The sequence below is a fragment of the Phaeobacter sp. JH20_37 genome, from assembly GCF_048056015.1.
Classification (GTDB): domain Bacteria; phylum Pseudomonadota; class Alphaproteobacteria; order Rhodobacterales; family Rhodobacteraceae; genus Phaeobacter; species Phaeobacter bryozoorum.
This window is the reverse complement of sequence record NZ_JAYMWW010000017.1, coordinates 168,264-224,300: the sequence shown is the minus strand read 5'-3', so window position 1 is coordinate 224,300 and position 56,037 is coordinate 168,264. Positions and strand designations below refer to the sequence as shown.

Annotated in this window: 54 protein-coding genes, 2 tRNA genes and 1 pseudogene (2 of these 57 running past the window's edge); 35 read left to right on the top strand and 22 right to left on the bottom strand. The window is 60.1% G+C overall.

Features of this window, described 5'->3' with window-relative positions; all coding sequences use genetic code 11:
* The 3 genes from VWZ87_RS16350 to VWZ87_RS16340 all read left to right on the top strand — a co-directional run.
* Positions 1–646 carry the 3' end of a sensor histidine kinase gene (locus VWZ87_RS16350; protein ID WP_340546628.1) on the top strand. The gene continues 743 nt to the left of window position 1, outside the view, so the window shows 646 of its 1,389 coding nt (coding positions 744–1,389); its start codon lies beyond the left edge, outside the window; its stop codon occupies positions 644–646.
* 120 nt (positions 647–766) lie between these two features.
* Positions 767–843, top strand: a tRNA-Arg gene (locus tag VWZ87_RS16345).
* 630 nt (positions 844–1,473) lie between these two features.
* Positions 1,474–2,661 (top strand): multidrug effflux MFS transporter, encoded by a 1,188-nt coding sequence (locus VWZ87_RS16340; RefSeq protein WP_416535588.1) that lies wholly within the window; start codon positions 1,474–1,476, stop codon positions 2,659–2,661.
* A 230-nt stretch (positions 2,662–2,891) separates the two neighbouring features.
* Here VWZ87_RS16340 and VWZ87_RS16335 read toward each other — a convergent pair.
* A pseudogene (locus tag VWZ87_RS16335) lies at positions 2,892–3,294 on the bottom strand (IS5/IS1182 family transposase); the annotation flags it as partial.
* Positions 3,295–3,611: 317 nt separating this feature from the next.
* Between VWZ87_RS16335 and VWZ87_RS16330 the strand changes: the two are divergent.
* The 8 genes from VWZ87_RS16330 to VWZ87_RS16295 all read left to right on the top strand — a co-directional run bounded on the left by VWZ87_RS16330 (position 3,612) and on the right by VWZ87_RS16295 (position 11,802).
* Positions 3,612–4,442 (top strand): class I fructose-bisphosphate aldolase, encoded by an 831-nt coding sequence (locus VWZ87_RS16330; RefSeq protein ID WP_416535587.1) that lies wholly within the window; start codon positions 3,612–3,614, stop codon positions 4,440–4,442.
* The gene (locus VWZ87_RS16325; RefSeq protein WP_416535586.1) at positions 4,439–5,590 is read left to right on the top strand and encodes a Gfo/Idh/MocA family protein; all 1,152 of its coding nucleotides are present in this window, start codon (positions 4,439–4,441) and stop codon (positions 5,588–5,590) included. Before VWZ87_RS16330 ends, VWZ87_RS16325 begins: the two co-directional genes overlap by 4 nt.
* 44 nt (positions 5,591–5,634) lie before the next feature.
* Positions 5,635–6,252 carry a D-lyxose/D-mannose family sugar isomerase gene (locus VWZ87_RS16320; RefSeq protein ID WP_416535585.1) on the top strand — a complete coding sequence of 206 codons (618 nt, stop codon included), beginning with the start codon at positions 5,635–5,637 and terminating at the stop codon, positions 6,250–6,252.
* Positions 6,249–7,277: a carbohydrate kinase family protein gene (locus VWZ87_RS16315; protein ID WP_416535584.1), complete on the top strand. Its 1,029-nt coding sequence runs from the start codon at positions 6,249–6,251 to the stop codon at positions 7,275–7,277. Before VWZ87_RS16320 ends, VWZ87_RS16315 begins: the two co-directional genes overlap by 4 nt.
* 47 nt (positions 7,278–7,324) lie before the next feature.
* A complete protein-coding gene (locus VWZ87_RS16310) occupies positions 7,325–8,290 on the top strand; it encodes a substrate-binding domain-containing protein (protein ID WP_340546634.1) in 966 nt (321 codons plus the stop codon).
* Positions 8,291–8,357: 67 nt separating this feature from the next.
* Complete coding sequence (locus VWZ87_RS16305) at positions 8,358–9,869, top strand: sugar ABC transporter ATP-binding protein (RefSeq protein ID WP_416535583.1); 1,512 nt, start codon at positions 8,358–8,360, stop codon at positions 9,867–9,869.
* On the top strand, positions 9,866–10,831 hold the full coding sequence (locus VWZ87_RS16300) for an ABC transporter permease (RefSeq protein ID WP_416535582.1): 966 nt from the start codon (positions 9,866–9,868) through the stop codon (positions 10,829–10,831). Before VWZ87_RS16305 ends, VWZ87_RS16300 begins: the two co-directional genes overlap by 4 nt.
* Positions 10,832–10,881: 50 nt before the next feature.
* The gene (locus tag VWZ87_RS16295) at positions 10,882–11,802 is read left to right on the top strand and encodes a hypothetical protein (RefSeq protein WP_416535581.1); all 921 of its coding nucleotides are present in this window, start codon (positions 10,882–10,884) and stop codon (positions 11,800–11,802) included.
* Here VWZ87_RS16295 and VWZ87_RS16290 read toward each other — a convergent pair.
* From VWZ87_RS16290 to VWZ87_RS16255, 8 genes are all read right to left on the bottom strand, one after another.
* Positions 11,797–12,828: a LacI family DNA-binding transcriptional regulator gene (locus VWZ87_RS16290; protein WP_416535580.1), complete on the bottom strand. Its 1,032-nt coding sequence runs from the start codon at positions 12,826–12,828 to the stop codon at positions 11,797–11,799. The genes VWZ87_RS16295 and VWZ87_RS16290 overlap by 6 nt on opposite strands.
* A gap of 194 nt (positions 12,829–13,022) precedes the next feature.
* Positions 13,023–13,418 (bottom strand): RidA family protein, encoded by a 396-nt coding sequence (locus VWZ87_RS16285; protein ID WP_416535579.1) that lies wholly within the window; start codon positions 13,416–13,418, stop codon positions 13,023–13,025.
* Entirely contained in the window at positions 13,415–14,329 is a 915-nt protein-coding gene (locus VWZ87_RS16280; RefSeq protein WP_416535578.1) for a sugar kinase, read from the bottom strand. Before VWZ87_RS16280 ends, VWZ87_RS16285 begins: the two co-directional genes overlap by 4 nt.
* A gap of 61 nt (positions 14,330–14,390) precedes the next feature.
* Entirely contained in the window at positions 14,391–15,446 is a 1,056-nt protein-coding gene (locus VWZ87_RS16275; protein ID WP_416535577.1) for a D-TA family PLP-dependent enzyme, read from the bottom strand.
* Positions 15,443–16,909 carry a M81 family metallopeptidase gene (locus tag VWZ87_RS16270; RefSeq protein WP_416535576.1) on the bottom strand — a complete coding sequence of 489 codons (1,467 nt, stop codon included), beginning with the start codon at positions 16,907–16,909 and terminating at the stop codon, positions 15,443–15,445. The genes VWZ87_RS16275 and VWZ87_RS16270 overlap by 4 nt, the downstream gene beginning before the upstream one ends.
* An 89-nt stretch (positions 16,910–16,998) precedes the next feature.
* Positions 16,999–18,036, bottom strand: a complete 1,038-nt coding sequence (locus VWZ87_RS16265) for a DctP family TRAP transporter solute-binding subunit (RefSeq protein WP_416535575.1) — start codon at positions 18,034–18,036, stop codon at positions 16,999–17,001.
* 37 nt (positions 18,037–18,073) lie between these two features.
* Positions 18,074–19,357, bottom strand: a complete 1,284-nt coding sequence (locus VWZ87_RS16260; protein ID WP_416535574.1) for a TRAP transporter large permease — start codon at positions 19,355–19,357, stop codon at positions 18,074–18,076.
* A gap of 1 nt (position 19,358) precedes the next feature.
* Complete coding sequence (locus VWZ87_RS16255; RefSeq protein ID WP_416535573.1) at positions 19,359–19,880, bottom strand: TRAP transporter small permease; 522 nt, start codon at positions 19,878–19,880, stop codon at positions 19,359–19,361.
* 190 nt (positions 19,881–20,070) lie between these two features.
* Between VWZ87_RS16255 and VWZ87_RS16250 the strand changes: the two genes are divergently transcribed.
* From VWZ87_RS16250 to VWZ87_RS16230, 5 genes are all read left to right on the top strand, one after another.
* Complete coding sequence (locus VWZ87_RS16250; RefSeq protein WP_416535572.1) at positions 20,071–21,006, top strand: MurR/RpiR family transcriptional regulator; 936 nt, start codon at positions 20,071–20,073, stop codon at positions 21,004–21,006.
* A gap of 181 nt (positions 21,007–21,187) precedes the next feature.
* Entirely contained in the window at positions 21,188–21,805 is a 618-nt protein-coding gene (locus tag VWZ87_RS16245) for a paraquat-inducible protein A (RefSeq protein WP_416535571.1), read from the top strand.
* Positions 21,772–22,407 carry a paraquat-inducible protein A gene (locus VWZ87_RS16240; RefSeq protein WP_416535570.1) on the top strand — a complete coding sequence of 212 codons (636 nt, stop codon included), beginning with the start codon at positions 21,772–21,774 and terminating at the stop codon, positions 22,405–22,407. The genes VWZ87_RS16245 and VWZ87_RS16240 overlap by 34 nt, the downstream gene beginning before the upstream one ends.
* Positions 22,404–24,488 (top strand): MlaD family protein, encoded by a 2,085-nt coding sequence (locus VWZ87_RS16235; RefSeq protein ID WP_416535569.1) that lies wholly within the window; start codon positions 22,404–22,406, stop codon positions 24,486–24,488. The genes VWZ87_RS16240 and VWZ87_RS16235 overlap by 4 nt, the downstream gene beginning before the upstream one ends.
* Before the next feature lies 1 nt (position 24,489).
* Positions 24,490–25,047 (top strand): PqiC family protein, encoded by a 558-nt coding sequence (locus VWZ87_RS16230; RefSeq protein WP_416535568.1) that lies wholly within the window; start codon positions 24,490–24,492, stop codon positions 25,045–25,047.
* Between the two features lie 197 nt (positions 25,048–25,244).
* Here the strand turns inward: VWZ87_RS16230 and VWZ87_RS16225 are convergent, their stop codons facing one another.
* The gene (locus VWZ87_RS16225) at positions 25,245–26,267 is read right to left on the bottom strand and encodes a GlxA family transcriptional regulator (RefSeq protein WP_416535567.1); all 1,023 of its coding nucleotides are present in this window, start codon (positions 26,265–26,267) and stop codon (positions 25,245–25,247) included.
* A 54-nt stretch (positions 26,268–26,321) separates the two neighbouring features.
* Between VWZ87_RS16225 and VWZ87_RS16220 the strand changes: the two genes are divergently transcribed.
* The 6 genes from VWZ87_RS16220 to VWZ87_RS16195 all read left to right on the top strand — a co-directional run bounded on the left by VWZ87_RS16220 (position 26,322) and on the right by VWZ87_RS16195 (position 31,668).
* Positions 26,322–26,708, top strand: a complete 387-nt coding sequence (locus VWZ87_RS16220; protein ID WP_416535566.1) for a RidA family protein — start codon at positions 26,322–26,324, stop codon at positions 26,706–26,708.
* A gap of 218 nt (positions 26,709–26,926) precedes the next feature.
* The gene (locus VWZ87_RS16215; RefSeq protein ID WP_416535565.1) at positions 26,927–27,337 is read left to right on the top strand and encodes a cupin domain-containing protein; all 411 of its coding nucleotides are present in this window, start codon (positions 26,927–26,929) and stop codon (positions 27,335–27,337) included.
* 257 nt (positions 27,338–27,594) lie between these two features.
* Positions 27,595–29,049: a M20 family peptidase gene (locus tag VWZ87_RS16210; protein ID WP_416535564.1), complete on the top strand. Its 1,455-nt coding sequence runs from the start codon at positions 27,595–27,597 to the stop codon at positions 29,047–29,049.
* A gap of 218 nt (positions 29,050–29,267) precedes the next feature.
* Positions 29,268–29,723, top strand: coding sequence for an ATP-dependent zinc protease (locus tag VWZ87_RS16205; RefSeq protein WP_340546655.1), 456 nt, complete (start codon positions 29,268–29,270; stop codon positions 29,721–29,723).
* Positions 29,720–30,625, top strand: a complete 906-nt coding sequence (gene rimK / locus VWZ87_RS16200) for a 30S ribosomal protein S6--L-glutamate ligase (protein ID WP_340546656.1) — start codon at positions 29,720–29,722, stop codon at positions 30,623–30,625. The genes VWZ87_RS16205 and rimK overlap by 4 nt, the downstream gene beginning before the upstream one ends.
* A complete protein-coding gene (locus tag VWZ87_RS16195; protein WP_340546657.1) occupies positions 30,625–31,668 on the top strand; it encodes a succinylglutamate desuccinylase/aspartoacylase family protein in 1,044 nt (347 codons plus the stop codon). The genes rimK and VWZ87_RS16195 overlap by 1 nt, the downstream gene beginning before the upstream one ends.
* A 65-nt stretch (positions 31,669–31,733) precedes the next feature.
* Here the strand turns inward: VWZ87_RS16195 and VWZ87_RS16190 are convergent, their stop codons facing one another.
* Positions 31,734–32,624, bottom strand: coding sequence for an AraC family transcriptional regulator (locus tag VWZ87_RS16190; RefSeq protein ID WP_416535563.1), 891 nt, complete (start codon positions 32,622–32,624; stop codon positions 31,734–31,736).
* 286 nt (positions 32,625–32,910) lie between these two features.
* On the opposite strand from VWZ87_RS16190, the gene VWZ87_RS16185 reads away from it, so the two are divergent.
* Positions 32,911–33,723 carry an SDR family oxidoreductase gene (locus VWZ87_RS16185; RefSeq protein ID WP_416535562.1) on the top strand — a complete coding sequence of 271 codons (813 nt, stop codon included), beginning with the start codon at positions 32,911–32,913 and terminating at the stop codon, positions 33,721–33,723.
* Positions 33,724–33,959: 236 nt separating this feature from the next.
* Complete coding sequence (locus tag VWZ87_RS16180) at positions 33,960–36,839, top strand: Hint domain-containing protein (protein WP_416535561.1); 2,880 nt, start codon at positions 33,960–33,962, stop codon at positions 36,837–36,839.
* Between the two features lie 410 nt (positions 36,840–37,249).
* Here VWZ87_RS16180 and VWZ87_RS16175 read toward each other — a convergent pair.
* Together VWZ87_RS16175 and VWZ87_RS16170 are read right to left on the bottom strand one after the other, a co-directional pair.
* A tRNA-Ala gene (locus VWZ87_RS16175) sits at positions 37,250–37,325 on the bottom strand.
* 175 nt (positions 37,326–37,500) lie between these two features.
* Positions 37,501–37,827, bottom strand: a complete 327-nt coding sequence (locus VWZ87_RS16170) for a TIGR02300 family protein (protein WP_416535560.1) — start codon at positions 37,825–37,827, stop codon at positions 37,501–37,503.
* A 100-nt stretch (positions 37,828–37,927) separates the two neighbouring features.
* Here VWZ87_RS16170 and VWZ87_RS16165 point away from each other — a divergent pair, with 100 nt between their 5' ends.
* The gene (locus VWZ87_RS16165; protein ID WP_340546681.1) at positions 37,928–38,620 is read left to right on the top strand and encodes a SprT family zinc-dependent metalloprotease; all 693 of its coding nucleotides are present in this window, start codon (positions 37,928–37,930) and stop codon (positions 38,618–38,620) included.
* 86 nt (positions 38,621–38,706) lie between these two features.
* Positions 38,707–39,363, top strand: coding sequence for a GntR family transcriptional regulator (locus tag VWZ87_RS16160; protein ID WP_340546682.1), 657 nt, complete (start codon positions 38,707–38,709; stop codon positions 39,361–39,363).
* 444 nt (positions 39,364–39,807) lie between these two features.
* On the opposite strand, the gene VWZ87_RS16155 is transcribed toward VWZ87_RS16160, so the two are convergent.
* Complete coding sequence (locus tag VWZ87_RS16155) at positions 39,808–40,770, bottom strand: acetyl-CoA carboxylase carboxyltransferase subunit alpha (RefSeq protein ID WP_340546683.1); 963 nt, start codon at positions 40,768–40,770, stop codon at positions 39,808–39,810.
* 120 nt (positions 40,771–40,890) lie between these two features.
* Here VWZ87_RS16155 and VWZ87_RS16150 point away from each other — a divergent pair, with 120 nt between their 5' ends.
* Positions 40,891–41,727, top strand: a complete 837-nt coding sequence (locus VWZ87_RS16150) for an AraC family transcriptional regulator (RefSeq protein ID WP_416534627.1) — start codon at positions 40,891–40,893, stop codon at positions 41,725–41,727.
* A gap of 3 nt (positions 41,728–41,730) precedes the next feature.
* Here the strand turns inward: VWZ87_RS16150 and VWZ87_RS16145 are convergent, their stop codons facing one another.
* Entirely contained in the window at positions 41,731–42,327 is a 597-nt protein-coding gene (locus VWZ87_RS16145; RefSeq protein ID WP_340546685.1) for a LysE family translocator, read from the bottom strand.
* A gap of 73 nt (positions 42,328–42,400) precedes the next feature.
* Here VWZ87_RS16145 and VWZ87_RS16140 point away from each other — a divergent pair, with 73 nt between their 5' ends.
* Positions 42,401–42,853: an Lrp/AsnC family transcriptional regulator gene (locus VWZ87_RS16140; RefSeq protein ID WP_416534626.1), complete on the top strand. Its 453-nt coding sequence runs from the start codon at positions 42,401–42,403 to the stop codon at positions 42,851–42,853.
* Between the two features lie 53 nt (positions 42,854–42,906).
* Here the strand turns inward: VWZ87_RS16140 and VWZ87_RS16135 are convergent, their stop codons facing one another.
* Together VWZ87_RS16135 and VWZ87_RS16130 are read right to left on the bottom strand one after the other, a co-directional pair.
* Positions 42,907–43,512, bottom strand: a complete 606-nt coding sequence (locus VWZ87_RS16135) for a hypothetical protein (RefSeq protein WP_416534625.1) — start codon at positions 43,510–43,512, stop codon at positions 42,907–42,909.
* Between the two features lie 52 nt (positions 43,513–43,564).
* Positions 43,565–44,527, bottom strand: coding sequence for an L-malyl-CoA/beta-methylmalyl-CoA lyase (locus VWZ87_RS16130; RefSeq protein ID WP_340546688.1), 963 nt, complete (start codon positions 44,525–44,527; stop codon positions 43,565–43,567).
* Positions 44,528–44,842: 315 nt separating this feature from the next.
* Here VWZ87_RS16130 and dgcN point away from each other — a divergent pair, with 315 nt between their 5' ends.
* The 3 genes from dgcN (at position 44,843) to VWZ87_RS16115 (ending at position 47,855) form a co-directional block, all read left to right on the top strand.
* Positions 44,843–45,844 carry an N-acetyltransferase DgcN gene (gene dgcN / locus VWZ87_RS16125; RefSeq protein WP_340546689.1) on the top strand — a complete coding sequence of 334 codons (1,002 nt, stop codon included), beginning with the start codon at positions 44,843–44,845 and terminating at the stop codon, positions 45,842–45,844.
* Positions 45,845–46,018: 174 nt separating this feature from the next.
* The gene (dgcA, locus tag VWZ87_RS16120; protein WP_416534624.1) at positions 46,019–46,984 is read left to right on the top strand and encodes an N-acetyl-D-Glu racemase DgcA; all 966 of its coding nucleotides are present in this window, start codon (positions 46,019–46,021) and stop codon (positions 46,982–46,984) included.
* Between the two features lie 10 nt (positions 46,985–46,994).
* Positions 46,995–47,855 (top strand): D-amino-acid transaminase, encoded by an 861-nt coding sequence (locus VWZ87_RS16115; protein ID WP_340546691.1) that lies wholly within the window; start codon positions 46,995–46,997, stop codon positions 47,853–47,855.
* A gap of 80 nt (positions 47,856–47,935) precedes the next feature.
* On the opposite strand, the gene VWZ87_RS16110 is transcribed toward VWZ87_RS16115, so the two are convergent.
* The 4 genes from VWZ87_RS16110 to ald form a co-directional block, all read right to left on the bottom strand.
* On the bottom strand, positions 47,936–48,610 hold the full coding sequence (locus tag VWZ87_RS16110) for a type 1 glutamine amidotransferase domain-containing protein (RefSeq protein ID WP_340546692.1): 675 nt from the start codon (positions 48,608–48,610) through the stop codon (positions 47,936–47,938).
* Between the two features lie 30 nt (positions 48,611–48,640).
* Positions 48,641–49,672 carry an NADP-dependent oxidoreductase gene (locus VWZ87_RS16105; RefSeq protein WP_416534623.1) on the bottom strand — a complete coding sequence of 344 codons (1,032 nt, stop codon included), beginning with the start codon at positions 49,670–49,672 and terminating at the stop codon, positions 48,641–48,643.
* A gap of 73 nt (positions 49,673–49,745) precedes the next feature.
* Positions 49,746–50,330: a TetR/AcrR family transcriptional regulator gene (locus VWZ87_RS16100; RefSeq protein ID WP_416534622.1), complete on the bottom strand. Its 585-nt coding sequence runs from the start codon at positions 50,328–50,330 to the stop codon at positions 49,746–49,748.
* A gap of 143 nt (positions 50,331–50,473) precedes the next feature.
* Positions 50,474–51,589: an alanine dehydrogenase gene (gene ald / locus VWZ87_RS16095; RefSeq protein WP_340546695.1), complete on the bottom strand. Its 1,116-nt coding sequence runs from the start codon at positions 51,587–51,589 to the stop codon at positions 50,474–50,476.
* Positions 51,590–51,726: 137 nt separating this feature from the next.
* Between ald and VWZ87_RS16090 the strand changes: the two genes are divergently transcribed.
* The 3 genes from VWZ87_RS16090 (at position 51,727) to ppk2 (ending at position 55,012) form a co-directional block, all read left to right on the top strand.
* On the top strand, positions 51,727–52,185 hold the full coding sequence (locus VWZ87_RS16090) for an Lrp/AsnC family transcriptional regulator (RefSeq protein ID WP_014875917.1): 459 nt from the start codon (positions 51,727–51,729) through the stop codon (positions 52,183–52,185).
* A 102-nt stretch (positions 52,186–52,287) separates the two neighbouring features.
* On the top strand, positions 52,288–53,877 hold the full coding sequence (locus VWZ87_RS16085) for a GMC family oxidoreductase (RefSeq protein WP_416536890.1): 1,590 nt from the start codon (positions 52,288–52,290) through the stop codon (positions 53,875–53,877).
* A 217-nt stretch (positions 53,878–54,094) separates the two neighbouring features.
* Positions 54,095–55,012: a polyphosphate kinase 2 gene (ppk2, locus tag VWZ87_RS16080; RefSeq protein WP_340546697.1), complete on the top strand. Its 918-nt coding sequence runs from the start codon at positions 54,095–54,097 to the stop codon at positions 55,010–55,012.
* A 480-nt stretch (positions 55,013–55,492) separates the two neighbouring features.
* Here ppk2 and rpsU read toward each other — a convergent pair whose 3' ends face one another.
* Positions 55,493–55,699: a 30S ribosomal protein S21 gene (rpsU, locus tag VWZ87_RS16075; RefSeq protein ID WP_005614280.1), complete on the bottom strand. Its 207-nt coding sequence runs from the start codon at positions 55,697–55,699 to the stop codon at positions 55,493–55,495.
* 241 nt (positions 55,700–55,940) lie between these two features.
* Between rpsU and VWZ87_RS16070 the strand changes: the two genes are divergently transcribed.
* On the top strand, positions 55,941–56,037 hold the 5' end (the start) of the coding sequence (locus VWZ87_RS16070; protein ID WP_416534620.1) for a COQ9 family protein. It continues 626 nt past the right edge of the window; 97 of the gene's 723 nt are visible here — the first part of the coding sequence; the start codon lies at positions 55,941–55,943; its stop codon lies beyond the right edge, outside the window.

The following is a 56,037-nucleotide window of genomic DNA, read 5'->3' as shown; positions in this document are numbered from 1 at the left end:
GGTCAGCCATGATCTGCGCAATATCCTGACCTCGGCGCAGCTGTTCACCGACCGTATCGAGATGAGCGAAGACCCCCTGGTGCGGCGCCTCGCGCCAAAGCTGGTGAATTCGATCACCCGCGCGGTCTCGCTCTGTGAGGGGACATTGGCCTTTGGCCGGGCAGAGGAGCCGGCGCCGACCTTTGGCCGGGTTGCACTACACGGTCAGGTGGAGGACATCCTGGAAAGCGAGAGCCTGGCCGGCGGAGCGGAGGGGCGTGTCACCTTCCGCAATGAGGTGCCCGTCGATCTGAGCCTGCGGGCGGATCCCGAGCAGCTGTTCCGCATCGTGATGAACCTGGTGCGCAATGCCCGTCAGGCGATCGAGGCCAGCGGTCAGCCGGGGCAGATCACCCTGTCGGCGCGTGAAGATCACGAGGCCTGGTGGATCTCCGTCACCGATACCGGCCCCGGCCTGCCGGTGAAAGCGCGGGAGAATCTCTTTACCCCGTTTCAGGGCGGCATCCGCAAGGGCGGCACCGGCCTTGGCCTTGCCATCGCCGACGAACTGGCCCGCGGCCATGGCGGCATGGTGGTCCTGCGCGACACCGGTCCTGAGGGCACGGTATTCGATATCTGTCTGCCCAAGGGCGACGGCACTCTTTGACGCCGCCGTGCCCGCAATCCGCGCGTCGGAACGCCCCAATCGCAAAAAGAAGAAAACCTGCGGCAATCTGACATTTTGGACTTGCACCCCCGCGCCGCTACGCTTAAACCCCGCCGCAGTGGACCGATAGCTCAGCTGGATAGAGTACTTGACTACGAATCAAGGGGTCGGGGGTTCGAATCCTCCTCGGTCCGCCACTTCCCTCTTTATGAGACGTCAGATTTCGAGCGTCAGATCTGTTTGACTTTTCCGTCACATCATTGACCTGACGTGCGATAACTGCCTGCGTTCCATGCTGGTGCAAAATATGCGCTGCAGCATTGTGCCAACATGCGGCAGGCCACAAAACAGCAGCTCAATCGGCATCAACGCCTCTGGGCCGATCTGCGCGTTCGGGAAGGTTCTTGGGACAAGACGCCCGCGAATTCGGCCTCGCAGGCTCTGCTGTAACCGTTGCAGGTATGGCGTTGCGCCGATCTGGAAAGACCGAGCAAGCTGTGGCCGCCGCTTTGCAATACCACTCCAGAGCAGCTTTTCCCTGATCTTTGCTTAGAGACCTAGGGCGGCCAGCCATGGGCGACGCAGCGAAAGCGTGCAGTTAGTCCGGATTGACCGATGCTGCGCTGTGTATGGGTGGCAGCTTTGCGTGTTGCCAGGGTCAACGATCCTTACTACGCTTGATCCCAAAGGAGTGAGATCATGACCTTCAAATTCGTCAGCGATGTAGCAAGCAAGAGGCGCATGGTCCGATAGGGTTCTCCATATCCGTTTCCATGCGCCCCCGACATTCTCGGGGGCTTTTTTGTTTTTATTGCTCAGAGCATCAGATGAACCGCGCAAGAACACCTCCGAATTTGATCACATTGATCCTGTTGACTGGGTTTTCGCCCATGTCGCTCAACATGTTTCTACCCGCTCTGGCTAACATCGCTGTCGATCTCAATACCGACTACGGTACCGTGAGCTGGGCGGTGTCCGGATATCTGGCAATAACGGCAGTTATTCAGTTGATCGTTGGGCCCTTGTCAGACCGGATCGGCAGACGACCGGTCCTACTGGTGGTTTTGTTTGTTTTCGCTTTCGCCTCTGTGGGGTGCGCTTTTGCTCCAAACATCGTGGCTTTTCTGTTCTGCCGGATGCTCCAAGGCGGCATCGTCGGCGGTTACGCGCTTTCTCTCGCGATCGTTAGGGATACGAGAACGGCGCGGGAGGCTGTAAGCCTGATCGGCTATATCGGAATGGCGATGGCGATTGCTCCAATGGTCGGCCCCATGCTGGGAGGGGTGTTGGACACCTTATTTGGGTGGCGGTCCGTCTTTGGTTTCTATGCTGTAGCGGGCTTCGGATTACTGCTGCTTTGCTGGTTCGACCTCGGAGAAACGAGGCCTCAAAGGGCAACAGATGCCAGCACTCCGGCACCTGGCACGATGATGCTTATCCGTGAGCTCCTGTTCTGGGCTTATGCACTCTGTGGTGCGCTTTCTGTCGGCGCATTCTACATCTTTCTGACAGGCGCACCTCTTGTTGCGCAGTCCGCTTTCAATGTCACAACCGCTGGACTTGGATTCTATATCGGGACCATCACAGTTGGCTTCATGATCGGCGGGTTCTTGGCCGGTCGGGTTGGAAAACACTTCGAACCAACAACCATGATGATTGCGGGCCGGGTCATGGCGTGTAGTGGTATTGTGGGCGGTTTGCTGTTGCTCGCATCGGAGATCATGTCAGCGGAGATTTTCTTTGCGAGCACGATCTTCGTTGGTTTAGGGAACGGCATGACCATGCCGGGATGCAATGCCGGTGCGATGTCGGTTCGACCAGATCTCGCCGGAAGCGCTGCCGGGCTGAGCGGCGCTCTCATAGTTGCAGGCGGTGCGGTTGTTACCACAGTGACGGGCAACCTCGTATCACAGACGAACGGGGCACAAACGCTGCTTATGCTTATGCTAGCTTCAACGGGACTGGCGTTGGCATTTGCCATTTGGGCAGCATGGTTGAGTAAGAATAGGGTCTAGTCTCAAAACAATAGCGGCCGTCGGGCCATGTGCAGACAAAGCGGTCCTTGAAAACGGGCGCTATTGGCGGAGCTCGAGAATGTCAGAGTTTCCCTATGCGGAGTGCGGCGCGGTACAGGATTTTAGTCATTGATGGCGTGGCCGCTTTGGACCGATTCTGAAAATAGACCGGTTCTCTGGTGCAGAATATCGCCCCCTGAAAAGGGTCGAGAGTGCCTTTCTTGTCTGGCTTATTGCGGTTGCTGCGGCGCAGGATAGTTTGTGGCCAGTTTCTGGAGATTGTGGGCGGTTGCGGCGAGGAGAAATTCGTCATTTGCGCCGCATGACCCATGTAATAGGAGCCGGTTCAGGTTCCTCGCCGGTTGATCGACTGGAAATCCATATTCTGGCGGCAGCGCACCTGTGATGGGCGGCCTGACACGTGTGCTCCAAACCCTGCTATATGGCGATGCCCCTGCCGGTCGGCCAGCGGTTCGGATCGGAACAGTTCCGGGGGAATTGCTTCACTTCGTGCCCTTCAGGGCAGATGTGTTGATTGTCCTCGGCGTCGCACTCGAAGTCGGCTCGGGTCCGGGTCCAGTCACTGCGCTCAGATTTGTCGAAGCACGAGATGTGCGGGGCGATCTGTCGATCGCCTGCCAGCATTTGGCTGACGATTTTTTGCTCGCGGCGGCGGCACTTTCGAAAAGCGATGAAGACAGGCCTATCACGGGCCGACACCCTTTCGAGCGTGCTAACGCGCTGGGCGAACTGCCCTGCATTTCGCAGTCATGAACCGAAGATCTAGTACGAGGATCTCGGGGGGCTCCACTCCGTGCGCCTATAACCGTATGTTTTAGAACATAAAAAATTCGCGAAGAAATTTGTTGACAAGATATTGATGAAGAACGAACCTTTTATTTGGAAACGTTTCCATAATCTTTTAGGGAAATTCCACAGGAGGGACGCAGGTGAAATCCGCACGTATGAACAGACTGTTCGGTGTTTCGGGAAATTGCTTTGACGTGGCAATCGACCACGGCATGTTCAATGAAAGCGCCTTCCTTGGCGGGATTGAGAACATGCAGGCCGCGATCACGATTGTGGCGAGCGCGGCACCGGATGCCATTCAGCTGCCACCGGGGACGGCGCCGATCCTGCAGGCAATCCCCGGCAAGGACCGTCCGGCGCTGGTGTTGCGGACCGACATTGCCAATGTTTATGGCAATCCGTTGCCACGGTCGCTGTTTTCAGAAGTGATAGCCGACCCGGTTGAGCAAGCTGTGGCCCTCGATGCGGCCTGTGTGGTGGTGAATCTGCTCATGCTGCCCGGTCAGCCCGAAGTGCATCAGGCCTGCATTCAGAACATCAACCGGTTGAAGCGCGCCTGCGATCTGGCAGGGATGCCGCTGATGGTGGAGCCGCTGGTGATGCAAGACAACGCCAAGGCCGGTGGTGGTTACATGGTGGATGGCGATCTGGCAAAGATCCTGCCTTTGGTGCGTCAGGCCGTGGAACTGGGCGCGGACATCATCAAGGCCGATCCTTGCGACGATGTTTCCCAGTATCACCGTGTGATTGAGATTGCCCAGGACGTACCCGTGTTGGTGCGCGGTGGCGGCAAGGTCTCTGACAAGGAGATTCTGACACGGACCGAAGCTTTGATGAAACAGGGCGCCCGCGGTATCGTTTATGGCCGCAATGTGATCCATCACGACGACCCGGCAGGCATGACCAAAGCGCTGATGGCGGTGGTGCATGACGGCGCCTCCGTGGCTAATGCCCTGGGGATGATCGCGTGAGCCGCGTCGTCAAATTCGGCGTCATTGGCTGCGGGCTTATGGGGCGCGAGTTTGCCTCGACTGCCGCCCGCTGGCTGCATCTGACCGAAACAAAAGCGCGGCCAGAGATTGTCGCGGTGTGCGACACGAACACGGACCTGATGGATTGGTTTTCGCACAATCTGTCCAGCGTGACGCAAAAGACAACCGACTACCGAGAGATGCTCGATAATCCAGAGGTCGAGGCGATCTATTGCGCGCTGCCGCATGTGCTGCATGATCAGGTTTATCCGCAGATCATGGCTGCCGGGAAACACCTGTTCGGCGAAAAACCGTTTGGTATGGATGGGGCCGCAAACGCCCGTATTCAGGCGGCGATTGATGCGCATCCTGATGTGATGGTGCGGTGTTCATCCGAGATGCCGTTCTATCCCGGTGCGCAAAAGGTCATCAATCTTGTGCGATCCGGTGATCTGGGAGAAATCATCGAAGTTGAGGCCGCGTTCCTGCATTCCTCGGACCTTGACCCGGACAAGCCGATCAACTGGAAACGCATGGTTGAGGTAAATGGCGCCTACGGCTGCATGGGCGATCTTGGCATGCATGTGCTGCATGTGCCCTTGCGACTGGGGTGGCGCCCGACCCATGTATCGGCGTCGTTGGTCAACCGGTTTCGGACCCGTCCGGATGGCAAGGGGGGGACCGTACCCTGCGAGACATGGGACAACGCCACCATCACTGGCCATGTCGAGGATGCTGGGGGCGGCTTTCCTCTGGTGCTGAAAACCTGGCGTATATCGCCCGGAGATTCCAACAGCTGGAGCCTGCGCGTTCTTGGGACCAAAAGAAGCACCTATTTCACCACCAAGAACCCGCGCCAGTGGCAGTGGATGGACTATAGCGGCGGGGATCAGGTCTGGCAGGTGCAGGACATCGGATTTCAGACCCTGTTCCCGGCCATAACGGGGGCCATTTTCGAATTTGGTTTCCCGGACGCCCTGCAACAGATGTGGGCCGCCTTTCTGGATGAGCTGGCCGGAGGCGATGCGCGTGGATTTCATTGCGCAACACCCGCAGAAGCGGCCGACCACCACGCCGTGCTGACCGCAGCCCTGAAGGCAGGCACCGAACGCAGGGTCGTCACTGTCGACTACGGGGCGGAAACGTGAAGCGCTCCGAGATCAATCAGGCCATCCGCGCCGCCAAGGACCTATTGCAGGCGTTTCGCTGGTCGTTGCCGGCATGGGCAGATTGGGATGTCGCAGAAATTGCAGCCAATCCCGACTTGGGCGACTGGTTGCAGCTTCATCAGATGGGCTGGGATGTGACGGATTTCGGCTCGGGCGATTTTGCGCGGCGCGGTCTGGTGTTGTTCTGCCTGCGCAACGGTATCCAGTCTGACGCGACAAGTCTGCCCTACGCTGAAAAGCTGTTGTTCGTCGGGGAAGGGCAGGAAACTCCGTTTCACACCCACAAGATTAAGCTGGAGGACATCATCAACCGTGGCGGCGGGGATTTGATGATCGAGTTCCGCCAGCCTGACGGTGTCGACGATCCAATTGTTCTGCGCTGTGACGGCTTTGTCCACCGGCTGGACCCGGACGAACCACTGTGCCTGAAACCCGGATCAAGTGTCACGATTCCATGTGGTCTTTATCACCGCTTCTATGCGCGCCCAGGCAGCGGCATGGTGCTGGGCGGTGAAGTGTCTCAGGTCAATGATGACGGATCGGACAACTATTTTCTGGAGCCTCTGGGGCGGTTTTCTTCCATAACGGAAGATGCCCAACCCGTGCATCCCTTGTGGAATGAAGTGGGGTCGACCCCGTGACCACGCGCGAAGGCATCATTTGTGCGGGCAACTGGATCGTGGATCTCGTACACGAGATTGCGCATTGGCCCGCTGAGAGCGATCTGGTTCGCATCGACGGGCAAGACAAGGGCGTGGGTGGCGGTGCGGCCAATGTTGTGACGGCGCTGACCAAGCTTGAAACCGGGCTACCGCTTTGGCCGATGGGCGCCATCGGTCAGGATGACTTCGGGAAATTTATCAAGGCGCACTGTCATGAACTGGGTCTTCCAACGCATCTGATCACGGAAAAACCAGACACCGCGACGGCACATACTCACGTCATGTCTGTTACCGGAAGATCGCGCACGTTCTTCTATCAGGGCGGCTCCAATGACGTGCTGTCTGATCAAGATTTCCCGACGGGCGTTTTTGAAAGCCATAAAGCGCGCATTTTCTATCTGGGCTACCTGACCCTGTTGGCCGATCTGGATCGGATCACGGATGATGGCAGCACGCCTGCGGCGAGGGTGCTCTCCCGTGCCCGCGCCGCAGGTATGACCACCTGCGTTGATCTTGCTTCGGTTGATCGCCCGGATTTCTCGAAGATCGTCGCGGCGACAATTCGACAAATCGACTATCTGATATTGAACGAAATCGAATTGGCCCGCGCGAGTGGCCAGACTCCACCTGTCGCCAGTCAGACGCCGAATATGCAGGACATGATCGACATGGCAAAGGCGCTGATCAAAGACGGGGTCCGGCGGGCCGTGGTCGTTCACTGCCAGCAAATGGCGCTCTGGATCGGGGTTGATGGGCAGGTCGCACACGTCCCGGTCGTGCCCTTGCCGCGTGAACTGGTCGCAAGCCCCTTGGGCGCAGGCGATGCCTTTTGTGCCGGAATTTTGTATGCGCTTCATGAAGGCTGGACACCGCAGCGTGCCCTGGAACTGGGCCATGCCATCGCAAGGGCCTCCTTGCGCGGGGTCACAGCCACCGAAGCCATCCCGAATCTGAACCAACTGACCGATCAACTGGATCGGCAGACAAAAGGCATCACGACATGAACCAGCTTCATGTGATGTCAAAACTGTCTTTAGAGGAGGAAAAGACAATGACTATCATCCCCAGACGTAGCTTTTTGGCACTGACGACCGCAGCAATGACGGCAATGCTGCCGCTCGGTGCGACCGCACAGGACGCCCCGGTAATTGCCAGCATCGTGTTTCAGGGCGACCAGTTCATGCAGTTCCTGCAAACGGGTGTGCGCGAAACCGCCGAAGCGGCGGGCGCAGAAGTACTGGAAATTAATATCGACGGCGATCAGGCGCGTGAAATTCAGGCCATTGATACCTACATTTCGCGCGGCGTCGATGCGATCGTGATTGCGCCACTTTCGGCCGCGAATTCGGGCCCTGCTTTGCAGCGCGCACGTGACGGCGGTATTGTTGTGGTTGCCCTGAACGGCGGCCTTGAGGATGCCAGCATTGCACATGCGACCTTCTCAACGGCCAACCGTGATCTTGGGGCATCCACCGGCGCTGCCGCCGCCAGCTTTGTAAGTGATAGCCTTGGTGGCAAAGCAAATGTCGCCATTCTGGCGTTCTCGTCGCTCTTGCCGGAACAGTCTGGCGACCGGACAGGCGGTTTCAAGGATGCTGTCGCTGAAGGCAATTCCATCGAGATCGTGGCCGAGCAGGACGCCTGGATGCCAGAAGCCGCAGTTACTGTGGCCACCGATATTCTGACCGCCCACCCTGAGGTCAATGTCATCTACGCGGCAAACGAAGGCGGCACCGTGGGGGCGATGCAGGCGGTGCGCAACGCGGGTCGTGCCGGTGAGGTCTTTGTCTTTGGCATCGACGGATCGGAACAGCTGGGTCGGGGTCTTTTGGCGGGCGACAATGTTCTGCAGGCGGTGACTGCTCAGGCGCCGCTCCAGATGGGTGCCATGGGTGCCGAAGCCGCCCTTGCCATTCTTGCAGGCGAAGAAGTCGAGGCACAAACCACTGTGCCGGCAATGCTTCTGAGCAGGACCGACGCGGATGGCGTCACCGCGTTCCTGGAAAGCATTCAGTAGAATCAATGGCAGGGGGCCGTGTTGGCCCCCTGTTTCACTGATCATCACAGGCAAAGGCAGGTAACCCGTGTCAAATCTGATCCTTTATCAGCTCACCAAGCACTACGGATCGGTCAAGGCACTTGACGGATTTGTACACGAGTTCACAGCCGGGCAGGTCCACGCGCTGATTGGCAAGAACGGTTCTGGCAAGAGCACCTTCGTCAAGATGATGTCAGGAGCGATCCAGCCGACCTCTGGGTCGATCCGTATTGGAACTGTCGAGACACGGTTTTCCAATCCGCGTGAAGCGCAGAGGGCCGGTATCGCCACCGTTTATCAGGAACTCAGTCTAGTCCCTGAATTGTCGGTCGAAGAGAATATCTTCCTTGGTCGGCTACCGCGCAAACGCTCTGGCCTGATTGATTGGGCGCGGTTGCGTCGTGATGCCAGCGACCTGTTCAAAGAGATTGGTGGGCTGGACATCGCGCCGCAAACCCGCGTTGCGGATCTTTCGGTTGGTCAGCAACAAATGGTCGAAATCGTCAAAGCGATGAGTTTTCGACCCAAAGTCCTGCAACTGGATGAACCCACCTCTGCGCTGGCGCAGGCAGAAGTTCGGCAACTCTTTACTCTGGTGCGTCGGCTGCGCGAGCTTGGTGTTACCGTCATCTATATTACGCACCGGCTGTCTGAACTGGATCAGATCGCGGATACAGTCACAGCGATCCGGGACGGAAAATTCGTGGATTCGGTGCCGATCAGGGAGGCCACCCCGGCCGTCATCCTTGATATGATGTTTGGCGATCTTCCGCCTCTCCAGCGCCCGACCAAGACGATAACGCGGGAAACACCGGTGCTGAGCGCGCGGCATCTTGCACTCGCATCCCATTTCGACGACGTGAGCTTTGATCTTTACCCGGGCGAGGTTCTTGGCATTGCCGGAATGCTCGGATCGGGACGAACCGAGTTGTTGCACTGCCTGTTCGGGGCCATCGTGCCGGATCAGGGCGAGATCACCGTGAACGGCCAGGTCGTGGCGCGGCCCGATATCCCGACGATGAAGGCGCTGGGCATTGGCTACACCTCCGAGGATCGCAAGCATTCCGGCCTTGTGCAGCTCTTGTCCTCACATGCCAACCTGTGTCTTGCCGGACTGGATCGGATCGCACCCAAAGGCTGGGTCAGTCACCGTACAGAAAAGCCGTTTGTCGACCGCCAGATTGCGGGGCTTCACATCAAGGCCGGCGATCCGATGTTACCGGTCTCTTCTCTTTCCGGCGGGAACCAACAGAAAATCGTTGTCGGGAACTGGATGAACAACACGCCCGACATTCTGTTGTTTGACGAACCCGCGCGCGGCGTCGATGTGCAGGCGAAACGCCAGATCTATGAACTCATCTGGGAAAAGGCGCGCGAGGGTCTGAGCTCGATCGTTGTTTCGACCGAATTGGAGGATCTGACCGAATGCTGCGATCGGATTCTTGTGCTGCGGGATGGTCGTATCGCCGAAGAATTCATCAACGAAGGCCTTGATGCCAAGGATATCTATGCAGCTTGCATGGCGGCACCCACAACCCAACAGGAGAGCGATCCATGACGCACGACAAGTTCATTTCCCATCTGCGTCGGAATTCGATGCTGATGATCCTCCTGGTCTTGTACGTGATCGTTGCGACAACGGCGCAGGGCTTTTTCACCCTGAACAACCAGCTGAATATCCTGAGGAATATTGCCGTCCCGGGGATGATTGCCTTTGGTATGGCTCTGGTGATCATTGTCGGAGAAATTGACCTGAGCGTCGGCTCCATGGTGGCCGTGTCCGCCTGTCTGACCGCCTGGATCGTCGAGAAGCTGGCCGGAAACGCCATTGAACCTGCCACCTGGACCGTCATTGCCGCCTTTGCCGGGACGCTGCTGTTTGCGGCCTCGGTCGGGTTCATGTCGGGCAAACTGCGGCAATTGGTTCAGGTGCCGACCTTCATCACGTCTCTGGCGATGATGGCAACCCTTGCGGGCTTGGCCAACCTGATCACCAATGGCGTCCCGATTTCGAGCTTTCCAAGCTGGTATTACGTCATCGGGTCAGGCCGTTTCTGGGGTGTTCCGGTTCCGGTTTTCCTGCTGGCGATTGCCTTTGCCATCACCTTTACCATCTCGAATTTCACGGCGCTGGGCCGGTCGATCTATGCGGTCGGTGGCAATATGGAGGCCGCGCGCCTGTCGGGCATCAATGTCTGGCGCACCAAGACCATCTGCCTGATGATGACCAGTGTCTTTGCTGCAACCGGAGGTATTATCTATTCGTCGCTGGTCAATGCCGGCAATCCGACCATTGCACGCGGGCTGGAGCTTGAGGTGATCTCGGCCGTGATCATTGGTGGCATCAGCCTGTTCGGCGGCAAGGGGACGATCTGGGGCGCATTCATCGGTGTGCTGTTTCTGGGCGTACTGCTGAACGCGATGACGCTGTGGGGTTTCAACCCCTATGTGCAGCAAGTGATCAAAGGCGGTCTGATCCTTGGCGCGGTCTTCATCAACTTCTTCATCGACCGAAAGTGACTTGGCTCAACTGGGATAAAGGGCGTGCGCGTCTTACCCGATGTGGTGCGATGCTGACCGACCTTGAGTTTGACCTCCCGGACGGTCGCCGCATTGCGCCTTTGCATAAAGCACCCTGGCTGGGTGAGGTGTTGCCCAATGGTGTGCCGCTGCTGCTTGCCGGGCTGCAAGGAGAGTGGCCCTGTGTTCCCTTTGGCATGGCGCCACAGGGCCCTCTGGCCGGGGATTGGGCCGGTCTCTCCCGCATGCCTGATCCATGGCCGCACGGGTATGCCGCCAATCACGACTGGCGCATAACACCCGATGGCCCGCAGGCGGTGCGTGCAGACATCGCCTATCCGGGGACCGATCCAATCCATCACCTGACACGGCGGGTGAGCGGGGTGAGCGGCAAGGCTGCGGTAGACATCGCTCTTGGCATCCATATGCGCCGCAAGGCCTGCCTGCCAATTGGGTTGCATCCGGTCTTTCGTCTGCCAGCGGCCACCGGACAGGCGCGTCTGTGTCCCGGGCGCTATAAGCAGGCGTTTTGCTACCCCGGTGATACCGGCGGCCCCCCCGGTATTTCACGCCCCGCGCCGTTCCGGTTGGAAGATCTAACAGGGTTCGGGTTTGATCCAGTGGCGCTGCCCTATCCTGACCGGTCCGAGACGCTTTTGCTCCTGAGCGGCACCGACGGGACCTTCGCGCTGGAGAACCGCGCCGAAGATTATCGCGTCACACTTGATTGGGATGCAGAGGCCTTTCCCTCGCTCATGCTGTGGATCAGCAATGGAGGGCGAAACGCGCCACCGTGGAACGGCCGCCATTGGGCGCTTGGGGTCGAACCCGTTTGTTCCGCATTTGATTTGGGATGCTCGATTTCAGCGACAGAAAATCCCCTGACAAAAACCGGTGTGCAAACGTCGCGCATGCTGACGCCGGATAGCCCATTTGACACCCGGTACAGCATATCCATCGCCGCGCTATAGGGTCTTGGGTGCGGGTCCGGTGCTGTCACGTTCGACGATCTGCAAGCTTAGAGCTGAAAGATCCGGTTTCGCGAAACGCTCCGGGTTGATCCGGTTCAGAAGCGTTTTTGCGGCCAGCTCTCCCAGCAATGAAATCGGCTGATTTACGGTGGTCAGGGTCGGAAAAATATGGGCGCTTTGTGGCAGGTTGTCGAACCCGATCACAGAAATGTCCTGAGGCATTTTCAGACCGCGTTCATGCGCGGCATGGATCGCGCCGATTGCCGCGATATCGGTTGTCCCAATCAGGGCGGTTGGTCGGTTTTTCGCCAGCACGTCCCGCGCCAGGGCGAAACAGGTATCAAAGCTATGCTCTTCGCCAAGAGACACGCTGACCGGTTCAAGCCCCTGAGCCGTCAACGCCTCTTTGATCCCCTCCAGGCGCAGGGTGATGGGTCTTGAATGGGTGGGCGCGCCAATGACACCAATGTTCCGATGCCCAAGGCGCAACAAATACTCTGCCATCAGACGCCCACCTTCCCGGTGGTCAACAGATACCAGATTCACCGCGATCTCGTCGGGAGAACGGTCAACGGCGATAATTGGAATATTCTGATCTGACAGCCGCGTGAAATTCTGGTTCGTTGCAACCGACGCTGCGATTATGCCATCCACTTTCTGGCCAATGAGGGTCGAGATATATCGTTTTTCATTCTCTTCATTCTCCTCGGTATTGCAGATCAGGCAGTGGTAGCCGTTTTGAAACAAGGCTTGCTCAAGCGCCTGCGCCAGAATGCCAAAGAAGGGGACATCAAGGCTCGGCAGCAGGACGCCGACCAGCCCGCTGCGACCGCTGCGCATCTGACGTGCGCCAGCGTTTGGTTCATACCCCAGCTCTGCAATCGCCTTCTCAACCTGCGCGCGCGTCTTGTCGCTCACCGAGGCGCTTCTGTTCAGAACACGCGACACCGTTCCAAGCGATGTTCCCGACAGTCTCGCAACATCTTTTACGCTTGCCGGCTGTTGTTTTGGAGGCTTTGACGGCACAGGAAATCACCTTGTCAGTTGTGCACCGAGTTTAAGTGACCGCGACAGTTTAGACCAGCTGTCAAAACCTGCTTCGTGACCTGGTATTGCCTCTGATACTGGTCGGTATTGCATGCGATTTTTTGGGTGCATTTCTGGCAGGTGAGGAGTGTGCCGATCCCGAAGGAACGGTTCTCGTTTGAAGCTGGCTTGTCCTAGAGGGGTTTATAGGCGATGGCGTCGATCTCGACCTTGGCGTCCACCATGATCTGTGAGCGCACTGTGGACCGCGCCGGTCCGCCGTTTGGGAAATAGCTGGCATAGACACGGTTGAAGGTCCAGAAATCACGCGGGTCATCGAGCCAGACGCCGATTTTGGCAACATCTTCCAAGGTGCAATCTGCCAGGGCGAGGGCTGCGATCAGGTTCTCCATAGTCCTGCGGGTCTGGCTTTCGATGCCGCCTGCTTCGATCTCGCCGTTTTCCTTCATCGCAACCTGGCCTGAGATGAACACCAGATCGCCTGCGCGCACGGCGGGGGAAAATGGTAGCGGCTGCCCCCCGGCGCCGGTTCTGGCATTGCCGATGCGCTCGATTGTTTTGCGGGTCATGTCGGACGTCCTTCTTTTGATTGCAGTGTTGGTCTGTGCGGGATCGGCGCAACCGCCCCGTAGCCGGTGGTGGACAATGCAGCGCCGAGGTTCGCATGTTCTGCGGCTCTGACGCTGTCGCCATGACGCAGAAGCTCGGACAGGAATATGCCGTTGAAACAATCACCGGCGCCGGTTGCATCGACCGATTCCACAACCGCCCCCGGAACAAATGTGACCCCCTGATTTTCCGATACCGCCACGCCGTCGCGACCCAATGTCAGAGCAACGATGCGCGCGCCGAGGTTGTGATAGAACCGGATGATCTCGTCGGGGCTTTGACGTCCGGTGAGCTGGCGGGCGTCATCAAGTCCGGGAAGCGCAATATCGACGTGGCGCATCAGATCATGTGTCACGGCGCGTGCCTCCTCCAGTGACCAAAGCGCAGTCCGCAGGTTTGGATCAAATGCCGTGGTCACGTTTGACGCACGCGCGGTCCTGACGGCGTGATAGGTTGTGGCGCACATGGTGCTGCTGATGCCGAGATTGATCCCTGAGGCGTAGAATATCCTAGCGGTGCCGATGGCATGTGTTGGCAGGTCGTCGGGGGTCATCCTGCTGGCGGCGGAGTGCCGTCGCCGATATAGAAAATGATGCCCCAGGTCGTCGTGGAACACGAAGTAGAGGCCGGTTTCCCCGTCTGCGACTGTCGAGATCAGGCTGCTATCGACATGCTCGCGGTGCCAAAGCTCCTGCAGCGCCTGGCCAAAGCGATCATCGCCGAGGCGCGATATCAGGGAGGTTGCCGTGCCCTGTCTCGCCGCCGCGATTGCAACATTCGAGACATCGCCGCCATATCCCATTACTAGCTGCCCGTCGGGTTTTTGATTGAACTCGATGAGGGGTTCGCCGAGGCAGACAAGATCAGTCATTTTCCACCTCGCAGATCAGGGCCCGGCGGAGCCGGGTATTCGATGTATGGAAGGGAGGCTGTCACCAGACTGCCCCCCGCGCGGCGACGGGGCAGGGGCCCAGAGATGTGGATCCGCGAATGAGCTCGACCTGATCAAGCATGTTGCTGACCACACAGGCGTGGTTGGGAACGATCCTTAGACGGTCGCCAACGTTGAGATGGATCGCCTCGGCCCGCAGAATGCCGTGTTCCTCGGATAGGCTGTCGACCCGGATATCCGGGCGGCCCATTACGTGGCCATGACCGTTCAGGCCCAGAAGGTCCGAGGTCAGGACCTTGGAGCCGGCGTCAATGATTGCGCGATCTTCGGTCGGGACGGACACCACCGTTGCCAGGACTGTCAGAGCGCAATCATCCCATGTGCAGATGCCCCGCGCCACCAGCGAGCGATCATTGTAGACGTAGGTTCCGATCCTGTATTCGGTCGCGATCGGGACATCCTGCGCCTGCCACATGCCCGGTGAGCCGCCGCTGGACACGACGCTGACTGTCTCGCCCGTTGCGTGAATGCGTGCTCTGGCCTCTGCGAGCCAGTTCTGGACGGATGCGTCTTTTCCAACAGGGGGGTAGGTCATCAACCCGCGAAACGCCAAGCCGGGGCGCGAGGCGATATAGCGGGCCAAGCTTTCAGCTGCCTGAGCGGTTTGCACACCGCAGCGCCCGGCCCCGGTGTCGCACTCGATCAGCACATTCAGCGGGGCCTCGGCGGTTTCGAAGGCCTGGGACAGGCCGTCGACAGTTTCGGTGTTGTCGGCGACAACGCTCAGCTTCACCTGCTCTGACAGGGTCCGAAGCCGCTTCAGCTTGCGCTCGCCAAGAATATTGTAGGTGATCAGAACATCGTCAATTCCCCCTTCGGCCACCATGGCCTCGGCTTCGCTGATCTTCTGGCAGGTGATGCCAACCGCTCCGGCCGCGATCTGGCGCCGCGCCAGAAATGGCAGTTTGTGGGTCTTGATGTGGGGTCGCAGGGATAGGTTGTGCCTGTCACAATGGGCTTGAAATCGGTCGATATTCGCTTCGGCAATATCAAGGTCGACAAGGACTGCCGGTGTGTCGATCTGGGAAAACATCATGAGCCCTTCGATGCGTGCGGGTTTTCCACAATCGGCCAGATCGCGCGGGTCAGCCGTTTGTAAGCCGTCTTGGTGGGATCATTCGGATAGGGCCCGTCGACAGCGGCATAGAGGATCTTGGATGCAACTGCTGAGAATGCGCCGTGGAAGTGATTGGTGGATTTGACGACCAGAATTTTCTTGCTGTGGATATCAATGCCCAGATTGGTGAAGAGATCCGGCGAGAATGCCTGACTGCGGTTGGTATTCAGCACAACCTCGATGCCATCGACCCTGATGACGGAACAATCTCCCAGTGGAACAACCGAGGTCCCGAAGCTCTGCACCGCGTTGCGCTGGTTGCGAAGAACGGTCACGACGGCGTCTATCGGATCACCGGCAAATGCAGAGGTCTTGCTGCCAAATCGCAGCTCCAGTTCCGCACCTTCCCCGGCGGCGTGACACAGGCGGACGGCAATGGGATCCCAGATTGTGCCGAAGGCCGCAGAGGTGATGCCCTGGCGTAGCGCTTCTGCGAGGATCAGCGTAGAATCGCCAGCTACGCCGCCGCCCGGATTGTCCCAGACATCGGCAATGACCACGGGGCCGTTTGGTGCATTCTGGGCCAGTCGCAGAGCATCAGCGGGGGGCAGATATTCGGGTTTGGCGATACCTCGAAATGAAAACAACTCTTGCCCCAGCTCGCGGGCAATTTTCTCAGCTTTTGGCAGGTCGCCGTCAGTGATCACGATGATCTTTGCGCCAAGATCGGGGGAATCCCCGGCCATGAACCCGTGAATGGCTGAGATGGACAGAACCTCGCCCGCTGCTTCCATCGCCTTCATCCTGTCGACAAATCCGCGCATCGGGTTGCGGCTGGTCGGCAAGACATCAATCATGCGAACGTCGTAGACTGCTTTTGTTGGCGTGATTTCGCCACGGGCCCTACGCAGGGTCAGGTCTACGCAGGCTTCACCGGTCTCGACAAAATCGGTGTGCGGGAATTCCTTGAACACTGTTATGATGTCGGCATTCTTCACCCGCTTGTCACTCAGGTGGCTATGCGGATCGAAGCTGACGCCGATTGTGGTCTCGGGGCCGGCGATCTGGCGCACGCTCTCGATAAGCGATCCTTCGCAATCGACGCAGCCTTCGGCGATCATGGCCCCGTGCAGGCCAAGCACCACGGCGTCCAGAGGCAGTGCCGCCCGGACCTGATCCATAAGTTCCTGCTTCAGCTGGTGCCAGGTGGACGCATTCAGCAACCCGCCGGGTTCGGCCCATGTGGCGGTCCCTTCAATGAGTTCAAACCCTTCCTCTTTGGATCTTCGGCGAAGCGCGGGAAAGACGGCGCTGCACAGGGTCGGAGTGTCAGGGTGCTTTCCCGGAGGGGCGTAGAAGCTCTGCTCGAAATTGGAAAAATCCGTGCGCAACGGGGAAAACGTATTCGTTTCGGTCGCAAGAGATGCGCAGAAGATCCGCATTGTTGTGGTCCAATCCGTAGGAAGATGCCGGAGGTGTGTCATGGCTTCCGGTGGGCGTTTCCGCCGGATTGCTCCGGCGGAAGGGAGGATCAATCGAGATAGGCGTCAGCGTTTGCCGCGGAGACGGCATCACGGAACTGGCTGAGCAGTTCGCGCGCCTTGTCATCCATGTTTTCGGCGACATGTGCTTCGAACGCAGGCTGAGCCGCCTTTGCCATCGCGGTGCGTTGCTCGGCTGTCAGGGCGGTCACCTCGATTTTGTCCATCAGCCCGGCAAGGCCGCGATCGGATGCCTCGATGATCCGGCTCAGGCCACGGCTGGCCACGACGCAGTTTTCTGCGGCGGTATGGATGGTTGCGCGTTCGTCATCTGTCAGACCTTCATAGAATGCGCGGTTCATCAGGAATGTGTATGGCGAGAACAGGTGGTTGGTCAGCGTCATATACTTCTGCACCTCGGCAAAATTTGCGAAGGAGATGATTGGAACCGGGTTCATCTGACCGTCGATGACACCTGTTTGCAGGCCCGAGTAGACCTCGCCCCAGGACAGTGGATAGGCTTCGGCACCAAGCGATTGCATGATTTTCTGGTGCGACGGCAGCGTCATGGTGCGCACCCGAATGCCGTCAAAATCCTCGAGATTGGCAATCGGTCGTTTTGAGTTGGTGACAGCGAAGAATCCGCCGGTGTCCGGGAAGCCGAGGACGACGACGCCGGGAAGTTCTGCTTCGATATCGGCTTTCAGCGCCTCACCAAAGGGGCCGTCGAACACCGCATATGTGGACGCGTTACCCGAAAATGCGAAGGGCAGGTTCAGAATGTCGATGCGCGGATAATAGCTGGCCAGCGCACCAGTCGATGTCAGTGTCGCCTGGATGATACCGTCCTGTAGCTGCTGCACGTGCTCGGCGGCAGATCCGAGCTGGTTGGACCCAAAAACTTCGACGGTCACCGCGCCATTGGTATCGGCGGCGACGAGGTTCGAAAACACGGCGGTACAGGCATGTGCCGGGTTTTCGAATGGGTCGGTTTTATTGTCATGGCCGAAGCGGATGACGCTTTCTGCGCTGGCAGCATTTGCCGTCGTAATGGCCGCGACGGCCAGTCCCGCGAAAAGAGATTTCATTTTTTCCTCCAGTTGGTTCTTGGTTGGTTGGGTCGTCTTATTGGGCGTAGCCAAGCGCTCTGGGCAGCCACAGGGCCGCGTCCTCCCAGAAGGCAAAGGCGAACAGGATGCCGATTTCCGCGATCAGGAACGGAAGGAGCTTGATCGAAATTCTCTCCAGTTTTTCACCGGTGACGGACGACAGAACGAAGAGGCAGGCCCCCACCGGAGGCGTCATCAGCGAGATGTTGAGGGCGAGAACAAAGATGATCCCCGCGTGGATCGGCTCAAGGCCGACGCTTTCGGTCAAAGGCACCAGAACAGGTGCCAGGATGATTAGAATGGCGGTGATATCCATCACCATGCCGATGAGCAGAAGCAGGCCGATAATGATGGCGATGACCATGTAGCGGTTGTCAGAGAGGTTCAGCACGGTCTTGGCAATCAACTGGGGGATACGTTCGAAACTCATCCACCAGCCAAGAATGCCTGCGAAGGCGATAATGACAAAGATAACGCCCATGATGCGCGCGGTGCGCACAAGCATCATGTAAAAGCTCTTGAAGGTCAGCGTCCGGTAAACAAAAACGCCGATGAACAGCGCATAGGCCACCGCGATAGAGGCCGCTTCGGTTGGCGTGACGACACCGCCCAGAATACCGCCCAGAATGATAACCGGCATCGCCAACGCCGTAAGCGAGGACAGGAATGTCTCCCAGATTTCTCGCAGGGTGGCGCCGCGGATGGCTTTCGGCAGGTTTTCGCGTTTGCCGCCGATGACTATCACAATCATGCAGACGAGGCAGATCACCAGCCCGGGCAGAACACCCGCCGCAAATAGTCCCGCAATAGAGACGCCCATCAATGAGCCGTAGACCACCATGAGACCCGATGGCGGAATGGTCGGCCCGATGATTGACCCCGCAGCGGTCACGGCACAGGCGTAGTCGCGCTTGTAGCCCTCCCGGACCATGGCGGGCACAAGCGTACGTCCGAAAGCGGCGGCGTCGGCCGTGGCCGATCCGGTCAGCCCGGCAAAAAACACCGACGCCAGCATGTTGGTATGTGCCAAACCGCCACGGAACCGCCCGACCAGAACCTGCGCGAGTTTGACAAGGCGGCTGGTGATCCCGATGTCATTCATGATCTCGCCGGCCAGAATGAAGAACGGCATGGCAAGAAACGGAAAGATGTTGAGACCGTTGAAGATCTTGCTCGGCCCAACCGCGAGAAAGTTGCCGCCCCCCATCTCGATAAGGCCGACAACCCCGGCAAGACCGATAGCAAAACCAATGGGCATGCCAAACAATACGAGAACGACAAATGCGGCGGCAACGATCATGCTATCGCTCCTCAGCCTGGCCGGGATCCATGACCGGCGGGCGGTCGACATAGGTGCCCAGATCACGCACCAGGACGAGCAGGATCTGCACACAACAGATGGCGGCAGCGGCGGGGATTGCGGCGTAGAACGGGGCCAGGCTCATCCCGAATATCATCGCGTCACGCGGGGCCCCGCTCATCGCGAAGCCGACGCCGTAATAGGCGACGTAGAGAAACAGCAGCAGCGTCAGAACATCCATCAGTATCAAAAGCGCCTGACGCATCCGGGCCGGAATGGCATGGATAAATGCGGTCAGCCCGATGTGTTCGCGGCGTGAGATGCCGGAGGACACTGCAAGCATCGCGGCCCAGATCATGAGATATCGGGCGATCACTTCGGGCCAGGGGAGCTGCCAGTGAAAGTAGTAGCGGTCCATAACGCCCAGCCAGACATCCAGCACCAGGGCCAGCATCAATGCCGCGACAATCGCTTCGATCACCGCATTGATTTTCGCGCTTGTCTGCGCAAACGCCTGTCGCATGAACATCCCTCCCAAAAAGGCCGGCAGCGTAACCGAGTTACACAATTGCAGGGAAAAATGTGACTATCAAGATAAATTTGTTACTAAGGTCCGTTTTTGCTGTTAAAACCCTCGTATGGCGACCCCATCTTGCGGAAATTCTGCGCCCTGTGTAACTTAGTTCCGTTGCACCTTCTGAGGGAACTGAAACTTGAAAAGCCCCGCCAACTCGCTGCAGAACCGAGATATCCCGCCGCAAAATGCGCAGCTGAGTCCCGTTGATCTGATCTCCGTCCTACGTCGCACCGACGGTAGTTTTGCGTCGCAGGAGCAGAAGGTGGCGGATTTTGTGCTGGAGAACCTCAATACCATCAGCTCGATGACAATTGGGGATCTGGCAGACAAATGCGGTGTCAGCAAACCCACGGTTATTCGTTTCTGTCGCAGCCTTGGTTGCGAGGGCTACCGGGATTTCAAGCTGCGGCTCGCTCAGAATGTTGCGGTCAGTGCCCAATATCTGTTCGGCGACGCAGACGATTTATCGAACTCAGGCCATTCAACGCTCGATCAGGTTCTGGGAGCGGTATTTGCCACCCTGAATGTGATGCGGCGTCAGGTTGATGTTGACCAGCTGATGCAGGCCAAAGCCGGGATTCTGGGGAAACGCCAAATTCTGTTTGCCGGAATAGGCGGTGGATCGTCCACAGTCGCACAGGAAGCATCGAACCGGTTTTTCCGCCTTGGCATCCCGTCATTCTTTGTCAGCGACAGCTACGTCCTGCAAATGCGCGCGGCTGCGCTTGGTCCGGAAGACGTTCTGTTTCTGGTGTCGGCAAGCGGTGAAGCGGATGCAATTGTGGGGGCGGCAGAAGTCGCCAATGGATATGGCGCAACAACCATCAGCGTGACGAAACCCGAAACACGCTTGTCATTGCAGACAAAGATCTCAATTCACACCGATCTGCCCGAAGACAACGACATCTATAAGCCAACCGCATCCCGCTATGCGCATCTGGCCATCATCGACACGCTTGCCATGATGGTCGCGCAGGAACAGTCCAGTGAGACCAAGGAAAACCTGAGGCGCATTCGTGCGTCCCTGACCGCCTACCATGGCCGGACAGGCCCGCAACCGCTCGGCGATTGACGACATTCGAGCTGATCATAGGGGCGGGCGCGAGCGTGCTCTTGCTGGCGCGAAGGGCATTGATGACCAGATAGGAGCGGCGTCGCCCGAAGGGCCGAAGAGGAAAGGCTCCCGTCGCAGGCCGAGGCAGAGTAACATCCGAATCGTTGCGGATTGCGCAGCTTGGCCGGGTGGGGATGGTATGGATATCGAACAGCTAATTGCCTGTCCTGTCTGCGACGTCCTGCATCGCGACCAGGCTGTGGCGGCGCATACGGTGGCCAGATGCGCCCGATGTGGCACGGTGCTGGCGGCCCCCAGAACCGGTGCCATGACCCGGATCGCGATGTTGTCGCTGACCGCTCTGATCCTGCTGGTCGCCGCTGCCGTTTTCCCGTTTCTGGAGCTGAAGGCGCAGGGGTTGTCTCATCGGGCCTCGGTGCTGGATGCGGTCATGGCCTTCTCGCGCGGGCCGATGGCGCCGCTGTCTCTGGCGACCGGTCTCCTGATCGTTCTGTTGCCTGCCGCACGCTTCAGCGCGCTGATCTACACCTTGGCGCCGATGGCTCTGGGCTGGCACCCTGCGCCGCGCGCTGCAGCTGTCTATCGCTGGGCGGAGAAGCTGAAACCCTGGGCGATGGCAGAGATATTCATCATCGGTGTGGCGGTGGCCCTTGTCAAAGTCTCCGGCCTGGCGCAGGTCGGGCTGGGGCCTGCGTTCTGGGCCTTTGCAGCGCTGCTGGTGGTGACAATCCTGACCGACAATTCGATTTGCAGGCTGACTGTATGGAAAACACTGAAGACGCGCAGCGCTTCCTGACCGCCGCTGCGGCCGGTCTGGTCGGCTGCCGCGCCTGCGGCACGGCGAACCCCGGAGGCGCGCGGTCCTGTGGCTGCTGCGGCAGCAGCCTGGAGCCTGCCGGGCCGGGTGGCCTCCAGCGTGTCTGGGCCTGGCTCGTGGCGGGGATGATCGCCTATGTTCCCGCCAACCTATACCCGATGTTGCGGACCACCACCTTTGGTCGCAGCTCCGAGAATACACTGATTGGCGGCATAGCCGAGCTGTTCAGCCATGGCGCCTATGGGGTTGCCTTTATCGTTTTCCTTGCGAGCATCGTAATCCCGGTCGCAAAATTCCTGGCCATCGCCTATCTTGCAGTTTCGGTCCGAAGGCCCGCAGCCTTGGGCAGCCATGGTCGACTGGTGCTCTACGAGATTGTCGAATTCATCGGACGGTGGTCGATGATCGATGTTTTTGTCGTGGCGATCCTGACCGCCCTGGTCCAGCTGGATTTTGCGGCGGCCATCACGCCGGGAGTTGCAGCGGTCAGTTTTGCATTGTCGGTTGCCTTCACTATGCTGGCAGCTCAAAGTTTCGATCCGCGCCTGATCTGGAACGCGGAAAAGCGAGAATATGAATGAGCACCCCTGAACCCGCCCCGATGACCATCGCTGCGCAGCGTGTCTCGCCCTGGCGGAACCTCTCTCTGGTCTGGCTGGTACCGCTGGCTGCTTTGGCCGTATCGCTTGGGGTAGCCTGGAAGGCCTATAGTGATCGCGGCGTCCTGATCCGCATTACTTTTGAGAACGCCTCCGGCATCGTGGCCAATGAAACGACAGTGCGCTATCGCGACGTTGTTATCGGCCAGGTCGAGGATGTGGGGTTTGCCGAGGACCTGAGCAAGGTCGCCGTATGGGCGCGTATCGACAAGAAGGTTGCCCCTTATCTGGATCAGGATGCCGCCTTCTGGGTGGTGCGCCCCGAAGTCAGCGCGCGGGGGATCTCGGGTCTCAGCACGGTATTGTCCGGCGTCTACATCGAAGGCGCCTGGGACCAGGACCGGGGCAGTGCCGAAATCAGTTTTGAAGGGGCCGACCGGCCGCCCCTTGTGCAGCCGGGCCGGGGTGGGCGGCGGATTACCCTGCGCACCAACGACGGGCGGATGATCTCCGAAGGCGCGCCGGTGCTTTTCCGCGGCATCGAGGTTGGCCGGCTGGAAAGCCCGCGTCTCACCGTCAGCGGCAACAGCATTGTTGTCGATGCCTTTATCGAGGCGCCCCATGACCAGCGGATCAATTCGGCGACGCGTTTTTGGGATACATCCGGCTTCTCGGTTTCCATTGGCGCCAGCGGGCTGTCGCTTGATGTGGATAGCATCGCTTCGCTGGTGGCAGGCGGGATCGAGTTCGACACGGTATTCGATGGCGGCCGACCGGTCAGTTCGGGCGCCGTCTTCGACATCCACCCGGATGAGGCCGCAGCCCGCCGCACGGCCTTTGCCCGTTCGCTGACGGGCGGGGTCGCGGTTTCGGTTGCCTTTGGCGAGTCGGTTGCTGGCTTGACCAGCGGCGCCGCGGTCAAACTTGGCGGGGTGAAGGTCGGCGAGGTCAGCAGTCTGAACGCCGCGATCGAGAACGGGACCGACGAGGCAGAGGTCAGGCTGATTGCCAAACTGATGCTTGAACCGTCGTTGATGGGCCTGCCGCCGGGAGCGGGCGAGACCGAAGTGCTGGATTTTCTGGAGCAGGCGACCGCAGGCGGTCTGCGGGCCAGGCTGGCTGCGGCCGGGCTGTTCAGCTCTGAGCTGATTGTTGAACTGGTCACCTTGGATGCGGCGGAGCCTGCACTCTTCAATCGCAACGCGGAGCCCTTCCCCGAATTGCCCAGTGCGCCCTCGGACCTGCCCGATTTTACCGCAACCGCAGAAGGCGCATTGGAGCGGATCAGCGAGCTGCCCGTCGAAGAACTGATGGCGCAGGCGATCGCGACCTTGGCCAGCATTGAATCCCTGGCCTCCGCTGAGAGTACCCGGCAGGCGCCTGCGGCGGCGGTGGCCCTGCTGGATGAGACCCGGTCGCTGGTCGCGGACCCGGAGACGCGGGCGCTGCCGGGGGAGCTGCGTGCAGCTGTGGCTGACCTTCGCGATATTCTGTCTGAGTTGCAGCAAGGCAGAGCGGTGGCCAGTTTGACAGAGGCTTTGGAGCAGGGCAGCCAGGCCGCATCCAGCCTCGCGGCGGCATCGGAGGAATTGCCGGCGCTGGTCAGCGATTTCCGCGCCCTGGCAGCCAAAGCCAACGCATTGGAAGCCGAAGAGTTTATCCGGTCCGCCAGCCAGCTGATGCAAAGCGCTGACAGCATGATCGATTCCGATGGCGCGCGCGCGCTGCCTCCGGCCCTGACCAGCGCGCTGGATGAAATGCGCCTCACCCTGTCGGAGCTGCGCAGCGGCGGGCTGGTAAACAACGCCAATGCGACAATGGCCTCGGCCCGCAGTGCTGCCGATACCGTCGCGGCCGCAGCCGAGGGGCTGCCGGCGCTCTCAGCCCGGCTGGAACGGCTGGTCGCACAATCCGAGACCTTGATCACAGCCTATGGCGCTCGCTCGAACTTCAACTCCGAAGCGCTGGATGCGCTAAGGGAGTTCAAATCGGCCGCCCGTTCGGTCTCCCAGCTTGCCCGCAAGATTGAACGTGACCCGAATTCCCTTTTGTTTGGAAAGTAAGATGAAAAAAGCCATGTTACTGACGCTGACCCTTCTTGCGATGGCAGCCTGTGCTCCGACCAATGATGCCCGGTATCTGATCTCTGCGGCCCCGGGCGAGAAGATAGCCAATCTGCGCTCCCGTACGATTGAGGTCCGGCTGGCCTCTCTGCCGTCTTATGCGGCTGCGTCCGATATGGTCGCCGAGGGGGAAGGCGGCGCGCTCTTTGCGCTTGGTGGTGCGCAATGGGCGGATGATCCGGCTCGCGGCATAGCCGCCGCCCTGGCCCGTGGGCTGACGGAACGCACTGGCGCCTCTGCCGCAATCGAACCCTGGCCGCTGAACACCGGCCCTGACGCCCGTCTGGATGTAAGGGTGGACCAGGCCTATGCGCGTGCTGACGGAGTATTCGAGCTGACAGGCCAGTTCGCGGTCTCCTCCCCCGAAGGCACAGTGCGGGAATTTGTTAAGCGTTTCGACATCCAGACACCCGTCAGCGGTGAAGGGCCATCCGCAACCGCCGATGCGCTCGCCCTGGCCCTGGCCGACCTCGCCCGACAGATCTCTCTGGCAATGTAGTGGCCTGCCGCGAGGGGGACCATGAAAGGGGCACTGCATCGCCCTCACAACATTGAGCTGACAGTGTCTATTCGCTGTTGGGAGTCAAAGGACACCGATCAGGCCGCAGCTCACAGGGGGGGTCGGAGGCAACCCGGCCTTGCAGCAGGTTGAAGCGTGCCGGGTACACTCCGGCAACATCGGTCGGGCGCCCTTTGTCAGCGACTGCTGTGGTCACCACCAATGGCGGTTTCCCCGAACCGGTTCCGATAGTCGGTTGGCAGGATGCCTAGCAGTTTCATGAAGCTGCGCCGCATTTTCTGGTCAGTCATATATCCTGACAGCGCGGCGATTTCCTTAATGGGTTTCCTGCTGCGTTCCAGATATATTCGGGCGACTGCAAGCCGCCGCTCTTCGACGAAGCGCGAGGGGGTTTGGCCAAATTCATGTGTGAAATCGCGGTGCAGCGTCCGCTCGGTCGCGCCTGCTATCTCGGCCATCCTGGACACGCTCCAGGCGGCGCTCGGGTCTTGTTCGATGAGGTTGTAGAGTTCGGTCAAACGCTTGCTTGATGTCGCCTGTGCCTTGAGCGGTTCTGAGTACTGAGATTGTCCTCCCTGCCTTTGCATGAACACCACCATTTCCCGAGCGACGCCCAGGGCAACCCGCCGTCCGTGATCCACTTCAACAAGTGAAAGGGCGAGATCAATCCCGGCCGTCACACCTGCCGAACAATGAAATTTGCCGTCATGGGTGAAAATCTCGTCCAGATGCCAATTGACACCCGGAAACCGCGCGCGGGCCAAGTCTACCCGTTCCCAATGTGTCGTGGCCTTTCTGCCGTTCAATAGCCCGGCAGAGGCGGTAAGGAGGCTACCTGAGCAGATCGAAACGAACCGCCTTACGTGAGGGTCCATTCGCGTCAGAAAACGTTGCAGGAGCGGATCATCAAGCCGTTGATCGACAACGGGGCCGCCCGGAACGATGAAGACATCCGCCTGGGTCATGGTTGCGAAGGATCCATGAGCGCGGAGGGTCAATCCAGTGTCGGTTACAACATCCGCGCCGTCCTCGCTTACAATGGCAATGTCGTAAGCTTGCCAACCCAAGATCTTGTTTGTGGATGTGAACACCTGTGCCGGACCGGCCACGTCCATCAGAAGGACGTCGGCGAGGCCCATGATGACAACAGATTGAGGGCGCTTTGTCTGATTTTGAAGGCAGATGGTCACGTCTGACATCAGTCATGCAGCCTAGGATGCTGTCAACAGCTTCCTTTGCAGTGAGACCAGCACATGCCACGCCAATTTATCACCGACGTCCCGGGTGTCCCCACATCACGCTCGCCGATTTCTCAAGCGGTCGTCGTTGGGAATACCTGCCATATCTCGGGTCAATTGGCCATATATGAGGACGGCTACCGACCTGGCAGCGCAGCTGAAGAGACTGACAGGGCCTTCGATCTGGTGTTTAAAATCGCTGCCGCAGCGGGGTTCTCTTTGGAAGAGATCGTTTATGTGGATATCGCGTTTTCTGACATTGAACGGGATCTGGCGGAGGTAAATGAAGTCTGCCGAACGCGGTTCTCACAGTTTCCGGCAAGGACGATCTATGAGGCTGCGCGACTGCCTTATGGTGCAAAAATCAAGATACAGGCCATCGCGATGAAAGACGGCCTGTGACGGAAGGATAAGGTCGCTTGCGGGATAATCATTGGTTTGGCTGCGGTGGCACCTTTTACGGGGGGCTGTCGCCGGGCGGCGTGACACGCGGCGGCTCGGTGCGCTCGTCAACCTGTCCAATTCAAAGGGGATCGTCTTCGGTATGCGCCTGATGATTGGGCGAAGCTGAAGCGGATACCTGCTATTGATGATAAGACCATGCAAAAGGATGGGAAACGATGACCGGTAAGACAGACAATACCAAATCCGCGCAGACATCAGCTGCGCGAACCACATCGGCAAGATCAAGCGACGTGGTACGACACCCTTTTTCTGATGTTGCTAGACAGCTGACCGAAGCTGCGCCCTTTGACGTCGTGTTCGAGACGCCCGAGGTGACCGTGGAACTCTACGCGCCTGTCGGCATAGACAAACAGAAACCGCATGAGCGGGATGAACTCTATATTGTCGCGACCGGTACAGGTACTTTTTCGCGCGGTGACGAGTTGGTGCCATTCGGGCCGGGCGATCTGCTTTTCGTTCCCGCCCACGTGCCGCATCGCTTTGAGAGCTTCACTGACGACTTTAAGGCCTGGGTGATCTTCTATGGAGATGTGCGGCCCAAAGAGACAGGTGCTCATCCGAAATAGCCGCCAAAAGCGGAGCCTGAGAAGCGGCGGCACGGGTGCTGCGCGGTTCAGTCATGATCCCTGGTCCGCAGGTGGCGCTCACATCATGCCACAGCGTCCCGTAATGGTGCGGCGGTCGGTCGCCATCTCGAGATGGGGTGGCAAACTTCGGGCTCCGCTTTCAGAAATTCGGGACGGTTGTCGTAAGGTCATCTTTGACAGGTTATCCAACTGTGTCTCTGCTCGGCGGTTAGGGCGTGTTGGGAGGGCGCGGAGACATGCGGACGATTTTTCGAAAGAGCCTGCTGGGGCTATTGGGTGTGTTTATGGTCATGCTCGCCGTCCTTGCGATCAATACGATGCGATATCGGGCCGACATACGGACCGATGTGGCAGCCTATAGCCTGGGTGCGGATATTGGGCAGGCCACGGAGTTGCTGTCTCGGGCTATTCAGTTTGAGACCGATAGCACCAAACCCGATGCAGCTGATTTCAGCGCCTTCACGGATTTTCTTCAGCAGGCGTTTCCGGGCGTCTTTGCAGCTGTGGATCTGGAGATGATGGCTGCGAACACGCCGCTCCTGAGGTGGCAGGGAACTGATCCAGACCTCGCCCCCGTTCTTCTGGCGGCGCATTATGACGTCGTGCCCATCGCACCGGGATCATTGGATCGCTGGGATCATCCGCCTTTCGCCGGTGTGGTTGCCGACGGCTATATCTGGGGGCGCGGGACGTTGGACAACAAGGGCGCGCTGATCGCAATGCTCAGCGCGGCCGAGCATCTCATCCAAGAGGGTTTCACCCCCAAACGGTCTGTCTACTTCAGCTTCGGTGGCGATGAGGAAGTCGGCGGCGACGGCGCGCGGTCTGTCGCCAAACATCTGAACCAACAGGGGGTCCAACTGGCCTGGACATTGGACGAAGGGTCTTTTGTACTCGACAACGTGATCCCCGGGCTCGATGTGCCGGTGGCAAGTATCAACCTGTCCGAAAAAGGCTTTCTGACAGTGAAACTGGTGGCAGAGGCCGAGGGCGGGCATTCTGCTCTGCCACCCAAGATGACGGCTGTCGGGCGTATCGCCCGCGCGGTTGATCGCGTGCAGAATTCACCGCTGGAAGGTGGGCTTGACGGTGTGACGGCTGAGTTCTTTGATGCTTTGGGTCGTCACTTTACCTTGGACAAGCGCGCATTGTTTGCGAACCAATGGCTGTTCAGCCCCCTGCTTGAAACGGGGCTTTCGAATGCGGCCTCGACCAATGCGATGCTGCGCACGACGACAGCGCCAACCATGTTGAGCGGATCAAACAAGGCCAATGTTCTGCCGACCGAGGCGACCGCCACGATCAACTTCAGACTTCATCCGCGGGATACTGCCGAACATGTGATTGCGCATATCGCGAAGGTCATTGACGACCCGGAGATTGACATCGTTTTTGATCCTGCGGCGGTGCGCGAAGCCTCTCCTGTCGCAAGTTCATCTGCGCAGGGGTTCGAGGATATCGAGAGTTCGATCCTATCGGTTTTTGGGGAGATTGCTTCCGTTCCCGGCCTGACAATTGCGGCGACGGATGCCCGCCACTACGCACAGGCTTCGGACAACGCATATCGCATCAATCCGTTCCTAGTCGAAGACGATGATATTGCGCGTTTTCATGGAACGAATGAACGCCTGTCGGTTGCAAACCTGGAGCGCGGGATCAATTTCTTTGGCGCCCTCATAACCAGACAGTAGCGCAGAACCGGCCCGCCGCTCAGCTGCCCCCGCCGCACGGTCGCTATTGAGGCGACCGGCGGCGGGGTTTCCGTGGATCGGGCAGACACCCCTTGTGGATGCTCATAACCCTCGCTGTTCATTTGCAAATGACCGTTCTGACAGTCCGCTACCCCAATTGGCTAATCATTCGGGAGCTGTCATAACAGGGGCAGCTATGGAAACAGGAGACGATTCATATGCTCGTTGTCGGCTGGCAGGAACGGGTTGATCTCCCGCTTCTTGGACTTACGAACCTGAAGGCGAAAATCGATACAGGTGCGCGCACATCGGCGCTTCATGCTACAGATATTGTGACGTTCGAACGCGACGGCGTTCCCTGGGTTCGTTTTCACACACGGTTCGACGATGATTCACACGACACCGATGTGGAATCTCCGATCCATGATCAGCGCGAGATCAAGAACACCAGCGGCATTCCGGAAACCCGGATCGTTATCCGGACCAGATTTCGGATATCGGACCGCTTGTGGAAGATCGATCTGTCGCTGACCGAGCGTACCGAGATGAAATTCCGCATGATCGTGGGGCGCACGGCCCTGCGCGGGCATTCCATCCTGGTGAACCCCGCCAAGCGCAATTTGACGGCACCGAAACCAGCAGCCGCAATCGTCGGCAGAAGGAAAAACTCATGAAAATCGCGTTGCTCGCCAGAAACGCCAATCTCTATTCCCACAAACGGCTGGTGGAAGCCGCCGAGGAACGCGGTCACGAGATCCACGTCATCAATACGCTGCGGTGCTACATGAACATCGCGTCGCGGCGCCCGGAGATTTATTACAACGGGGAAAAACTGGAAGGTTACGATGCGGTCATTCCGCGGATCGGGGCCTCTGTCACCTTCTATGGCATGGCGGTTCTGCGCCAGTTCGAGATGATGGGTGTCTACCCATTGAACGAGAGCGTGGCGATCGGGCGGTCGCGCGACAAACTGCGCTCAATGCAGCTTCTGGCGCGCGACGGGGTTGGCCTGCCGGTGACGACCTTCGCCCATGACCCCAAGCAGACCGAAGAGGTGCTGGAGCTTGCGGGCGGTGCGCCTCTGGTGATCAAGCTGCTGGAGGGGACACAGGGGCTTGGCGTTGTTCTGGCCGACACGAATCGCTCCGCGAAATCGGTCATTGAAGCGTTTCGTGCGACCGACACGAATATCCTGATCCAGGAGTTCATCAAGGAAGCCGGCGGGACCGACATCCGCGCGATCGTGATCGGGGGACGGGTCATCGCGGCGATGAAGCGTACCGGGGCCGAGGGGGAATTCCGGTCCAATCTGCATCGTGGCGGCTCGGCGCAATTGATCAAACTGTCGCCGGAAGAACGCTCAACCGCCGTGCGGGCTGCGAAATCCATGGGTCTGAATGCCTGTGGTGTCGACATGCTGCGTGCAAATCACGGGGCGGTGGTGATGGAGGTGAATTCCTCCCCCGGACTGGAAGGCGTTGAAAAGGCGACCGGTCTTGATGTTGCTGGCAAGATGATCGAGTTCATCGAGAAGAACGCCAAACCCGGCAAAACCAAAACGAAGGGCAAGGGCTAATGATCAAACGCCCGGGGTTTGATATCGGCGGGGAGCTGATCCCGCCCGGCACCCGGCGCACCGTTGATCTTCCTGTCAGTTCACTGTCAGACCATACGCCGGTGAATATGTCAGCCCATGTCGTTCATGGCAAAACGGAGGGACCGGTTGTCTTCGTCAGCGCAGGGGTGCACGGCGACGAGGTGATTGGCATCGAAATCGTACGGCGACTGCTGAAATCACCTGCGTTGCGGGGCCTCAAGGGCACGTTGATTGTGGTCCCGATTGTGAACTCTTTTGGGTTCATCAACCGGTCCAGATATCTGCCCGACAGGCGGGATCTGAACCGCTCTTTCCCTGGGAACGAGGGCGGATCGCTTGCTGCGCGTCTTGCGCATCTGTTCCTGAAGGAGATCGTGTCGCGCTCTGACGTCGGGATCGATCTCCACTCGGCGGCGATCCACCGGATCAACTATCCGCAGGTGCGCGTGTCGCCGGAGGATGCCGTGGCACGGGAGATGGCGGATGTCTTCGGCGCCCCGATCATCATGGAATCGGCGATACGACAGGGATCCCTGCGAAACTCGGCAAAGGAGCTGGGAAAGACCGTTCTGCTTTACGAGGCGGGTGAGGGTCTGCGATTTGATGAGGTTTCGGTGCGCGCCGGGCAGGCTGGCATTCTCAGGGTGATGAAATCATTGGGGATGATTTCCGCCCGCGGCGTGGCGCCCGCCAAGGCGCGCCCGCAGTTCTGCCCCTCCAGCAAATGGCTGCGGGCGCCGATGGGTGGCCTGTTTCGCAGCCTGAAGGCAGACGGCGATCCGGTGCGCCAGGGCGACGTACTGGGGGTGGTGTCTGATCCCTTTGGCGAAGAAGAAACCGAGGTCGTCGCGCCGTTCGATGGTATCATCGTGGGGCGGGCGGTACTGCCGGTGGTGAACGAAGGTGACGCCGTGTTCCATCTGGCGCGGGTTCAATCCATGAAACAGGCCGAGAATGCCATGGATGATCATTCATCACAGCTCGCGGATGATCCCATGTTCGACGAGGATGAGATCATCTGATCCATGCGGCATGGGCATTTCAGTGTTCCCACCGTTGTCCGACAGCCCGCGGCGAGACAGGCGGGCTAGGTCGGCGTCGCGGTATCGCGGTCCTGCCTTGGAGATCTGCCAAACTTGCGGGAGTATTCGCGCGAGAACTGCGCCGAGCTCTCATAGCCGACGGAAAAAGCTATTTCCGACACTTTTGCATCGGTTGACCTGAGCTCGTCGCGGGCTTTCAGAAGGCGCAGATCCTTTTGGTATTGCAGCGGGGATGTGCCGGTCACGGCCTTGAACTGTTCGAAGAAGGCAGAGTTGCTCATGCCGATCCGGTCGGCAAGCTCGCCGATTGCGATTGTCTGCGAGAGATTTGCCTGAAGGTCACGGGTTGCGAGATGGATGCGGCTTGCTGTGCTTTGGTGCCAGAGCAGCCGTTGCAGACCAGCCGCGTGCTGCCCGATCAGCAACCTAGCGTGGACTTCGCGAGCGGTGATCGGGGCCAGCACTTTTGCTGTCTCAGCCCTCTCGCATTGGTTGAGATAGCGCGAGAGGGCGTCCTCAAGGCCGGGATCGGTATCACACAGGCAGATCGAAAACGGGTCGCAAGGAGTGGACGTCGAGGCGGGCGGCACCGCAGATGCCAGAGACCGCAGCACATCCAGGTCCAGTGGGAAGACAAGCGCCGTGTAGGGGTGTTCGGCCGATGCCTGGGTGATGCGCGAGATGACCGGGAGTGTATGGCTGACCACGAGGGACTGGCCCGCGCTGACGGTGAGGCTTCTGTGGTTTGAGCCGACGGATTTTGCGCCCTGCAGAATCAGACATAACAAAGGTCTGTAGACGGTCGACTCCAGCCCCGTGCTGGCGTGGAGGCGCAGCATATGCGTGTTGCTGGCGTCGTGGTGTATCGCGCCATCCCTGACCCCCGACCGATCCAGTATCGCGGTCACCTGTGCGTATAGACTCTGCTTGGCCATGCAGCTTTTCCTCCAGGGCTGCTTCGGACATAGCAGTCGGTGAGGTCTCTACATAACAGAAATCACCAGTTTCGGAGGATCAGGCAAGTATTCTGGATAATCGAGAAAGAATAACGGCGGGTCGGAGAGCATTGTGGGATCAGTGATGGTTGTGAACTTCAACAGAGGGGAGATGCACCATGATGGAAAAGGCGACGAGCCGGTGCCTCACCACATCACCCGCCATGTCACGACGCGCGTCGGTATCGAAGAGATGTTCACGCAGAACCCCTGAAGGAGAGCGACTATGAAAACCATTCTGATTACGGGCGCCTCGTCGGGTATAGGCGAAGCCACTGCCAGACACTTTCAGGCGCAGGGCTGGAATGTCATCGCGACCATGCGAAGCCCCGACAGCACGGGCGAGCTGGCGGCACTCGACAACGTCCATCTGGCGCGGCTGGATGTGACCGACCCGGCGTCGATTGCAGCGGCGGTCAAACAGGGCATTGAGCGTTTTGGCCGAATTGATGTGCTGCTCAACAATGCAGGCTATGGCGCCTATGGCGCGCTTGAGGCGTTTTCGATGGAGCGGATCCGGCGCCAGTTCGACACCAATGTGATCGGGTTGCTGGAAGTGACCAAGTCCGTGTTGCCGCATATGCGGGAGAACCGGTCAGGCACGATCATCAATATCTCCTCCATCGGCGGACAGATCACATTCCCGCTCGGCACGCTTTATCATGGCACAAAATTCGCTGTCGAAGGTCTATCGGAAGCGCTGCATTACGAACTGGAACCGCTGGGCATCCGGGTTCGGATTGTCGAGCCGGGCATGATCAGAACGAATTTCGGTGGCAGCTCCTTTGATTTTGCACTGGATGACAGCCTGCCTGACTATGCGCCCACAGCTGAGGCCATGGGGCGGGTGTTCAGCAGGCTGGCTTCCAGCCCGTCTGCCCCCGCAACCGTCGCCGAAGTGATCTGGGAGGCCGCCAACGACAGCGGCGACCGTCTGCGCTTTCGGGCTGGGCCAGATGCTGTTGCGCTTCTGGATCAGCGGCATCAGCAGGATGACGCCACATTTATCGGTGGCATCAAGGAGCTGATGAAACCATAGTTTCAACGGTTTCGGCGCTGGCTTTCAGCGGTTGCAAAGTGACGCAGGGAGATCGGGCCGGATATCGGTTCGGGCGGGCCGTTTTACGGCTGGAACACGCGTTTCGGCGCCAGTTTACTCTTTTTTATCGCAAGACCTCTAAATTGGCTTTGGTATGTGTAGATACCATTGGCCATGGGTCCGTTCCCACTGGTCATGAATACTGCGTTTTGATCAGCTAAGGATTGATACCCGCCATGCCCCGTCCAAGTTGGCTCGAAGATCTCCTTGCTACTCTTGTCGGTGGCCGGGGTAATGACAGAATGGGCGGCACCACCGGTGACGATACCATGGATGCCGGTGAGGGAGACGATACCGTTGCCGGTGAGGAGGGCAGCGATGTCATCGACGGGGGCCTCGGCAATGATGTCATCTATGGCGACATGGGGGACGGTTTTGCGCAGGGGGCAAACGCATCACCGCTGACGCTCGACATCAACAACATCCAGAGCGTGGTCCATGACGGCAGCACCGGCTCCGTCGGGAACTATGCGATTTTCAGGGATATCGCCAAGCTTGAGGATGGCACCAGCATCTCCGGCAGGCTGATCCTGCTTGAAAAATCCAACGCCAATATGTCGGTTGAATTCGGTTATACCGCCGGCGCGGAAATCCTCCTGACCGGGAACCAGCCGGGGGATCAGGCCAAATTCCGGCTGGAGTTTTTTGATCCCATAACCGGTGAAACGGTCTATCTGAACTCGACCGCGACCTTCAACGACATTGATGACAACAGTCAAACCGGCGACGCCGAGGCGGTGATCATCGATGGCAACAGTTTCACCTCTTTTGGTATTTCCTCCGATTCCTCGCTGACCACGGGTATCGACGGAAATGTGGTCAAGGCCACCGGTTCGGAACTGAACGATTATACGGATCAGGATTCCTGGTTCTCTGCCTCCTTTGAAGATCGTTCGTCGATCGAGTTCACCCTGCAGACCCGTGTCGGATTGTCGGGTTTTACCCTATCGGGTGATATTCTGGACGATCCGGTCACCACGATCATCGAACAGGGCGCCGATACCGTGCTGGCGGGCGACGGCAATGATATTGTCTATGGTCAGGGCGGCAATGACTCCATCATGGGCGAGGAGGGGGACGACCATCTGGAGGGTGGTGATGGTGATGACGTCATGGATGGCGGCGTCGGCGCGGATACCCTGATTGGCGGCGAGGGGGGCGATACCCTCTCCGGCGGTGACGGCGATGACTATATCGAAGGTGGTGCCGGTGATGACCAGCTGTCCACCGGAATTGGCAACGACACGCTGATCGGCGGCGAGGGCAATGACACCCTGAACAACTCGGCCGGCGATGACAGCCTGGTCGGCGGGGTTGGCAACGACAGCATCGTTGCGACCGACGGTTTTGACACGCTGGAAGGTGGTGCTGGCGACGACACCATGTACGGGGGCAATGACGGCGACCTCCTGCTTGGCGGCGCTGACAACGACCTGATGTATGGCGAGTCCGGAAACGACAGCCTCGACGGCGGTGATGGCAACGACGTCATGGACGGCGGCATTGGCAATGATACGTTGATGGGTGGTCTCGGGGCCGATACCATCTCCGGTGGTGACGGGGATGATTACATTGATGGCGGCGATGGCGACGACAGCCTGACCACCGGCCTCGGGAATGACACGCTGATCGGGGGTGCAGGCAATGATACCCTGCGCAACTCGGCCGGTGACGACAGCCTGGTGGGCGGGACCGGCGATGACAGCATCGTCGCAACCGATGGCAACGACACGCTGGAAGGCGGCGATGGCGCCGACACGATGTACGGCGGCAATGACAACGACCTGCTGGTCGGGGGCAGCGGCGCTGACAAGATGTATGGCGAAGCGGATGCCGATACGTTCCAGATGTCGGACGGCTTTGGCAATGACACGATCTCGGGCGGTGAGGCCGGCAATGACTCCGACCACATCGACATGTCGGCAGTCACCAGCAGTGTCACGGTCACCTATACCGGGTTTGAAGCGGGGCAGATCACCGACGGCGCCGATACGGTCACCTTCAGCGAGATCGAACGGCTGACCCTAACGAACCAGGGCGATGTGGTTGATGCCTCCGTTGACAATGCCGGTGTCAATATTGATGCCGGTGCCGGGGATGACACCATCACGCTGGGTAGCGGCCAGGACTCGATCATCGGCGGTGCTGGCGATGACCGGCTGATCCTCACCCAGGCGGGCGGCGTTGATACCGTCGGCGATTTCGATCTCAACGATGACGATGGCAATGGCTTCTACAACGATCAGCTGGATGTTTCGGGGCTGACCGGTGGCAGCGGAGTCGGCGGCGCGGTCATGACCAGCGATGTTGTCGTTTCCGACGATGGTTTCGGCAATGCCCTGCTGACCTTTCCGGGGGGTGAACAATTGGTGCTGCAGGGGGTTACCCCGGCGCAGATGAGCAGCCACAATCAGCTCTATTCAGCGGGGATCCCCTGTTTTACCCCGAATGTCCTGCTTGCAACGCGGCGGGGGGCGGTTCCGGCCGGTCAGATCCGGGTCGGCGATCTGCTGCAAACCGCTGACAACGGCTTTCAGCCGGTGATCTGGGTCGGCAAGCGTCATCTCAGCTCGGCCGAGCTGCTGCAGCGCCCGCATCTGCGTCCCTATTGCCTGCGCCCCGGTGGGATCCTCTCGCCCGAGCGTCCGATGCTGCTGTCACCCCAGCATCGCCTGATTGTCAGTGATCGCGCCCTGATGCCGGATCATTCCCGCGACGAAAAGTTCATCTCGTCGAAATTGCTGGCCGAAGCGGATCCAGACTTCACCTGCCAGATCGCGCATCACGCACCCGTCACCTATGTGCATCTGATGACCGAGCAACATGAGGTTATCTTTGCCGAAGGCATCGCGACCGAAACTTTCTGGCCCGGCCCCGAGGCCATCCGAGGCCTTTCGGTCGATGATATGCGAGAGCTGCTGACCTTGTTCCCCGACCTCGCTGCGGTGCATGGGTTGACCGGCGAGCCCGGACGTAGCCGCGTGCGCGGAGCCTATGGCGATCTTGCACGTCGATCCCTCAGGCGCCGCGACATCGGGCATCTGCACGCGGCCTGACACGGCGCGAGGGCATGGGGTGCTGACGCTCGCGCGGCGCGAGGTGCCCGATCTGGGGATCGGCATGACCGCAAGGTGACGACGCCGCGTGACCGCATATCTGCTCGCAGCACATCTTTTCAAGCCATCGTCGCGTGCGGCGGGCGTCATGAGCGGATGGTGGTTGTGCTGTGGCCGTGGTCTTCGGCTCAGGGTCTATTATGCGCTGCCAAAAATGCAAAACGAGGAGATGGTCACCCATTTGCCGCCCCCCGATCTGGCGGGATAAAGGACTGCAAGGCGATATTCCCGTCCCAGGGTGCGGATCAATGCGGCAGTGATTGTTGAGTGAAAACAGCACCGTGCGGCACAGATGAGCCAGTTCATGCTGTGGAGTGAGCCACGCCATCTTACTCATTTCAGAGAGGGTTTGGTGGAGCCTAGCGGGATCGAACCGCTGACCTCCTGCATGCCATGCAGGCGCTCTCCCAGCTGAGCTAAGGCCCCAAACCGCCGCGTTTCGTTTCCGTCTCGCGGTGTGTGACGGTGATTTAAGGGAGGCTGGCGCGGGCCGCAAGCGGAAAATGCACCATCGTCCGAGATTTTTTTGGCAGCTGAATTTCGGCTGTAATTCTGGCTGTCCGGGGGAGGTGGCAGCACCTCCCCCAAGGGCCGTGTGGCCTTAGGAATCGTCGTCTTCAGAGGCGACGTCGGCGATATCTTCAAGCGAGACGTTGTCCTCGTCGTCATCGTCATCCAGGACATCGTCGCCCAGATCCAGATCGACGTCATCTGCATCATCAAGCACCGCGTCATCGCCGTCGGTGTTTTCCTTGGCCTTACGGCTTGCCGCGTCTTCGGCGTCGGCTTCGATCATCCGGCTTTTGCCGTTGTTCAGTTCGACCACCTCGCCAGTGTATGGGCTGATGATCGGGTTCTTGTTCAGGTCATAAAAACGTTTGCCGGTTGTCGGGCAAACGCGCTTTACACCCCATTCTTCATTGGGCATGTGGATCCCCTTGATTTTCTGCTGAGTCGGTTCGACGATTCAGGTGCCTTGCCATATGCGCCGGGTGCTGTCAAAGCCTTTGCCAAAAGGGGAGGTCGCCATGGCTGATCATCACCTGCCCGGAGATCCGCCGGTTCCGCTGACGCTGCGCCGCTCGGCGCGGGCGCGGCGGATCAGTTTGCGGATCTCCGGGCTGGACGGGCGGGTGACGCTGACGCTGCCGGCGCGGGTGCCAGAGCGAGAGGCGCTGGCCTTTGCCCAGGAAAAGGAAGACTGGATCCGCGGCCATCTGGCGCGGCACCCGGATCCCATAGAGGTAGGCTATGGCAGCCTGCTGCCCATTGACGGGCAACCGCGACGGGTGGTGGCTGGAACCGGGCGTCGCCTGCTGTTGCAGCCGGGACAACTGGCGGTGCCGGGGGCGGTGAACGGGGCGGGGCCGGGGCGCCGCATCCAGCGCTACCTGCAAGAGCTGGCCCGCGACCGGCTGGCGGCGGCGTCGGATCAATATGCGGCGGCGCTGGGCCGCAGCTATTGCCGGATCAGCCTGCGGGATACGCGGTCGCGATGGGGATCCTGTTCCTCCGATGGCGCGCTGATGTACTCTTGGCGGCTGATCCTGGCGCCACCGGAGGTGCTGCGCTACGTCGCGGCGCATGAGGTGGCCCACCTGGCGGAGATGAATCACTCACCGGCCTTCTGGGCCATCGTCCGAGAGCTTTACGGGCCATATGATGGGGCACGTGGCTGGCTGCGCAGCGAAGGCAACCACCTGCATCGCTACCGGTTCTGACGGCCCCGGCGCGCGCGGGGGAGGGCTCAGGGCCTCACGCTGTGAGAGCTGTTGACGTGACGTGGTTTTGTGATCACAAGAACCTCATGTCCAATCCCGTTCGCCCCACCGCCGAGCCGCCCACAGGGTCCGCCCATGATCGGGTCTACCGTACCTTGCGCACGCGGATCATGCATGGCGAGATGACGCCAGGGGAGGCGCTGACCCTGCGGGGGATTGGTCGCGAGTTTGATGTGTCGATGACGCCGGCCCGCGAATCGGTACGGCGGCTGGTGGCTGAGGGGGCGCTGTTCCTGTCATCTTCGGGCCGGGTGTCGACGCCGGAGCTGACAAACGAGCGGATCGAAGAACTGGCGGCCCTGCGCGCGCTGATCGAGGTGGAGCTGGCCAGCCGGGCGCTGCCGCGTGCGCATATTGCCCTGATCGACCGGTTGCAAAGCATAAATACCAATGTGGCCGAGATGATCTCCAAGCGCGATGCGGTGGGCTATATCCGCACCAATCTGGAGTTTCACCGGACGCTTTATCTGCGGGCGCAGGCGCCAGCGATGCTGGCCATGGCAGAGACCGTCTGGTTGCAGCTGGGCCCGACCATGCGGGCGCTCTACGGGCGGTTGCGGCGGACCGAGCCGCCGCAGAACCACAAGCTGATCATTGCCGCGCTGAAGGCGGGGGATGAGCCGGGATTGCGGCTGGCGGTCCGGTCTGACGTGACCCAGGGGCTGCGGCTGCTGGCAGGGTGAACGCCGGATCTGCGGTGTCCCAATGTCGGCCGGGTGCTCCCGCCGGCTCAGGCCAATTATACCAATTGTCCTCGCAGTTGGGCCTGGCCCGGCGCCATGCGCCGGGCCAGGCCCAAGGCCGCCAGCGGCAGCGGCGTAAGCCGGTGAAGCGTGGCCGCGGGAGCGCTTGCGTACCGTTGCCCTGAGGGCCGGCGCTGATCGAGGATCGGAGGGAGCTGGATGACCGATCCCTCCTGTCTGGCCGATGAGGACGGCGAGACCGGGCCAGCAGTGCGGGCCGCTTTGCTCAGTTGCCGGTTGGCAGCCGGTGATGCCCGCTGATGTCACAAAGCCGACCGGGCGAGGGTCGGCTTTGTCGGCTGCTGTAGTGATGGCCATGCGCCCTGGTCCGGGCAGTTATGCCACCGGCGCCGCAAGGATGCGGACTTTAGGGCGGGGGAGGCGTCAGGCCGCCAGCCCCTTGGAGCCGATGTCCAGGAACTTCTGGCGCCGGTCCTTGATCAGCGTGGCGGCATCTTTGCCCTCCAGCTCGGCCAGCATCTCCGCCAGCGCGCCGCGCACCGCCTCAAAGGCGGCTTCGGCATTGCGATGGGCGCCGCCGAGCGGTTCCGGGATGATCTTATCCACCACGGCCAGCTCCTTGAGGTTCTGGGCGGTAAGGCGCAGGGCTTCGGCGGCTTCACGCATTTTCTCGGCATCCTTCCAGAGGATCGAGGCGCAGCCTTCGGGGCTGATCACGGAGTAAACCGAATGTTCCAGCATCGCGACGCGGTTCGCGGTGGCAAAGGCCACAGCGCCACCGGAGCCGCCTTCGCCGATGATGATGGAGATCAGCGGCACACCGATCTTGAGGCACATCTCGGTGGAGCGGGCAATGGCTTCGGATTGGCCGCGTTCTTCGGCACCTTTGCCGGGATAGGCGCCTGCGGTGTCCACAAGGGTCACCACCGGCAGGCCAAAACGACCGGCCATTTCCATCAGGCGGATGGCTTTGCGGTAGCCTTCGGGGCGGGCCATGCCAAAGTTATGGGCGATGCGAGCCTTGGTGTTGGACCCTTTTTCATGGCCGATCACCATCACCGGCTGGTCGTTGAAGCGGGCCAGGCCGCCCATAACCGCCAGATCATCGGCAAAGTTCCGGTCACCGGCCAGTGGCGTGTATTCGGTGAACAGCGCATCAATGTAATCGCGGCAATGCGGCCGTTCGGGGTGACGCGCGACCTGACATTTGCGCCAGGGGGTCAGATCCTTGTAAAGATCGATCAGCAACTGCGCCGCCTTGGCGTCTAGCGCTGCGGCCTCATCTGTCAGATCGGCCTCTTCATTGGCCCGGGCCAGGGCGCGCAGTTCTTCCGCCTTGCCTTCGATTTCGGCCAACGGTTTCTCAAAATCCATGTACTGGGTCATGTCGTCTCACTCGAGCGGTTTGCCCGATATATGGCCTCAAGGGGCGGCGGATGCAACTCAGCAAGATTTGTGAAGTGCTGCTATGGCACCCAAAACCGGTCAGAAGAGGGACGTTTTCCGATGAGCAACTCCTATGAGGACCGCATTCTGCGTGTGCTGGCGTATATCTACGACAACCCCGAGGGGGATCTGTCGCTGGATGCGCTGGCGGATGTCGCGGCGATGTCGCGGTTCCATTGGCACCGGGTGTTTCGCGCCCTGACCGGGGAAACCTGCGCGCAGGCGGTGCGCCGTATCCGGCTGCATCTGGCGGCGACCGCTCTGGTGCAGGGCAGCGCGCGGATCGAGCGTATCGGCGAGGCTGCCGGCTATCCCAATCCACGTTCTTTTGCCCGTGTTTTCGCCGATGCCTATGGGGTGTCGCCCGCTGCGTTTCGCAAAAGAGGCCGTCTTCTGCCGCCAAATCCCAATCTGATTGCCAAAGGAGAACCCATGTTACCCGTTACCCTTCGCACCGAACCCGGCCGCAGGCTGGCCGCGCTCGCCCACAAAGGCGCCTATAGCGAGATTGGTCGCAGTTTCGAGGCCTTTTCCGCGCTTTGTACGGCGCGCAATCTCTGGCCGCAGATGCGCCAGATGATCGGTGTCTACCTCGACAGTCCGGATGCTGTTCCGGATGCGGAGCTGCGCAGCTTCGCCGGGGCCAGCACGGCCGATGACAGCGTCCTGCCGGAGGGGATGGAAGAGGTTGTCTTGCCCGGCGGCAAGACCGCAGTCCTGACTTACAAGGGGCCATACTCCGGGATCCATGCGGCCTATGGCGATCTGTTCGGGGCCTGGTTACCGCAGTCGCAGGAAGAGCCGGCCGATGCGCCCTGTTACGAGATCTATCTCAATGATCCGCATCAGGTCGCGCCGGAGGAGCTGCTGACCGAAATCTGCCTGCCGCTGAAGTGAGTGTCAGCCCTGTAGCAGGATCGCGGCCAGCGAGGCCAACAGCAGCGCCGCCATGGTCCAGTTGAATGCCCGCAGCTGAGCAGGCCGGGTCAGCAGCCGTCGCAGTTGCTGACCCAGAATGGTCCAGGTCGAGGCTGAGAAACAGCCAATCAGCAGATAGGTGCCCGATACCCAGAGGATCGCCGTCACATCGCGGCTGGCTGCATAGAGGGTGATCGCGCCGAGTGCCATTGCCCAGGCCTTTGGGTTGACCCATTGGAAGGCACAGGCCTGAAGAAAGCTGAGCGGCGTGCCCTGTGCCTCGCCGTCCTGCGGCGGGGCCGCATTGGCGACCTTCCAGGCCAGCCAGAGCATATAGGCCACCGACAGGGCGGTCATGATCCAGGTGAGTGGCGGGAAGGCGTCGAACAGCTGCATCACGCCAAGGCCCACCGGCAGGATCATCAGCGGAAAGCCGATCGCCACGCCAAGAAGATGTGGCAGGGTGCGCTGGAAACCGAAATTGGCGCCTGAGGCCATCAACATCAGATTGTTGGGACCGGGCGTGAAAACAGTGCCGAAGACAAAAGCCGCAAGGGCGAGGAAGAGTTCATAAGTCATGGCGATGAAAATGCAGGGTCTCGGCGTGAATGAAATTGCGTTCTCTGCGTGAATGGATCATGTTTTGCAACAAATGGCGAAACTTGATCAGATAAACGACAAGATATTGCGTGAGCTAACCCGGGACGGGCGGATCAGCAATCTGGAGCTGGCCGACCGGGTTGGTCTGTCGCCCTCCGCCTGTCTGCGCCGGGTACAAGAGATGGAGCGCAGCGGTCTCATCACCGGCTACCGTGCGGTGTTGAACCGTCAGGCGCTGGGCGTGGGGTTTGTCACCTATATCGGCGTTGGCCTTGGCGAACACACCAAGGAGGCGCAGGAGGCCTTTGAGGTTGCGATGCGACAGGCGCCGGAGGTGGTGGAGTGCCACAATATCACCGGCACCATCGAATATCTGCTGCGGGTCGAATGCGCAGATCTGCCAAGTTACAAGAAGTTTCACACCGATATTCTGGGCACGTCGCCTTATGTCACTTCGATCACCACCTATGTGGTCATGGGATCACCCAAGGATCTGCGGGCCTGAGCGCCGGGGTGGTGGTATTTTTGAGTATTTGAGGAAAGTTGACAGGGCTGCTGTCACCCTTCGGCCAGGGCGGCGCGCATGGCGATGGCAGGGGAGGCCAGTACGGGGATATCCGTTTTCACGAGATCAGCAGCCCCGGCCATCGAGGCCTGCGCCAGGACCACACAGGCGGTATCAGCCACCAAGGCCAGGCTGGTGCTGATCCAGGTGGCGATCTCGGTGTGGAACAACTCGCTGTTGCCATTGGTGAAATGAGGCCAGAGGCCGGTCAGCGGCAGGCTGCGGATCTCGGCGGTCTGGCCGTTTTGGGCGAAGGCGCGTTCGAGCAGCGCAGTGGAGGCCGCGCGGGTGCTGTCCAGGCAGTAGGCGAGCAGCACCGGACCGCCGATCTGGGCGGCGGCCTGCATCATCGGCCAGTCGAGTCGCGTGGCGCCAGCGGTTTCTGCCAGCTCGCCCAGCGTGGTGCAGGTGCACAGGGCGGGACCGGTGACCTGGCGGATCTCGGCGGTGACCTCCTCGCGCAGGGTGTCGTCGATGCCATTTTGCGCCCGTTCGAGCCAGTCGGGACGGACAATGTGGTGCAGTTTTGCCGAGCCGGCCAGCGCCTCGAAGGTTGCCACATGGACGTCGGCCGTATGGATGAGCGTGAGGTCGGTCATGGTCTGCGCCTGTGGCTGGGCGGGAGCGCGGTTGCGCTCCCGGCTTTCTGGGTCAGCTGTTGCTGGCGATCAGGTCCGATTGGGCGACAATCACCTCGGCCTGTTTGATCGAGGCGATATCGACCAGGCGACCCTTGTAGACGGTGGCACCTTCGCCGTTGGCCTTGGCGGTTTCCATTGCGGCGAGGATTTCGCGGGCCTCGGAGACTGCCTCTTGCGACGGGGTGAAGACCTGATTGGCCAGTGCGATCTGTTTGGGGTGGATGGCCCATTTCCCGACCATCCCCAGCGTGGCGGAGCGTTTGGCCTGGGCGATATAGCCCTCGTCATCAGAGAAATCTCCGAATGGACCGTCCACCGGCAGGATGCCATGGGTGCGACAGGCGGCAACGATGGCGGCCTGCGCCCAGTGCCAGGGATCGGACCAGTGTTTTTCGCCCGCGCGCAGCATGTAGTAGTCTTCCTGCGTGCCGCCGATGCCGGTGGTCTGCATGCCCATTGAGGCCGCGAAATCCGCCGCACCCAGCGACATGGCCTGAAGGCGTGGGCTGCTGGCGGCGATGGCTTCGACATGGGCGATGCCCGCAGCGGATTCGATGATCACCTCAAAGGATACCGGTTTGCTGCGGCCCTTGGCGCGTTCAATGGCGGTGACCAGCGCGTCGACCGCATAGACGTCTTCAGCGCAGCCCACCTTGGGGATCATGATCTGATCGAGGCGGTCACCGGCCTGTTCGAGAAGATCCACAACATCGCGATACCAATAGGGCGTATCCAGCCCGTTGATGCGCACCGACATGTATTTGTTGCCCCAGTCGACCGTGTTCAGGGCCTCGATCACATTGGCGCGGGCGCTGTCCTTGTCGGAGGGGGCTACCGAATCTTCCAGATCGAGGTTGATCACATCCGCTGCCGAGGCCGCCATTTTGGGAAAGAGCTTGGTGTTGGAGCCGGGGCCGAACAACTGGCAACGGTTGGGGCGGGCCGGGGCGGCGGGTTGGATGCGAAAACTCATGCTGGCGACCTTTGAGTAATGAAGTGTCAAATTTTCCTTCTGTTTTGGTATTAAATTACGATCCAACCTGCAAGGAATTTGTGCAAGCGCAGCATTGCAGATGCAGAAAGCGGCAGCTCTGACGCGTGCCTGCGGGCGCAACCAAGCAAGGAACGCGCGCATCCTTCGCGAGGATCGAATAATCTTCGTGTAATTTGCGAAAACGTCGAAGAAATCTGCGTTGACCTACGGATATTGCGCGGAATTCGGGAGCCTCTCGCAGAGCGGCTCTCTTAAACTCGCGCGGAACTCGACTTTTACTCAGGAGGCCCCGCCATGATCGAGACCCCGTATCTGCTGTTTCTGGGCGACGCGCCCGATATGCTGGCTGCCAAGGTGGCCATCGGTATCCGTGACTGGCGGCCCGACCATGCGGTGGGCCAGATCCGCCTGCCGGGCTGTGGTGCCGATCTGGGGCTGACCGACATGACGCTGGCAGAGGCCAAGGCCGCCGGTGCCAAGACGCTGGTGATCGGTGTTGCCAACCGGGGCGGCGTGATCTCTCCGGCGTGGAAAGAGGTGCTGATTGCGGCCCTCGAGATGGGCTATGATCTGGCGTCTGGCCTGCACAACCTGCTGCGCGATGAGGGCGATCTGGTGGCAGCTGCCCAGACCCATGGCGGCACCCTGCATGATGTGCGCGTGCCCACTGTTGGCTATCCGATCGCCAATGGGGTGAAGCGCAGCGGCAAGCGCTGTCTGGCGGTTGGCACGGATTGTTCGGTCGGCAAGATGTATACCGCGCTGGCGATGGATGCCGAGATGCAGGAACGCGGGATGAAGTCGTCCTTCCGCGCGACGGGTCAGACGGGTATTCTGATCACCGGCCAAGGCGTGCCGCTGGATGCCGTGATTGCGGATTTCATGGCCGGTGCCGTCGAGTATCTGACGCCGGACAATGAAGACGACCACTGGGATCTGATCGAAGGTCAGGGCTCTTTGTTTCACGTGTCGTATTCCGGGGTGACCATGGCACTGGTGCATGGTGGGCAGCCGGATGCGCTGATCCTGTGCCATGAGCCGACCCGTGAGCATATGCGTGGCCTGCCGGGATATAAGCTGCCGAGCCTGGAGCAGCTGCGTGATACCGCGCTGCCGCTGGCGCAGGTTTCCAACCCGGACTGCAAGGTTGTTGGCATTTCCGTCAACACCCAGCATTTGAGCGAGGAAGAGGCGAAATCCTACCTCGCCGAGGTCGAGGCGCGGATGGGTCTGCCTGCGGTTGATCCCTATCGCCATGGCGCTGGCCGTCTGGTGGACGCGCTGAACGCGGTGTGATCTAACCTCGCTGTCGCCGGGGTGGTCCGACAGGATCGGAGCCTCCGGCGGGAGTATTTCGGGAAAGATGACATCCCGGGCCTGCGTCCTTGCCGACGCCTTGTCCGGTTGGATCCCGCGCGGTCGGATTTGACCAAATAGAGATTGACTAAAACCGCAGTGATGGAGACAGCCATGCAGATCAGCGTGACCCCCGATACCTTCAAGTTGGCGCAGGTCTTTACCATCTCCCGCGGCTCGCGCACCGAGGCCAAGGTGCTGACGGTCCGCATTGAGCAGGATGGTATGACGGGCTGGGGCGAATGTGTGCCCTATGCGCGCTATGGCGAGACGCTTGAGAGTGTCACTGCCGAGATTGAAGGTCTGCCTGAGACATTTGGTCGTGAAGAGCTGCAATCGCTCCTGCCTGCGGGCGCGGCGCGCAACGCAGTGGATTGTGCGCTATGGGATCTGGAAGCGAAACGGGCGAGCAAGCGCGTCTGGGAGCTGGCAGGTCTGCCTGAGCCAAAGCCCGAGATCACCGCCTATACGCTGTCGCTTGATAGCCCCGAGAACATGCAGGCGCAGGCAGCGAAGAATGCCCATCGTCCGCTTCTGAAGATCAAGCTGGGGACCGCTGACGATATGGCCCGCCTGGAAGCCGTGCGCGCGGGTGCGCCTGATGCGCGGATCATCGTTGATGCCAATGAGGGGTGGAGCGCGGAGGTCTATGCCGATCTTGCCCCGCATCTGGTGCGGCTGGGTGTGGCGCTGGTTGAACAGCCGCTGCCCGCGGGAGAGGATGAGGCCCTGTTAGGGATGGAGCGGCCGGTGCCGGTCTGCGCCGATGAGAGCTGCCATGACCGTGAGAGCCTTGCTGCGCTTGAAGGAAAATATGATGTCATCAATATCAAGCTGGACAAGACCGGCGGGCTGACCGAAGCGCTGAAACTGCGCGAGGCGGCACTGGCACGGGGCTTTGATGTGATGGTGGGCTGCATGGTGGGATCGTCTCTGGCGATGGCCCCTGCGACACTGGTGGCGCAGGGTGCGATGGTCACGGACCTTGACGGGCCGCTGCTTCTGGCCGAAGACCGCGAGGAACCGTTGAATTTCGACGCAGCCGGCGTGCACCCGCCGAACGCAGCCTTGTGGGGTTAAGGAGACCAAGATGACCCGTACCGTATATGTGAATGGCGAATACCTGCCCGAGACCGAAGCCAAGGTCTCCATTTTTGACCGCGGCTTTCTGATGGCGGATGCGGTCTATGAGGTGACGTCGGTTCTGGGCGGCAAGCTGATCGATTTCGAAGGTCACGCCGTGCGTTTGAAGCGCTCGCTGGATGAGCTGGAGATGGCGGAGCCCTGCTCGAAGGAAGAGCTGCTGGAGATCCACCGCAAGCTGGTTGAACTGAACGGTATCGAGGAAGGCCTGGTCTATCTGCAGGTCAGCCGTGGCTCGGACGGGGATCGTGATTTTGTGTTCCCCTCTGCCGATACCCAGCCGACGCTGGTGCTGTTTACCCAGAACAAACCCGGTCTTGCGGACAGCCCGGCAGCCAAGAAAGGCGCCAAGATCATCTCGATCGAGGACATCCGCTGGGGCCGTCGCGACATCAAGACGGTGCAGCTGCTCTACCCCTCCATGGGCAAGATGATGGCCAAGAAGGCCGGCGCAGATGACGCCTGGATGATCGAGGATGGTCATGTGACCGAGGGGACGTCGAACAACGCCTATTTCGTCAAGGATGGCGTGATCGTCACCCGCCCGCTGTCCAATGACATTTTGCACGGCATCACTCGCAAGGCGGTTCTGCGCATGGCGGAAGAGGCGCAGCTGAAAGTGGAAGAGCGCCTGTTCACCATCGAGGAAGCCAAGGCGGCGGATGAGGCCTTTACCACCTCGGCTTCTGCTTTTGTGATGCCGGTTGTTGAAATCGATGGTGTAGCGCTGGGCGATGGTACGCCGGGCCCGATCGCCAAGCGCCTGCGCGAGATCTATCTGGAAGAAAGTATGAAAGAAGCGATCTGATCGCGCTGTTCTGCGAGACCGGAGAAGGCCGCCCCCCGTGATGGAGGGCGGCCTTTTTATTGGTGGTCTGTCGCGCGTCGTTAGAGAAGCGACATCAGCTTGCGGGCTGCATCCTCGGAGGAGGCCGGGTTCTGTCCGGTGACCAGCTTGCCGTCGATGATGGCAAATTCCGCCCAGTCGTCCTGTTTTTCATACAGGCCGCCATTGGCTTTCAGCATGTCCTCGACCAGGAAGGGCACCACATCGGTGAGGCCAACGGCCTCTTCCTCGGTGTTGGTGAATCCGGTGACGCGCTTGCCCGCCACCAGCGGTTTGCCATCGGCCCCCTCGGTGTGGCGGAACACGGCCGGGGCGTGGCAGACGGCGCCGACCGGGCGGTCGCTCCGGGCGAACCCTTCGATCAGGCGGCGGCTGTCGGCGTCTTCGGCCAGATCCCAGAGCGGGCCGTGGCCACCGGGGTAGAAGATCGCATCGAAACCTGCGTCTGTCACCTCGGACAGCACCTTGGTATTGGCCAAGGCGCCCTGCGCGGCGGGATCGTCCTTGAACCGGCGGGTGGCTTCGGTCTGGGCGCTGTCATCGTCGCTTTTGGGGTCAAGTGGCGGCTGGCCGCCCTTGGGCGAGGCCAGCGTGACTTCGGCGCCGGCATCTTTGAACACGTAGTAGGGGGCGGCGAATTCCTCCAGCCAGAAGCCGGTTTTTTCGCCCGTGTCGCCCAGTTGGTCGTGGGATGTGAGAACCATCAGGATTTTCATCTCGGGTCTCCTTTCCATATGAGGTTCAGATCAGTCGGCGAGGTGAATGACGCGTTTGCCAAAGGCCTCGCCTCTCAGGAGACCAACGAATGCGGCGGGCGCTTGTTCCAGACCTTCGATCATTTCCTCGCGGTATTTCACTTTGCCGTCCTGTACCCAGCCGGTCATCTGCTTGGCGAACTCCGGGTAGAGGTGGCCGAAATCGTCAAAGACAATGAAGCCGCGCATGGTGATGCGCTTGCGCAGCATCTGGCCCATCAGATAGTTCATCCGGTCGGGGCCTTCGGGCAGGGCGGTGGCATTATACTGGGAGATGAGGCCGCAGAGCGGGATCCGAGCCGAGGGGTTCAACAGCGGCATCACCGCATCGAAGACGGCACCGCCGACGTTCTCGAAATAGATGTCGATGCCATCCGGGACCGCCTTGGTGAGATCGTCGGCAAAGCTATCAGTCTTGTAATCTATGCAGGCGTCAAAGCCCAAAGTGTCGACGACATGCTGGCATTTTTCGGCCCCGCCGGCGATGCCGACAACGCGCAAACCGAGGATCTTGCCGATCTGGCCTACGGTCGCCCCCACGGGTCCGCTGGCGCCTGCGACCACCAGTGTTTCGCCTTCCTTTGGCTGGCCGATCTGGGTGAGACCCGCCCAGGCGGTGAGACCGGGCATGCCCAGAACACCAAGCGCCCAAGAGGGGTTCTGCGGGGTCTTGCCCATATTGATGGTGAGGGTGCCATCAGACAGTGCATAGTCCTGCCAGCCGCCGAAGGCGACAACCCAGTCGCCCGGTTCGTACCCCTGAAGGTTGGAGGTCACGACCTGTGCAACGGTGCCACCCACCATGACCTCTCCGATTTCGACCGGAGCGGCATAAGACGGGGCGCTGCTCATCCGGCCGCGCATGTAGGGATCCAGCGACAGGTATTCGTTGCGCAGCAGCATCTGGCCTTCGCCGGGGGTCGGGATGTCGCTGGTTTCCAGGCGCAGGGTGCTGTCGGTCGGCTCACCCTTGGGGCGCTCTGCGAGGACGAATTTGCGGTTGGTGCTGTCGGACTGTGGCATGGGATGGTTCCTCTCTGATGAAGTTGCGAACTAGACCGATCGTCTAGTGGTTGGAAAATTTTTTTGGCGCGGATTAGCTCTGCGGTGGTGGGAGCATGATCAGGGTCTGGGACATGGCGGTTTCAAACGGCGCGCCGTCCTGGGACAGATGTGCCATGAGGCTGGCGCCCAGCCAGATCTGGTAGAGGGTTGTGGCGGTCTGGTGGGGATCGACACCGGCGGCCAGAGACGCATCTGCCTGCGCGCCGCGAAGGCAGTCGGACAGGCGGGCGACGATCGATTCAACGCCGTGTTGCAGGATCGCGCGCATGTCGGCGGACAGATCGGACACTTCTGCTGCTAGCTTCACGATCAGGCATTTCTGCTCTGCGTTGCCGGAGATCTGGCGATCTTTCCAGCAGCGGAAATAGCCCAGCACCTGATCCCGCCCCGACTGTTCGGGATCATTCAGCGTGTGCCGGAGCTCCAGCCGGTATTGATCAACATAGTGGCGCAGGAGCGCGCAGCCATAATCCTCTTTCGAGGCGAAATAGTGATAGAAGGAGCCTTTGGGCACCTGCGCCGTGCTCAGCAGCTCGGTCAGGCCAACCGAGGTGTAGCCGCGCTGTGCGGTCAGCTTGCGGCCGGTGTCCAGAATTTGCAGGCGTGTCTCACTCATGACGCTAGACATAAGCTGACTAGACCGATTGTCTAGTGGCGCTTGCAGAATTATTTTTGCGGCGGATCAAACCTGCTGAAAATGCGACAAGGCCCCGCGATTGCGGGGCCTTGTTCAGGCTGATGCCAAGTGTGAGGGAGGTGTTACTTGATCATCAGTTGTGGGGAGACGACGTCGATACCCAGTGCCTTGCCGACGGCGAAATAGGTCAGCTTGCCCGCGTGGACGTTCAGACCGTTCAGCAGGTGCGGATCATCGGCGCAGGCCTGTTTCCATCCTTTGTTGGCGAGATTCAGCATGAAGGGCAGGGTCGCATTGCCCAGGGCCTGGGTCGAGGTGCGCGCGACGGCGCCCGGCATGTTGGCCACGCAGTAGTGCATGATGCCGTCGACTTCGTAGATCGGGTCGGCGTGGGTGGTGGCTCTGGAGGTCTCGAAGCAGCCGCCCTGGTCGATAGCGACGTCGACCAGAACCGCACCCGGCTTCATCTCGCTGAGCTGTGCACGGGAGACCAGTTTCGGCGCCGCGGCACCGGGGATCAGAACCGCACCGATCACCATATCGGCGTCACGGACCAGCTCGGCGGTGGCACCAGCGGTGGAATACTGGTTCTTGAAGTCGCGACCGAAGACATCGTCGAGGTACTTCAGGCGTGTGAGCGACCGGTCGAGAATAGTGACATCTGCGCCCATGCCCGCAGCGATCTTGGCCGCATGGGTGCCGACCACACCGCCGCCGATCACAACAACCTTGGCGGGGGCCACGCCGGGCACGCCGCCCATCAGAACGCCACGGCCACCGTTTGCCTTTTGCAGGGTGTATGCGCCAACCTGCGGGGCCAGACGGCCGGCCACTTCGGACATCGGCGCCAGCAGCGGCAGGCCGCCACGGTCGTCGGTCACGGTTTCATAGGCGATGGCGGTACAGCCGCTTTCCAGAAGATCCTTTGTCTGCTCCGGATCGGGGGCCAGGTGCAGATAGGTGAACAGCAGCTGGCCTTCGCGCAGCATCTTGCGCTCAACGGCCTGGGGTTCCTTGACCTTCACGATCATGTCGGCGGTGGCGAAGATTTCTTCGGCGGTGTCGATGATGGCGGCACCAGCGGCGACGTAATCCTCATCGGTGAAACCTGCACCCATGCCAGCACCGGCCTGGATCAGGACAGAATGTCCGTGGTTAACGGCTTCACGGGCGGCGTCCGGCGTCATGCCGACGCGAAATTCCTGCGGCTTGATCTCTGTGGGGCATCCGATTTTCATGTAATCACTCCTCCTACATGCTTGCGCTATTGTGCCGCAGGCGCAGTGAAAAGTGCTTCTTTTTTGGGCAGATTAAAAAGGTGCAGATCGAAGGTTCTTCGAATATATTGTAACTTTGACGAAGGATCTTTCACCATATGTCACTTGATCACACGGATCGTCGGATCTTGCAGGTGTTGCAGAAGCAGGGCCGGATCTCCAACGCAGAGCTGAGCGAACAGGTTAACCTGTCGGCGTCGGCCTGCCACCGACGGGTCCAGCGCCTGGAGGCGGATGGCTATATCCGCAATTATGTCGCGCTGCTGGATGCACGCAAGATGAACCTGCCCGCAACGGTATTTGTGGAGATTACCCTGCAAAGCCAGGCCGACGAGCTGCTGGACGCGTTTGAGAAGGCAGTGGCACGCATTCCGGATGTGCTTGAATGTCATCTGATGGCGGGAACGGCGGATTACATCCTGAAGGTGGTGGCTGAAAACACCGATGATTTCGCCCGCATCCATCGCCAGCATCTGACGCGACTGCCCGGCGTGGCGCAGATGCAAAGCTCCTTTGCGCTGCGTACGGTGTTCAAGACCACGGCGCTGCCGGTCTGACCGGGGCAGCGCCCCTGTGGCAGGGCGGCTTGTAAGGCTCCGTGATCTGGGAAAGACTACTCAGGCAGAACAAGACGGCAGGATCGTCGCGGGCGGGGGCATATGGACTGGGACTATATCATCATTGGCGCGGGCAGCGCGGGGTGTGTGCTGGCCAACCGGTTGAGTGCCGCAGGGCAGCGCGTGCTGCTGTTGGAAGCGGGAGGCCGGGACAACTACCATTGGGTGCATATCCCGATGGGATATCTCTATTGCATCAACAATCCGCGTACCGACTGGATGTATCGGACCGAGGCCGAGGCCGGGCTGAACGGGCGGGCGCTGATCTATCCGCGTGGCAAGGTGCTGGGCGGCTGTTCCTCCATCAACGGGATGTTGTACCTGCGTGGACAGGCGGCGGATTATGACGGCTGGCGTCAGCGCGGCCTGACCGGCTGGGGCTGGGACGACGTGCTGCCCTATTTCAAGAAGTCGGAGGATTATGTCGAAGGGCCGTCCGATCTGCACGGCTCGGGCGGCGAATGGCGGGTGGAAAACCAGCGGCTGCATTGGGATGTGCTGGACGACTGGATGCAGGCGGCCGCGGACTGGGGGCTGCCAAAGGTCACGGATTTCAACACCGGTAACAACGAAGGAGTCGGTTACTTCCGGGTGAATCAGCGTGGCGGCTGGCGGATGAACACCGCAAAGGCGTTTCTGCGGACCGCCACCGGCGAGACACTGAAGGTCGAGACCGGCGCCCATACACGGCGCATTCTGATCGAAGAGGGCCGGGCGGTGGGCGTGGAGTACAGCCAGGGTGGCGTGATCAGGACCGCGCGGACGCGGGGGGAAATCGTGCTGTCGGCGGGCGCAATCAACAGCCCTCAGATCCTGCAACTCTCTGGCCTGGGTCCGGCGGAACTGCTGCGGGCGCATGGGATCGAGGTGCATCGTGACCTACCTGAGATTGGGCGGAACCTTCAGGATCATCTGCAGCTGCGCTGTGCCTGGCGGCTGAGCGGGGCAAAGACGCTGAACACGCTGGCAAACTCGCTGATTGGCAAGGTGAAGATCGCTGCCGAATATGCGCTGCGCCGGTCTGGCCCGATGTCGATGGCGCCCAGTCAGCTGGGTGCGTTTTCACGGTCGCGCCCGGATCTGGCAACGCCGGATCTGGAGTATCACGTGCAGCCCCTGACGCTGGAGGCATTTGGTCAGCCGCTGCATGACTTTCCGGGGCTGACGGCGAGTGTGTGCAACCTGCGGCCCGAAAGCCGGGGTGAGGTGGCGATCACCAGCGCCGATCCGATGCAGGCGCCGCGTATTGCACCCAATTACCTGTCAACCGCAGGCGATCGTCAGGTCGCGGTCGCCGCGATCCGGCAGGCACGCGCGATCATGGGGCAGTCCGCCATGCGCCGCTATCTGCCGGAGGAGCTGAAGCCGGGCGGCGGATCCGATGAGGAGGCGGATCTGATGCAGGCAGCGGGTGATATCGGCACCACGATATTTCACCCGACCTGTACGGTGCGGATGGGCATCGAGGAGGCGGCGCCGGTGGATGGGGCGCTTCGGCTGCGCGGAGTGGCGGGGCTGCGGGTGGTTGATGCCAGTGTGATGCCGGTGATTCCCAGCGGCAATACCAATGCCCCCACAATCATGATCGCGGAAAAGGCAGCTGACATGATTTTGAGTGATCATCGCTCGTAATTGGTGTTTCTCGCACCGTGCCCCCTTGCGCCCGTTCGGATTATTCGATTCCCTGTTCTGACCCTGTCGGCGGTCGCGCCACGGGGAGCGATGGCCTGTTGGCAGTGACGGCGCGGAGTGCCGACGGATCTCTGCGACGGTATGGTGTGACATGAAACAATCACATCCGCCTGCTACTGCCGCGTGACTGACCACTAACCGACCAAGGAGCCCGAGCGTGACCAGCGAGTATGACCCTGATTCCTTTGACTGGCTGGACGCTGAACTTCAGGACACGTTGGACGAAGATTTCGAGATCGAGTTCGCCGAACCGATGCTGTCGATGGAGCTGCGCAAGATCTATCGCTCACAGCATCCGGAGATGCTGGACCGTAAGGTCTATTTCCGCAATCTGCTGCGGTTGCAGGCGGAGCTGATCAAGGTGCAGGACTGGGTCCAGCACACTGGGGCAAAGGTCTGCATCCTGTTTGAGGGCCGCGACAGCGCAGGCAAGGGCGGGGTGATCAAGCGGATCACCCAGCGCCTGAACCCGCGGGTGGCGCGGGTGGTGGCCTTGCCCGCCCCCAGCCGCCGTGAGCAGAGCCAGTGGTATTTCCAGCGCTATGTGCCGTATCTGCCGGCGGCGGGTGAAATCGTGCTCTTCGACCGCTCCTGGTACAATCGCGCCGGGGTGGAGCGGGTGATGGGATTTGCCAGCGATGACCAGGTCGAACAGTTCTTTCAGGACGTTCCCGAATTCGAGCGGATGCTGGTTCGGTCGGGCATCATCCTGCTGAAATACTGGTTTTCCATCACCGATGAAGAACAGCAGCTGCGGTTTCTCATGCGGATCCATGATCCGATGAAACAGTGGAAGCTGTCGCCGATGGATCTGGAGAGCCGAATCCGCTGGGAGCAGTATACCAAGGCCAAGGAGGATATGTTCGAGCGCACCAATATCCCGGAAGCGCCCTGGTATATCGTCGAGGGCAACGACAAGAAGCGCGAGCGGCTGAACTGTATCGAGCATCTGCTGACGAAGATTCCATATAGCGAGGTGCCGAGCGAACGGGTCTCGCTGCCGGACCGAGAGTACAAGCCGGATTACGAACGCCGGGTGCTGCCGGATGACCTCTACGTGCCCAAGATCTACTGACGGCAGGCCGTTTGTCGCGTCTGGACAGCCGCCGGGACAGTGCCCTGGCTGCGCCTGATCGGGCGGGCGCGCAGGCGTGTTGCGGGGCTGTTAGAGAAAGCGCAGTCAGGGCGCTGTCTACCCGTGGGTTCTGAGGAGAGAAGGAACCCGGAGCGGCAAATGCCTTGGTTGTAAGGGGGTAAGACAAGCGCCTGATGGGGGGGAGACGCTGCCTGCTCCGGGTTTAAACCACCGGGTGTTCCAGATCCGATGGCGCGAGCAGCTGCTGGGGAAACGCTTCAGCCTGCCCTTGCATTAACCAGACTAGCGCAGTTTTCCTGACACGAACACACGTATTGCGTGTATTTTTTGATAAAATATTAATTTTATAGGCGACGGATTGTCGCACTCGCTATTTTCGGGTAGGCCAAAAACGACAAACCCCCGCGGCAAAGCCTCGGGGGTCGTCAATTTTGCGTCCAGAACTGCGGATCGAAGGGCTCAGAGGAGGCCTTCGCGCTGTGCTTTCTTACGTGCCAGTTTACGGGCACGGCGAATCGCTTCAGCTTTCTCACGCGCTTTTTTCTCGGACGGCTTCTCGAAATGTTGCTTGAGCTTCATTTCGCGGAAGACGCCTTCACGCTGCAGCTTTTTCTTCAGGGCACGAAGCGCCTGATCGACGTTATTGTCGCGAACACTAACCTGCATGTGGTTTTCACCACCTTTCTAAGTTGAGTTGCAAGGATTTGCAGGAGCTGGCCATATAGCAAGGTCGTGCTAGCTTGTCCAGTGCCGGGCAGGGGCGGTGCAGATGCTCCTGTAGCTGTTTGATGCGTCATTGTCGCTGAGCCGAACAGTCCGGGCGTGTCTGTCCGCGCCGCAGGTGATACCCGGTGTCCAGAAGACGCGATTGCGATTAGAGAGAGATGAGATTTCGGAAGGCGATATCATGACGATTGAGGATCACACCGACCCGCGCTCCGTGCCTGAGGCGGGCGACACCATCGAGCGGCTGCTGAATGCCGCATTACTGCATGTGCCCTTTG

Excerpts from the sequence above, each read along its gene's own strand:
- VWZ87_RS16150 (WP_416534627.1), top strand. The coding sequence starts at position 40,891 with ATGAGCAACTCCTATGAGGACCGCATTCTGCGTGTGCTGGCGTATATC.
- rimK (WP_340546656.1), top strand. The coding sequence starts at position 29,720 with ATGAAAATCGCGTTGCTCGCCAGAAACGCCAATCTCTATTCCCACAAA.
- VWZ87_RS16225 (WP_416535567.1), bottom strand. The coding sequence starts at position 26,267 with ATGTCAGACGTGACCATCTGCCTTCAAAATCAGACAAAGCGCCCTCAA.
- ald (WP_340546695.1), bottom strand. The coding sequence starts at position 51,589 with ATGAAAATCGGATGCCCCACAGAGATCAAGCCGCAGGAATTTCGCGTC.
- VWZ87_RS16255 (WP_416535573.1), bottom strand. The coding sequence starts at position 19,880 with ATGCGACAGGCGTTTGCGCAGACAAGCGCGAAAATCAATGCGGTGATC.
- VWZ87_RS16145 (WP_340546685.1), bottom strand. The coding sequence starts at position 42,327 with ATGACTTATGAACTCTTCCTCGCCCTTGCGGCTTTTGTCTTCGGCACT.
- VWZ87_RS16195 (WP_340546657.1), top strand. The coding sequence starts at position 30,625 with ATGATCAAACGCCCGGGGTTTGATATCGGCGGGGAGCTGATCCCGCCC.
- VWZ87_RS16245 (WP_416535571.1), top strand. The coding sequence starts at position 21,188 with ATGGATATCGAACAGCTAATTGCCTGTCCTGTCTGCGACGTCCTGCAT.
- VWZ87_RS16190 (WP_416535563.1), bottom strand. The coding sequence starts at position 32,624 with ATGGCCAAGCAGAGTCTATACGCACAGGTGACCGCGATACTGGATCGG.
- VWZ87_RS16285 (WP_416535579.1), bottom strand. The coding sequence starts at position 13,418 with ATGACCCGCAAAACAATCGAGCGCATCGGCAATGCCAGAACCGGCGCC.
- VWZ87_RS16300 (WP_416535582.1), top strand. The coding sequence starts at position 9,866 with ATGACGCACGACAAGTTCATTTCCCATCTGCGTCGGAATTCGATGCTG.
- rpsU (WP_005614280.1), bottom strand. The coding sequence starts at position 55,699 with ATGCAGGTTAGTGTTCGCGACAATAACGTCGATCAGGCGCTTCGTGCC.
- VWZ87_RS16295 (WP_416535581.1), top strand. The coding sequence starts at position 10,882 with ATGCTGACCGACCTTGAGTTTGACCTCCCGGACGGTCGCCGCATTGCG.
- VWZ87_RS16235 (WP_416535569.1), top strand. The coding sequence starts at position 22,404 with ATGAGCACCCCTGAACCCGCCCCGATGACCATCGCTGCGCAGCGTGTC.
- VWZ87_RS16185 (WP_416535562.1), top strand. The coding sequence starts at position 32,911 with ATGAAAACCATTCTGATTACGGGCGCCTCGTCGGGTATAGGCGAAGCC.
- VWZ87_RS16340 (WP_416535588.1), top strand. The coding sequence starts at position 1,474 with ATGAACCGCGCAAGAACACCTCCGAATTTGATCACATTGATCCTGTTG.
- VWZ87_RS16240 (WP_416535570.1), top strand. The coding sequence starts at position 21,772 with ATGGAAAACACTGAAGACGCGCAGCGCTTCCTGACCGCCGCTGCGGCC.
- VWZ87_RS16280 (WP_416535578.1), bottom strand. The coding sequence starts at position 14,329 with ATGACTGATCTTGTCTGCCTCGGCGAACCCCTCATCGAGTTCAATCAA.
- VWZ87_RS16105 (WP_416534623.1), bottom strand. The coding sequence starts at position 49,672 with ATGCCACAGTCCGACAGCACCAACCGCAAATTCGTCCTCGCAGAGCGC.
- VWZ87_RS16230 (WP_416535568.1), top strand. The coding sequence starts at position 24,490 with ATGAAAAAAGCCATGTTACTGACGCTGACCCTTCTTGCGATGGCAGCC.
- VWZ87_RS16180 (WP_416535561.1), top strand. The coding sequence starts at position 33,960 with ATGCCCCGTCCAAGTTGGCTCGAAGATCTCCTTGCTACTCTTGTCGGT.
- VWZ87_RS16310 (WP_340546634.1), top strand. The coding sequence starts at position 7,325 with ATGACTATCATCCCCAGACGTAGCTTTTTGGCACTGACGACCGCAGCA.
- VWZ87_RS16205 (WP_340546655.1), top strand. The coding sequence starts at position 29,268 with ATGCTCGTTGTCGGCTGGCAGGAACGGGTTGATCTCCCGCTTCTTGGA.
- VWZ87_RS16130 (WP_340546688.1), bottom strand. The coding sequence starts at position 44,527 with ATGAGTTTTCGCATCCAACCCGCCGCCCCGGCCCGCCCCAACCGTTGC.
- VWZ87_RS16160 (WP_340546682.1), top strand. The coding sequence starts at position 38,707 with ATGTCCAATCCCGTTCGCCCCACCGCCGAGCCGCCCACAGGGTCCGCC.
- VWZ87_RS16210 (WP_416535564.1), top strand. The coding sequence starts at position 27,595 with ATGCGGACGATTTTTCGAAAGAGCCTGCTGGGGCTATTGGGTGTGTTT.
- VWZ87_RS16275 (WP_416535577.1), bottom strand. The coding sequence starts at position 15,446 with ATGATGTTTTCCCAGATCGACACACCGGCAGTCCTTGTCGACCTTGAT.
- VWZ87_RS16135 (WP_416534625.1), bottom strand. The coding sequence starts at position 43,512 with ATGACCGACCTCACGCTCATCCATACGGCCGACGTCCATGTGGCAACC.
- dgcN (WP_340546689.1), top strand. The coding sequence starts at position 44,843 with ATGATCGAGACCCCGTATCTGCTGTTTCTGGGCGACGCGCCCGATATG.
- VWZ87_RS16220 (WP_416535566.1), top strand. The coding sequence starts at position 26,322 with ATGCCACGCCAATTTATCACCGACGTCCCGGGTGTCCCCACATCACGC.
- VWZ87_RS16085 (WP_416536890.1), top strand. The coding sequence starts at position 52,288 with ATGGACTGGGACTATATCATCATTGGCGCGGGCAGCGCGGGGTGTGTG.
- VWZ87_RS16265 (WP_416535575.1), bottom strand. The coding sequence starts at position 18,036 with ATGAAATCTCTTTTCGCGGGACTGGCCGTCGCGGCCATTACGACGGCA.
- VWZ87_RS16165 (WP_340546681.1), top strand. The coding sequence starts at position 37,928 with ATGGCTGATCATCACCTGCCCGGAGATCCGCCGGTTCCGCTGACGCTG.
- VWZ87_RS16270 (WP_416535576.1), bottom strand. The coding sequence starts at position 16,909 with ATGCGGATCTTCTGCGCATCTCTTGCGACCGAAACGAATACGTTTTCC.
- VWZ87_RS16260 (WP_416535574.1), bottom strand. The coding sequence starts at position 19,357 with ATGATCGTTGCCGCCGCATTTGTCGTTCTCGTATTGTTTGGCATGCCC.
- VWZ87_RS16140 (WP_416534626.1), top strand. The coding sequence starts at position 42,401 with ATGGCGAAACTTGATCAGATAAACGACAAGATATTGCGTGAGCTAACC.
- VWZ87_RS16170 (WP_416535560.1), bottom strand. The coding sequence starts at position 37,827 with ATGCCCAATGAAGAATGGGGTGTAAAGCGCGTTTGCCCGACAACCGGC.
- dgcA (WP_416534624.1), top strand. The coding sequence starts at position 46,019 with ATGCAGATCAGCGTGACCCCCGATACCTTCAAGTTGGCGCAGGTCTTT.
- VWZ87_RS16110 (WP_340546692.1), bottom strand. The coding sequence starts at position 48,610 with ATGAAAATCCTGATGGTTCTCACATCCCACGACCAACTGGGCGACACG.
- VWZ87_RS16100 (WP_416534622.1), bottom strand. The coding sequence starts at position 50,330 with ATGAGTGAGACACGCCTGCAAATTCTGGACACCGGCCGCAAGCTGACC.
- VWZ87_RS16090 (WP_014875917.1), top strand. The coding sequence starts at position 51,727 with ATGTCACTTGATCACACGGATCGTCGGATCTTGCAGGTGTTGCAGAAG.
- VWZ87_RS16155 (WP_340546683.1), bottom strand. The coding sequence starts at position 40,770 with ATGACCCAGTACATGGATTTTGAGAAACCGTTGGCCGAAATCGAAGGC.
- VWZ87_RS16215 (WP_416535565.1), top strand. The coding sequence starts at position 26,927 with ATGACCGGTAAGACAGACAATACCAAATCCGCGCAGACATCAGCTGCG.
- VWZ87_RS16115 (WP_340546691.1), top strand. The coding sequence starts at position 46,995 with ATGACCCGTACCGTATATGTGAATGGCGAATACCTGCCCGAGACCGAA.